39 protein-coding genes (1 of these 39 cut by a window edge) are annotated in these 48708 nt (G+C 30.4%); 8 read left to right on the top strand and 31 right to left on the bottom strand.

Annotation, left to right across the window (positions count from 1 at the left end; translation table 11 throughout):
- The first annotated feature begins 77 nt into the window (after positions 1 to 77).
- The 3 genes from CLCOS_RS16560 to CLCOS_RS16555 are packed head-to-tail and all read left to right on the top strand — an operon-like array spanning position 78 to position 2730.
- A complete protein-coding gene (locus CLCOS_RS16560; protein WP_063599887.1) occupies positions 78 to 1262 on the top strand; it encodes a PLP-dependent aminotransferase family protein in 1185 nt (394 codons plus the stop codon).
- 55 nt (positions 1263 to 1317) lie between these two features.
- A complete protein-coding gene (locus CLCOS_RS22530; protein ID WP_192847871.1) occupies positions 1318 to 1473 on the top strand; it encodes a hypothetical protein in 156 nt (51 codons plus the stop codon).
- Positions 1474 to 1533: 60 nt separating this feature from the next.
- Positions 1534 to 2730, top strand: coding sequence for a pyridoxal phosphate-dependent aminotransferase (locus CLCOS_RS16555; RefSeq protein ID WP_063599886.1), 1197 nt, complete (start codon positions 1534 to 1536; stop codon positions 2728 to 2730).
- A gap of 24 nt (positions 2731 to 2754) precedes the next feature.
- On the opposite strand, the gene CLCOS_RS16550 is transcribed toward CLCOS_RS16555, so the two are convergent.
- From CLCOS_RS16550 to CLCOS_RS16515, 8 genes are all read right to left on the bottom strand, one after another.
- Entirely contained in the window at positions 2755 to 3642 is an 888-nt protein-coding gene (locus tag CLCOS_RS16550) for a GNAT family N-acetyltransferase (protein ID WP_063599885.1), read from the bottom strand.
- A 98-nt stretch (positions 3643 to 3740) separates the two neighbouring features.
- The gene (speD, locus tag CLCOS_RS16545) at positions 3741 to 4121 is read right to left on the bottom strand and encodes an adenosylmethionine decarboxylase (protein ID WP_063599884.1); all 381 of its coding nucleotides are present in this window, start codon (positions 4119 to 4121) and stop codon (positions 3741 to 3743) included.
- Between the two features lie 220 nt (positions 4122 to 4341).
- A complete protein-coding gene (locus tag CLCOS_RS16540) occupies positions 4342 to 6255 on the bottom strand; it encodes a bifunctional 4-hydroxy-3-methylbut-2-enyl diphosphate reductase/30S ribosomal protein S1 (protein WP_013238782.1) in 1914 nt (637 codons plus the stop codon).
- A 19-nt stretch (positions 6256 to 6274) separates the two neighbouring features.
- Positions 6275 to 6940: a (d)CMP kinase gene (cmk, locus tag CLCOS_RS16535; protein WP_063599883.1), complete on the bottom strand. Its 666-nt coding sequence runs from the start codon at positions 6938 to 6940 to the stop codon at positions 6275 to 6277.
- Between the two features lie 129 nt (positions 6941 to 7069).
- Positions 7070 to 8296 carry an NAD(P)/FAD-dependent oxidoreductase gene (locus CLCOS_RS16530; RefSeq protein ID WP_063599882.1) on the bottom strand — a complete coding sequence of 409 codons (1227 nt, stop codon included), beginning with the start codon at positions 8294 to 8296 and terminating at the stop codon, positions 7070 to 7072.
- Positions 8297 to 8382: 86 nt separating this feature from the next.
- Entirely contained in the window at positions 8383 to 9258 is an 876-nt protein-coding gene (locus tag CLCOS_RS16525; RefSeq protein ID WP_013238785.1) for a MurR/RpiR family transcriptional regulator, read from the bottom strand.
- A 172-nt stretch (positions 9259 to 9430) separates the two neighbouring features.
- The gene (locus CLCOS_RS16520) at positions 9431 to 10144 is read right to left on the bottom strand and encodes a pseudouridine synthase (RefSeq protein ID WP_063599881.1); all 714 of its coding nucleotides are present in this window, start codon (positions 10142 to 10144) and stop codon (positions 9431 to 9433) included.
- A gap of 95 nt (positions 10145 to 10239) precedes the next feature.
- Positions 10240 to 11637: a glycosyltransferase family 2 protein gene (locus tag CLCOS_RS16515; RefSeq protein ID WP_063599880.1), complete on the bottom strand. Its 1398-nt coding sequence runs from the start codon at positions 11635 to 11637 to the stop codon at positions 10240 to 10242.
- 249 nt (positions 11638 to 11886) lie between these two features.
- Between CLCOS_RS16515 and yedF the strand changes: the two genes are divergently transcribed.
- The gene (gene yedF / locus CLCOS_RS16510; protein ID WP_063599879.1) at positions 11887 to 12468 is read left to right on the top strand and encodes a sulfurtransferase-like selenium metabolism protein YedF; all 582 of its coding nucleotides are present in this window, start codon (positions 11887 to 11889) and stop codon (positions 12466 to 12468) included.
- 115 nt (positions 12469 to 12583) lie between these two features.
- Here yedF and CLCOS_RS16505 read toward each other — a convergent pair whose 3' ends face one another.
- Positions 12584 to 13417, bottom strand: a complete 834-nt coding sequence (locus CLCOS_RS16505; RefSeq protein WP_082853464.1) for a carbon-nitrogen hydrolase family protein — start codon at positions 13415 to 13417, stop codon at positions 12584 to 12586.
- Between the two features lie 247 nt (positions 13418 to 13664).
- Between CLCOS_RS16505 and CLCOS_RS16500 the strand changes: the two genes are divergently transcribed.
- Positions 13665 to 14420: a tRNA threonylcarbamoyladenosine dehydratase gene (locus tag CLCOS_RS16500; protein ID WP_063599878.1), complete on the top strand. Its 756-nt coding sequence runs from the start codon at positions 13665 to 13667 to the stop codon at positions 14418 to 14420.
- Positions 14421 to 14494: 74 nt separating this feature from the next.
- Here CLCOS_RS16500 and mobA read toward each other — a convergent pair whose 3' ends face one another.
- Complete coding sequence (mobA, locus tag CLCOS_RS16495; RefSeq protein ID WP_063599877.1) at positions 14495 to 15097, bottom strand: molybdenum cofactor guanylyltransferase; 603 nt, start codon at positions 15095 to 15097, stop codon at positions 14495 to 14497.
- A 241-nt stretch (positions 15098 to 15338) separates the two neighbouring features.
- Here mobA and hutG point away from each other — a divergent pair, with 241 nt between their 5' ends.
- A complete protein-coding gene (gene hutG / locus CLCOS_RS16490; RefSeq protein WP_063599876.1) occupies positions 15339 to 16358 on the top strand; it encodes a formimidoylglutamase in 1020 nt (339 codons plus the stop codon).
- A gap of 34 nt (positions 16359 to 16392) precedes the next feature.
- Here the strand turns inward: hutG and CLCOS_RS16485 are convergent, their stop codons facing one another.
- The 6 genes from CLCOS_RS16485 to CLCOS_RS16460 all read right to left on the bottom strand — a co-directional run bounded on the left by CLCOS_RS16485 (position 16393) and on the right by CLCOS_RS16460 (position 25860).
- Positions 16393 to 18387: a methyl-accepting chemotaxis protein gene (locus CLCOS_RS16485; protein WP_063599875.1), complete on the bottom strand. Its 1995-nt coding sequence runs from the start codon at positions 18385 to 18387 to the stop codon at positions 16393 to 16395.
- Positions 18388 to 18545: 158 nt separating this feature from the next.
- Positions 18546 to 19184, bottom strand: coding sequence for a cyclodeaminase/cyclohydrolase family protein (locus tag CLCOS_RS16480; RefSeq protein ID WP_063599874.1), 639 nt, complete (start codon positions 19182 to 19184; stop codon positions 18546 to 18548).
- Positions 19185 to 19336: 152 nt separating this feature from the next.
- Positions 19337 to 20740 (bottom strand): APC family permease, encoded by a 1404-nt coding sequence (locus CLCOS_RS16475; protein WP_063599873.1) that lies wholly within the window; start codon positions 20738 to 20740, stop codon positions 19337 to 19339.
- Between the two features lie 211 nt (positions 20741 to 20951).
- A complete protein-coding gene (gene hutH / locus CLCOS_RS16470) occupies positions 20952 to 22475 on the bottom strand; it encodes a histidine ammonia-lyase (protein ID WP_063599872.1) in 1524 nt (507 codons plus the stop codon).
- Between the two features lie 65 nt (positions 22476 to 22540).
- Positions 22541 to 23794: an imidazolonepropionase gene (gene hutI / locus CLCOS_RS16465; protein WP_063599871.1), complete on the bottom strand. Its 1254-nt coding sequence runs from the start codon at positions 23792 to 23794 to the stop codon at positions 22541 to 22543.
- A 38-nt stretch (positions 23795 to 23832) separates the two neighbouring features.
- Positions 23833 to 25860, bottom strand: coding sequence for a urocanate hydratase (locus CLCOS_RS16460; protein ID WP_063599870.1), 2028 nt, complete (start codon positions 25858 to 25860; stop codon positions 23833 to 23835).
- 378 nt (positions 25861 to 26238) lie between these two features.
- Here CLCOS_RS16460 and CLCOS_RS16455 point away from each other — a divergent pair, with 378 nt between their 5' ends.
- Positions 26239 to 29271 (top strand): AAA family ATPase, encoded by a 3033-nt coding sequence (locus tag CLCOS_RS16455; RefSeq protein ID WP_063599869.1) that lies wholly within the window; start codon positions 26239 to 26241, stop codon positions 29269 to 29271.
- Between the two features lie 73 nt (positions 29272 to 29344).
- Here the strand turns inward: CLCOS_RS16455 and ftcD are convergent, their stop codons facing one another.
- From ftcD to CLCOS_RS16380, 15 genes are all read right to left on the bottom strand, one after another.
- Positions 29345 to 30241 carry a glutamate formimidoyltransferase gene (gene ftcD / locus CLCOS_RS16450; RefSeq protein ID WP_063599868.1) on the bottom strand — a complete coding sequence of 299 codons (897 nt, stop codon included), beginning with the start codon at positions 30239 to 30241 and terminating at the stop codon, positions 29345 to 29347.
- A gap of 186 nt (positions 30242 to 30427) precedes the next feature.
- Positions 30428 to 31600: an aspartate aminotransferase family protein gene (locus CLCOS_RS16445; protein ID WP_063599867.1), complete on the bottom strand. Its 1173-nt coding sequence runs from the start codon at positions 31598 to 31600 to the stop codon at positions 30428 to 30430.
- A gap of 12 nt (positions 31601 to 31612) precedes the next feature.
- Entirely contained in the window at positions 31613 to 32467 is an 855-nt protein-coding gene (gene argB / locus CLCOS_RS16440; RefSeq protein ID WP_063599866.1) for an acetylglutamate kinase, read from the bottom strand.
- Positions 32468 to 32504: 37 nt separating this feature from the next.
- A complete protein-coding gene (gene argJ, locus CLCOS_RS16435) occupies positions 32505 to 33725 on the bottom strand; it encodes a bifunctional glutamate N-acetyltransferase/amino-acid acetyltransferase ArgJ (protein WP_063599865.1) in 1221 nt (406 codons plus the stop codon).
- Between the two features lie 103 nt (positions 33726 to 33828).
- Positions 33829 to 34863: an N-acetyl-gamma-glutamyl-phosphate reductase gene (gene argC, locus CLCOS_RS16430; protein ID WP_063599864.1), complete on the bottom strand. Its 1035-nt coding sequence runs from the start codon at positions 34861 to 34863 to the stop codon at positions 33829 to 33831.
- A 245-nt stretch (positions 34864 to 35108) separates the two neighbouring features.
- The gene (locus tag CLCOS_RS16425; protein ID WP_063599863.1) at positions 35109 to 38351 is read right to left on the bottom strand and encodes a DEAD/DEAH box helicase; all 3243 of its coding nucleotides are present in this window, start codon (positions 38349 to 38351) and stop codon (positions 35109 to 35111) included.
- A 270-nt stretch (positions 38352 to 38621) separates the two neighbouring features.
- Complete coding sequence (locus CLCOS_RS16420; protein WP_063599862.1) at positions 38622 to 39176, bottom strand: hemerythrin domain-containing protein; 555 nt, start codon at positions 39174 to 39176, stop codon at positions 38622 to 38624.
- Between the two features lie 236 nt (positions 39177 to 39412).
- Positions 39413 to 40825 carry an FAD-binding oxidoreductase gene (locus CLCOS_RS16415; protein ID WP_063599861.1) on the bottom strand — a complete coding sequence of 471 codons (1413 nt, stop codon included), beginning with the start codon at positions 40823 to 40825 and terminating at the stop codon, positions 39413 to 39415.
- A gap of 27 nt (positions 40826 to 40852) precedes the next feature.
- A complete protein-coding gene (locus CLCOS_RS16410) occupies positions 40853 to 42061 on the bottom strand; it encodes an electron transfer flavoprotein subunit alpha/FixB family protein (RefSeq protein WP_063599860.1) in 1209 nt (402 codons plus the stop codon).
- A gap of 148 nt (positions 42062 to 42209) precedes the next feature.
- Positions 42210 to 42998: an electron transfer flavoprotein subunit beta/FixA family protein gene (locus tag CLCOS_RS16405; protein ID WP_063599859.1), complete on the bottom strand. Its 789-nt coding sequence runs from the start codon at positions 42996 to 42998 to the stop codon at positions 42210 to 42212.
- A gap of 37 nt (positions 42999 to 43035) precedes the next feature.
- Positions 43036 to 44310: a nickel-dependent lactate racemase gene (gene larA, locus CLCOS_RS16400; RefSeq protein WP_063599858.1), complete on the bottom strand. Its 1275-nt coding sequence runs from the start codon at positions 44308 to 44310 to the stop codon at positions 43036 to 43038.
- 29 nt (positions 44311 to 44339) lie between these two features.
- Positions 44340 to 45866 (bottom strand): L-lactate permease, encoded by a 1527-nt coding sequence (locus CLCOS_RS16395; protein WP_063599857.1) that lies wholly within the window; start codon positions 45864 to 45866, stop codon positions 44340 to 44342.
- Positions 45867 to 46160: 294 nt separating this feature from the next.
- On the bottom strand, positions 46161 to 46859 hold the full coding sequence (locus tag CLCOS_RS16390; protein WP_063599856.1) for a FadR/GntR family transcriptional regulator: 699 nt from the start codon (positions 46857 to 46859) through the stop codon (positions 46161 to 46163).
- A gap of 47 nt (positions 46860 to 46906) precedes the next feature.
- On the bottom strand, positions 46907 to 47536 hold the full coding sequence (locus CLCOS_RS16385; protein ID WP_029702392.1) for a ribonuclease H-like domain-containing protein: 630 nt from the start codon (positions 47534 to 47536) through the stop codon (positions 46907 to 46909).
- Between the two features lie 74 nt (positions 47537 to 47610).
- The gene (locus tag CLCOS_RS16380) at positions 47611 to 48336 is read right to left on the bottom strand and encodes an HAD-IB family hydrolase (protein ID WP_063599855.1); all 726 of its coding nucleotides are present in this window, start codon (positions 48334 to 48336) and stop codon (positions 47611 to 47613) included.
- A 183-nt stretch (positions 48337 to 48519) separates the two neighbouring features.
- On the opposite strand from CLCOS_RS16380, the gene CLCOS_RS16375 reads away from it, so the two are divergent.
- Positions 48520 to 48708, top strand: the 5' portion of a protein-coding gene (locus CLCOS_RS16375; protein ID WP_013238815.1) for a FeoA family protein. 39 nt of this gene lie beyond the right edge of the window; the window shows 189 of its 228 coding nt (coding positions 1-189); it begins with the start codon at positions 48520 to 48522; its stop codon lies beyond the right edge, outside the window.

Genomic DNA, 48708 nt, shown 5'->3' with positions numbered 1-48708 from the left:
ATTGTAATATATCTATTTATAAGGTGGCGATGAATAGATATTTATATGACAAAATATTTACTTAAGGGGGTTTTTTTATGAAAATAAATTTTTCAGAAAGGGCAAATGGTTTAAAAGCATCTGAAATAAGAGAGCTTTTAAAATTAACAGAGATGCCTGAAGTCATTTCTTTTGCCGGAGGATTACCAGCACCGGAATTATTCCCTGTAGACGGAATGAAGAAAGTTACTCAAGAGGTTTTGGAAAAGGATGGACAAGTTGCATTACAATATAGTACAACAGAAGGTTTTAAGCCTTTAAGAGATATAATAGCAAAGCAGAGGATGTCTCGTGAAGGTGTAGATGTAACTGGAGATGACATAATTGTAACATCTGGATCTCAAGAAGGAATTGAATTTTCAGCTAAGATATTTGTAAATGAGGGAGATACTATAATATGTGAAAGCCCAAGTTATTTAGGTGCTATTGGTGCATTTAAAGCTTATCGACCTAATTTTAGTGAAATAGAGATGGATGAACATGGTATCATAATAGAAAAATTAGAAGAAGAATTAAAGAAAAATAAAAAAGTTAAAATGATATATACAATTCCAGATTTTCAAAATCCAACAGGAATAACTATGTCAGATGATAGAAGAAAGCGTATTGCAGAACTTGCTAAAGAATATCAAGTTCCTGTAATTGAAGATAATCCATACGGAGAACTTATTTTTGAAGGCACTACACATCCATCTATAAAAAGTTTTGATAAAGATGGCTGGGTAATATACCTTGGAACATTTTCTAAAACTTTTTGCCCAGGTTTGAGACTTGGTTGGATATGTGCTGCACCTGAAATACTTGAAAAATATATTATTATAAAACAAGGTGTAGACTTGCAGTGTAGTACTTTAGATCAAAGAGCAGCTGCACTTTTTATGCAAAAGTACGATTTAAATGAACATGTGGAAGAAATTAAAAAAGTATATGGAAAACGCAGAAAGCTCATGCTGGAAAGTATGGACAAGTATTTTCCAAAAGAAGTTAAACACACAAATCCTTATGGAGGACTTTTCACTTGGGTTTATTTAAAAGAAGGTTTAGATTCTGCTGAAATATTAAAAGAAGCTCTAAAAGAAAATGTTGCTTATGTTCCCGGAGGTCCTTTCTTCCCAAATGGTGGGCATAAAAATCACTTTAGATTAAACTACTCATGTATGTCTGAAGACAAAATCGTTGAAGGAATCAAAAGATTGGGAAAAGTTCTTGCTAAATACTATTAATATATGAATAAAACCACTCCCTTTAGGTTAAACTTCTCTTAAGGGAGTGGATAATATGTATGATATAAAAGATTTTGAAAAACTACAAGAGAGAAAAAATAAGCTAAGGGCTGATTGCATTGGGGATAGAGGTTATTTTAAAAGTACTTATTATGAAAGTATGTTTCAATTTAAGTCAATGCACATTCCTACAGAAAGCTTAATTAAATAGAAATTTTTAACTTAAATTATCTTTAGCTCTGTTAAAATTAATAGTCGGAGGATAAATTATATGAAATTATCAAACAGAATTTTAAATATGCAATTTTCACCTATTCGTAAATTGGCACCTTATGCAGCTGAAGCTAAAAAGAGAGGGACAAAAGTTTATCACTTAAATATTGGACAACCCGATGTACTTACTCCTGACATATTTTTTAAGGCAATTTCAAATTTTAAGGAAAATGTACTTAAATACACTGAATCACAAGGAATGGATGCACTTCAAGAAAGTTTTATAGAATATTATAAAAAATGGGGTACAGAATTTACAAAAGATGAACTTTTGATAACTAATGGTGGAAGTGAAGCCATAATGCTTACTTTTATGACTTTATGCGATCCTGGTGATGAAATACTTTCACCTGAGCCTTTTTATACAAATTATAACGGATTTGCACAAGTTGCTTCAGCTAAAATGGTTCCTTATTTAACAAAAGCTGAAGACGGATTTCATTTACCACCTAAAGAAGTAATAGAAAGTAAAATAACTGATAAAACACGTGCTCTTATGATTTCAAATCCAGGAAATCCAACTGGAACAGTGTATACTGCAGAAGAACTCAGAATGCTTGGAGATATAGCTAAAGAACATGATTTATTCTTAATTGCAGATGAAGTCTATAGGGAATTTGTATATGATGGATTAAAATATACTTCAGCCCTTACTTTAAAGGACATTGAAGACAGAGTAATAATCGTAGACAGTATATCAAAGCGTTACAGTGCTTGTGGTGCAAGAATTGGTCTGGTAGCTTCAAAGAATAAGAACCTTATTCACAATATAATGAAATTATGTCAGTCTAGACTTTGTGTACCTACAGTAGAGCAGATAGGTGCTGCAGCTTTAAAGGATACCCCAGAAAGTTACTTCATTGAAACTAGAAAAGAGTACCAAAAAAGAAGAGACATACTTGTGGATGGTCTTAAAAAAATACCTGGAGTTGTATGTCAAAAGCCAACAGGTGCTTTCTACATAGTTGCTAAGTTACCTGTCCCAGATGCAGAAGACTTTGCTAAATACTTATTAACTGAGTTTAATAAAGACGGTAAAACTGTAATGGTAGCACCTGCAGGAGGGTTCTATGCTACTCCTGGTCTTGGAAAAGATGAAGTGAGAATATCTTATTGTTTAAATTGTGATGATTTAAAAGATGCTATGGATCTTCTCAAAGTAGCAATAGAAGAGTATCAAAAAGTTATAAAATAAACAATTATAAAAAAGTTTCCATAATTATTTATGGAAACTTTTTTTATCCAATGTCCAGTTGTACCTCTCACTTTCAATACGAAATCCCATGTTAGTATATAATTGTAAGGCTATATAATTAGAACTTTTTACTTTTATTATTACTCTATTAAATCCACTACAGTACATTATTTTTAAAAGATAGATTAACAGTGCCTTACCATATTTTTTTCCTCTAAATTCTTTTAATATGCCAAAATTTACTATAACAGGTATATCATTTTCCATTACAATTTGCCCATAACCTATATACTCATCATTTTGCTTTAAAAAAATTGCCCCTTTTTCAAAATAGTAATCTTGAGCTTCATCAAAATATATATCCTCTAAAGTCAAAGGAACTCTAGTATCAGTTTTAAATATTTCATTTTGTATTTCACATCTTTTTTGTTCATCTTTTCCCTTTTCAAATATTTTGAATTGAAGTTTTTCGTCAAAAATTAACGGTATATTTTCAAATAAATTTTTATAAAGGGTTAAAGTTCCTTCTCCTTTTTTAAATCCAATACTTTTTAATAAATTGAAATTATAATTATTGTTTTGACATATATATTTTATAGTGCAAGGCTCTTTTATAGTATTTATTAGATACTTATAAGGCGAATTATCTGGGGCAATGCAGTTACATAATACATTCATGGCGTTTATAGTGCACATCTTATTATGAGAAATATCAGACCAAATATAGCCTATATAGTGTAAATCCTTTTTAATAAGTTTTACCCTTCTTCTTAAAATTAGCTGTTTAGCAAAATTATACCTATCATAGGTTTTAAAAAAATCCTCATTTACAGGATTAAATAAATATCTTTTATTGTTTAACTCCCTAAAATACTTTAGATTCTTGTTTGTTAGTTTTACGCATTTATACATACTCTATTTTTCCCCATAGGATTGTTATTTAATATAAGTATAAATTTAAAATAAATCTTGGTCAAATATATAAAGAGACCATCTCAGGTGATGATCTCTTATATATTTGAAGCTTTTACTTCTACAACTTGCTCAAATATACCTCTCTTTATTTCAGTTGCTGTCATATTTCTTGCATGAAACTTTTCGGTCATATAATTACATGCATCCCAAGGATTTATTCTACTTCCACAAGTAAACACATCTACAGCGGCATAACCAAGTTCAGGCCATGTGTGAATAGTTAAGTGGGATTCAGATATTATTACTACTCCACTTATTCCTTGAGGTTTAAATTCATGAAAAGCAACTTCTCTAACTTCGGCACCTGCCTTTATTGCAGAATCAATCATAATTTTTTCTATAAAATCTTTATTATTTAATATTCTAGCATCACATCCATAAATTTCTGCTAAAATATGTCTTCCTAATTCATGCATGCTTCAACTTACCCCCTTAGAAAAAAATACAACAATTAAATTTTATCAAAAATGAGAGAAAAGTCAATATAAATATAGTTATAAAATATTAGTTTGCAATAGCTCTATTTAATTAGACATTGCTCCCATTTTCTATGTATATTGTATAAGAAATCAGAATTTACACAAAGTTTCTATTTTCTAATCCTTACTTCAGGGTAGTAAATTAAAAATATTTAATTTAGATTTCATCTACTTCTTTTATACTTAAAGCTATTTTTTCGCTATCTTTATTTACTTCAAGGATCTTAGCCTTTATTTCCTGACCTATTTTAAGTACATCTTCTGGTTTATCTATTCTCTTATGGCTTATTTGTGATATATGAACTAATGCATCTACACCTGGCTCTAATTCAACAAATGCACCAAAATTTGCAAACCTAACTACTTTACCAAGAACTACATTTCCAACAGGATATTTTATGTCTACATTGATCCATGGGTCTTCCATGAGCTTTTTTAAAGATAAGGATAATTTTTTCTTTTCTCTATCAATATCTAAGATGTAAACTTTAATCTTATCTCCGATTTTTAAAACATCACTTGGCTTTCCAACTCTTCCCCAGGAAAGTTCAGATACATGTAGAAGTCCGTCAACTCCTTGTACATCAACAAATGCGCCAAAATCAGTTAATCTTCTGACTTCGCCATCTACTACAGTATCTTTTTCAAGTACATTCCAAGTCTGTTCCTCCATCTTTTCTCTTTCCATCCTCAAAAGGTCTCTTCTTGAAGCTACTATTCTGGTACCTTTCTTTTCTTCTTTAAATTCAATTATAGTTACATCAAGCTCTTTATCTACATATTGTGAAAGGTCATCTACATGATATAATTCTACATGAGAAGCAGGTATAAATACTCTAGCACCTTTGTAATTGGCAACAAGACCTCCATTTACAGCTTCTTTTACAATAACCTTTAATACTTGACTATTTCCATTAGCTTCTTTTAATTCTTTATAAGCATTTTCTCTTTCTAATTCTATCTTAGATAATACAACATATCCATCTTCGTTTTGTCTTCTTATTACTTTAACATATAATTCATCTCCACAATGAATTAATTCTTCTAAGTTGTCACTTTCATTTTTGGTTATTTCACGTTTTGGAAGTACACCTTCTGATTTATATCCTATATTTAAAAAAACCTCTTTTTGATTTACAGATATTACTGTACCTTTAATTTTTTCACCCAATATTATTTGGGTATCATTTTTGTCCATATAAGATAGTTGCTCATTTAGTTCTAAATTTTTGTCATCACTCATTTTTAAAATTGCCTCCTTTATTATCCAATCTGGTGTTGAAGCTCCTGCTGTAACACCTATAGTTTTAATTTTATTACAATTACTTATATCATCAGGTATTTCTCCTGAATTTTCAACATAAATAGTATTATTGCAGTTATCTTTACATATTTCATAAAGTTTAGTAGTATTAGAGCTATTTTTACCACCTATTACTACCATCATATCTACTTCTTTAGAAATATCTGCTGCTGCCTTCTGACGAAATTCTGTGGCACTGCATATAGTATTAAAAGCAATAAATTCTTTGCAATTTTTAGTCACTATACTAAGCACTTTTTCCCAGTTAGATTGTTTTTCTGTAGTTTGAGAAACTATACATAATTTTGATGGTAACTTTTCTAAATTGGTACCATCTTTAGATATTAAAGCCTTATTTTCACACCATCCATTTATTCCAATTACTTCAGGATGATTTTTATCTCCTACTATTAATATAGAATACCCTAATTTATAATATTCTTGTACTTTTCTTTGTATATTTAAAACATATGGGCAAGTTGCATTTACTATGTTTATTTTTTTATTTTTTAAAGTAAAAAATATTTTTTCGGGAACACCATGAGAACGTATTATAACCACATCATCTTCCCTTAGATTATCTAGATTATCTATTTCTATAGGATATATACCTTTTTCCTTTAATTTATTTACTACATCACTATTATGAATCAAAGGACCTAAAGTATATATTTTTTTATTAAATTTTTTTTGAACCTTTAAAGATTCGTCTACAGCTCTTTTTACTCCAAAGCAAAATCCGGATTTGTCTGCTAAAATAATGTTCAATTTTATCACCTTAATTATTTTATCTATGTTCTTCAATATATTTTTTTATATAGGATGAAATTATTTGTACAACTTCAGAAAGAGAGAGAAAAGATGAATCTATCTCTACAGCATCTTCTGCCTTTACAAAAGGTGAAGAGGATCTATGTGAATCTATATGATCTCTTTTAATTATATCATTTAGTATTTCGTCATAGTTTACAGATATATTTTTCTCACTCAGTTCATTATATCTTCTTTTAGCTCTTTCCTCTGGACTGGCAGTTAAGAAAAATTTCAAAGGTGCATTTTTTAAAACAACACTACCAATATCTCTTCCATCCATAATTACATTATATTCTCCTGCCATCTGCTGTTGCAACTTTACAAGTAATTTTCGAACATCAGAAATTGCAGCGTAATTAGATACAGTATTGCTTATTGTAGGATGCTTTATACTTTCTGTTAAGTCTTCCCCATTTACAATTAACTTCTCTCCTTCAAAATACATTTTAAGAGATTTTGTGACTTCACATACTCTATTTACATCTGTGTAACTTATATTTTGTCTTATACACATAAGAGTAACTGCTCTATACATAGCTCCCGTGTTTATGTACATAAAATTAAATTTTTGGGCTACGATATTTGCTATGGTGCTTTTACCTGCAGCTGCAGGTCCATCTATTGCTACAGATATTTTCAAAATATTATTCCGCCTTTCTTAAAATAGTCAATATAAAGATAAAAATTTATATATCTACATTCTATTATAATTCTATATAAAACTATAAAATCCTTTATTTTATGATCTTATATAAAATTAGTTATTTTCTTAAATATTCCCAATGTCATTTCCTGCTAAAAAACCGGTAGATAAAGCAATTTGCATGTTAAATCCTCCAGTATAAGCATCTACATCTATTACTTCTCCACCAAAATATAAGTTTGGAACTATTTTAGACTTCATATTAGACGGATCTATTTCTTTAACAGTTATACCGCCAGAAGTTACTATAGCTTCAGCTATAGGGCGAAGTCCTTTTATATTCATTGATAAATTTTGAAGCAAATTTACTAATGTATGTCTTTCAAGTTTTGTTATAGAATTAACTTTTTTGTTTGGATCTATATTACTCAAATTTACAATTACATCTATTAATTTTTTAGGAAGCAGGTCATCTAGGGAATTTTTAAAACTTTTATTTGAATACTTAAAAAAATCCTTTTGTATTCTTTTATCTAATTCTTCAAAGTTAAGAGCAGGTTTTAGATTTATAACTGCCTTTAAATTATGTTTGTTCTCTACAACTCTACTTCCACTTAATACTATAGGCCCAGAGATGCCAAAATGGGTAAACAACATTTCTCCAAATTCCTCATATAATGTATTTTTTTTAGGATCTATTATACTTAACTCTACATTCTTTAAAGAAAGTCCCTGAAGAGATTTGATCCAATCATCACTTATTTCTATTGGTACTAAAGCGGGATTTATAGGTGTTATAGTATGACCTAAATCTTTTGCCATTTTGTAACCGTCCCCGGTAGAACCGGTTTGGGGATAAGACATTCCCCCTGTACACAATATAAAATAGTCGCCTTTTATTATGGAGTTATCTTGAAGCTGAACTGATTCTATACGATTTTTTCTACAGATAAATTTGATAACCTGGGAGTTTAATTTTATAACAACCTTTTTTCTAAGCAATTCTTTTTCCATAGCACCAATTAAGTCTGAAGATTTATCAGATTCAGGGAAAACTCTATCTCCTCTTTCAACTTTTAATTTAACTTTTAAGTTATTGAAAAAATTTATAGTATCATTGTTTGTAAACGAATAAAGAGAACTGTATAAGAAATTCGGATTTCGAGGAATGTAATCAAAAAATTCATTTATATCTTTTGAATTGGTTATATTACACCTTCCTTTTCCGGATATAAACATTTTCTTACCTAACTTGTTGTTTTTTTCAACTAAAACGACATCATTATTTTTTGCTGCATTTATGGCTGCCATCATACCAGATGGGCCACCACCAATTACTATTACTTTTGACATTAATCTACACACCTTATTTTCTTTCAAATGCCTAATCTAAAATGGACAAATTCAAAATAAATTCGTCCCTTGTAGAAAATTCATCTTTAATTTTGTTCTCTAAAAGAATATACTTGATACTCTTTCCAAATGTCTTCTAAATCTGAAAAAGTAGAAGATATTTTATCCTTTTCTTGCATACCTACAGCTACGATTAAAGCATTGATTACACTTAAAGGTGCAACTAGTGAATCCACAAAAGAAGCCATATTACTCTGGGCTATTAATGTGTAATCTGCTCTTGCTGCAAGTGGTGATAGAAGGCTATCTGTAATAGCAACTACTTTTGCATCTCTACTTTTAGCAAATGTTAAGGACTCAATAGTTCTTACTGCATATCTTGGGAATCCTATACCTATTACTAAATCATCTCCAGTTAAGTTTATCATCTGTTCAAAAATATCACTTATTCCATATCCAACAACTTTTACATTATCCAATATCAAATTTAAATAAAATCCTAAAAAATCTGCAATTGCAGTGGAACTTCTAAGACCTATTATATATATTTTTTTAGCCTTAAATATGTTTGCAATTACATCGTCAAAAGTTTTATGATTTATCTTTTCTAATGTAGCTCTTATGTTTTCCATATCTGATTTTAAAACACTTTTTAATGGACTTTCTTGGCTTACAAAATCATTTGACAATTCAATTCTCTGTACTGTAGTTAATTTATTCTTTATTAGTTCTTGAAGAGATTTCTGCAATTTAGGATATCCTGAAAATCCAAGTTCATTTGCAAATCTAACTACTGTTGATTCACTTACGCCTACACTCACACCTAATTTAGCAGCTGTCATAAAAGCAGCTTTATCATAATGTTTTAATATATATTCAGCTATTAATTTTTGGCCTTTACTCAATCTAGGAAATTTAACTTGAATTGTTCTTATCAGGTCCTGGTTGTCAACATTCTCCATTTGCTTCATTCCTTTCTTTCATTGCTATAATTCTTGCAATATTTACTTCAGTTTAACATCTATTGACTAAATTTTCAATAGATTATTCATTTGTTTATCTAATTTTTCCCTTAATTTTTTGCATAATCCATGATAATTGATACTTTTATTAAGAATAAAGCAATACACAAATTTAATTTTTTATATATTTTATCTCATCTTCATTCAAATATCTCCATTTTCCTTCTTCTAAATTTCCTACATTTATGTTACCTATAGAAATTCTAGTCAAAGATATTACAGGATGGCCAATGGCATCACACATCTTTCTTATTTGTCTATTTTTCCCTTCATGTATTTTTATCCTAACTTTGGAATTATTCTTGCTCTTATTTATGTTAAGTATATTAAAATCTGCTTTGGCTGTTATATAGCCATCTATATTTACTCCATTTTTAAATTTATCTATATCTTCCTTTGAAGGGATTCCCTTTATAACTGCAACATATACTTTATTTTTCTCCATTTTAGGATGAGCTACTTTATTGTACACTTCTCCATCGTTAGTAAGTATAATGATACCAGAAGTGTTATAATCAAGCCTACCTATTGGATATATTCTTTCTTTTACTTTGACAATATCTAAAATAGTATTTCTTCCGCGATCATCCTTAACTGTAGAAACATATCCTGTAGGTTTATTCAATAGTATATATACTTTTTTATTTTCTTTTTCAATTTTTGCATCATCTACAGTAATTTTGTCTACCTTGTCATCAATTTTTGTTCCTAAGCTTTTAATAGTTTCTCCATTTACTTTAACTCTTCCCTGTAATATTATGCTTTCACATTTTCTTCTTGAAGCTATACCACAGCAAGCCATATATTTTTGTAATCTTTCTACCATAATTAACACCTACCTATAAACTCTTTAATTCATAGCTCATAATTATATACAATATAAATAATCCTCAATGACATTGCCATTAAGGATTATTTATATTATTCCATTTCTTGTATACTTATTTGTCTTATATGTTTCGTGTGATTCCATTCTTTATTATTCTTGTCCAATATACCCTGTATTGTTATAGGTATCCAAGTTAAGGTATATATACCATATAAGAGATACCATATAAATACTTTAAAACAATTTTTACCACATAATAAAGATACACCTATTAAAAATACTAAGAGATATAATACATTTCCAATCAACATTTCATAGAAAGTTGGAGATGTAAATACATGTGAAAGCACAATTATATTTAAAGAATACAGTGCAAATACAGAAAACATTTTTTTAGAAAGTTTACTCTCTAAAAGCATTATTAAAGGAGTAAATAAAAACTGAAATATACTGAAAATTTTCCATTCAATAGATGAAAACATCGAATTTATAACAAATATATTTAAGCCATGTGGATTGTTGTTTTGCAGTACAGTTAACAGTGCTGAAACTCCTAGTAATAAAGTTACAAAAGGTTGTATTGTATATATTGCACAATCAAATGCTGTAAAGCTTCTGTTTACAATAGATTTTTTTATAAGCTTAAAGAAAAATCTAGAAGCAACATCAGTAAATCCCTGCATCCATCTTTTCCTTTGTGTCCAAGATTGTTTTAAGGTCAAAGGTTTTTCATCATAAACTATTGCATTGTGAGCCCAACCAACTTTTTCACCATTTAATACTAGTTTACATGTAAACTCCAAATCCTCAGTCAAGCAAGTAGCACCCCAGCCTAGCTTCTTCAATATATCTGTTTTCATACAAAATCCAGTTCCACCTATTTGAGTTGACAATCCAAGATTTGATCTAGAAAGTTGAAAAAGCCTGTTTGTAGACCAGAAAGAAATTGAATAAGAACCTGTTATCCATGAATCATTTGGATTTTTACTATCTATGTAACCTTGAACAACTTTATATCCTTTGCACAATTTATAATTCATTTCAGTTAAAAAATTTTTTGAAACTAAATTATCTGCATCAAAGATAGCTATAGCATCGTATTTACGATCCATTTTAAATATTTTGTTAAACATCCACTCAAGAGCATAACCTTTTCCTTTTTTATCAGGAACTTTTCTTTCGTATACATTAACGCCATACTTTTTTGATATAGATGCAGTATTGTCATCACAATTATCTGCAATAACAAAAATATCATACATATTTTCAGGATAATCAATATCTTTTAAGCTTTCTATTATTTGTGCAATTACCATTTCTTCATTATGAGCTGCCACTAAAAGTGCAAAAGTATTTTTAGGTGTGCATTTTTCAGCGCCATTATCCTTTTTTTTGTATAATCCAAATAGAGAAAGTATTAGGTAGTAAGATGCAAGTATACAAACTAGTATTTGGAAAATAAATGTAGAATTAAAAATAAACCCTTTCATCATAAAATCCTTCCTTAATATATTTACTCTATTATTTATATAACGAATAAACATAATTATCGTATATCATAATACCACAAATTTTTAGTCATACTGTATTTGTTGTAATATTCTGATTAATATATATATCCATACTATAAGTTTTTTTGATAGTCAAGTGACTTTATATTACTAAAAAATATAATTTGCATATTTTCAACTATGTTATAATTATCGTGAAACATAGATATTTTAAGGGGTGATAAAATAATGGAACATATAATAAATTGTAAAGGTCTAAAATGTCCTCAACCAGTAATAAATACTAAAAAATACTTTGATTCCATAGAAGAAGGAATTGCTACTGTTGTTGTAGACAATGAAGTCTCAAAAAATAATGTATGCAAGTTTGCTAAGAACAATAGTTTTACTGCTAAAGTAGAACAAAAGGAAGATCTATTCTATATAACTATTAAAAAAGATGCTAGTAATTGTGAGCTATGTGAGTCTAATCAACAAAAACTGACTATAGTTATATCAAATAATAAACTTGGACTTGGCGATGATGAACTTGGAACCACTTTAATGAAAAGTTATCTATATGCGCTGAGTGAAAGTGAATATCTTCCAACTAACTTAATATTTTTAAATGGTGGTGTAAAACTAACAGTAGAAGGTTCCGATTGCATTGACAATTTAAAAGTGCTCGATAAAAAAGGAGTAAATATATACAGCTGCGGAACTTGCCTTGATTTTTATGGCTTAAAAGAAAAATTATCTGTAGGTGAAATAACTAATATGTATGATATAGTTGAAAAAATGAATTCTTCAGACAAAACCATAAAGCTATAATTTAAGATTTTACATTCACCTATTCATCAGATATAACGAAAAGTTACTTATTTCTTTTCATTATATCTGATTGAATTACAACACACAGCTTAAAAATTAATCAACTCATTAACTTTTAGCGCAAAAGAGTTAGGTCATATATATCTTTTCTTCTGTTTTTAATAATGGGTAAAGACTCCCTAACATCATTTATATAGTCTAAGTCTAATTCAGATATTAGTATTCCCTCTTTTTCATCTAATATATCTGTTATTGTTCCACAAGGATTTACTACAATGGAATGTCCATAAGCTACATAGGAATAATTTATATCTCTAGCAGGTGATATTCCTGCTATGTAAATTTGATTATCCACTGCCCTGCTTCTAAACAAAAGTTCCCAATGAGCTGGACCAGTAGTCATATTAAAGGCTGCTGGAATAAATACTATTTTAGCACCATTAAGAGCCATTAATCGTATGAGTTCAGGAAATCTTATGTCATAACAAATCGCTATACCTATCTTTCCCCATTTCGTATCTATTATTGTAATTTTATTACCCGGAGTTAAAACTTTAGATTCTTTAAAAGTTATCTTATTTTTTATATCTATATCGAATAAATGCATTTTCCTATGTTTGCCGATTAAATTTCCGTCCTTATTGAATACAAAAGAAGTATTATAGACATTCCCCTTCTGGTCAAGTTCTGGTATAGAACCCCCTATTAAAAGTATCTTTTTTTCTCTTGATACAGAGGAAAGCATTTTTAAGGTATCTCCATAACAATATTCTGCTTCTGCATATTTTTTAAAATTTTTGATGTCATAAGGACAGTTAAACATCTCAGGTAGAACTACTATATCTGCTCCTTTATCTGTAGCTTGTACTATCATGTTTTTTGCCTTTTCTATATTGCTTTTTTTGGAACAACTTAAAACTTTCATTTGGCATAAACCTATCTTTACCACAAAAACACCTCTTAAAACTAAATCATTTTATTTAATCGTTAAAATATATTATAGCCATAAGTTGTATACTTTATATTATAACATTAACTATAATTTATTACTCCAAACTATTTAAGTTTTCGTAAAAACTTCATAAATTAATAGTATTTATTGCTTTTTGGAATTACTCTAAAAAATCTATTGCTTAATAATAGGTAAAATTATATAATTTTTATGATATTACTATAGATAAGAGGGAGATTATTTAATGAAACAACATTCACTTTCAAGGACTGAATTATTAATTGGTAAAGAAGCTTTGGAAAAATTGAAGGATAGTACGGTGGTTATATTTGGATTAGGAGGCGTAGGTAGTTTTAGCCTTGAGGCTATAGCGAGAGCAGGTATAGGCCACATTGTAATTGTAGATGATGATACTGTTTGTTTAACAAATATAAATAGACAAATACAAGCTAATTTTCATACAATAGGTAAATATAAAGTAGATGTCTTAAAAGACAGGGTTTTAGATATAAACCCTAATTGTAAAATAGAAGCTTATAAAACCTTTGTAAAGGAAGAAAATATAGATGAAATCATACCGGATAAAACAGATTATGTAATAGATGCAGTGGATACCGTATCTTCAAAAATATCCTTAATAATGTGGTGTAAAAAACACAATGTTGATATAATAAGCTGCATGGGTACTGGAAATAAATTAGACCCTACTAAATTTAAGATAGCTGATATATATGATACAAAAATATGCCCTTTAGCTAAAGTTATGAGACATGAACTTAGGAAAAGAGGTGTAGATAAGGTAAAAGTACTTTACTCAGAAGAAATCCCTAAAAAACCTAAGATAGATGAGGTTGTAACTTGCAAAGAAGGATGTGTATGTGCAGGAGGATCTAGAAAATGTCTTGCCAAACGTCAGATACCAGCTAGCAATTCTTTTGTACCTCCTGTAGCAGGAATGATAATAGGCGGAGAGGTTATAAAAGATATAATAGATATCTAAACTCATATAAAGATACAGGCTTTAATTACTTATATTTTAGTCTGTGTCTTTTTAATTTGTAAAGAAATATTGCATTAATCTTGTTTATATTTACCATATATGTTGTCTAGATCGCTTTTGTAATTCAAATTTGTAAACATGCCTAGCGAATTATCATATTTTTCTTTTATAGTTTCTGGTATATATTTTATATTAGTACCTTCTATTATTTTTCTAATAGATAATCTTCCAGCATCTATACCCCGTTTAAAATAAGGTACAAGATCTTTAGAATAAAAAGAATACAAGGGCTCTATATCTTTTCCATTGTGAGCCATTATAACATGAAAATTTTTTTCTTTTGTAAAATTCATCATATATTTTATATATTCTAAATTTACAAAAGGCATATCACAGGCTATAAAAAATGTATATGGAGATGAAGAATAATTAAGTCCTGTAAATATTCCACCTGCAGGTCCATATTCTTTTTTTAAGTCTTCTAGTACAGTGTATTTTATATTTCCAAATTTATATTTGTTTTCAGCTACAAAAACTACTTCATCAAATATATTCTCTAGCTTTTCGGCTGTTATTTCTACTAGAAATTTTTCTCCTATTTTTATTTTACTTTTGTCAAATCCCATCCTGCTACTTTTTCCACCACACAAAATTACTGCTGTATATTTTTCTTTCAAGTTTTTCCCTCCTAAGTGCGTTTTCTTTTATATTTTATCATTTATTTTTTGTGATATCTAGTTTGGTTTACATTTTTTTAATTTACATAATATTTATACTGTTAACTAATTGTATTTATAAGAGAAATATAAGATTTTACTAAAAAAATTTACTCATTTTTATCAAAAAAATATATACTATAAATATATATATGCTACTATATATTTAAACTACAAATTAGCTAGAAGGAGACTTTTTAAAATGTTTGATTCTAAATACAAACCTATGGACAAAATACTATGGGAAGGCAGAGTTGATAGTGAAACTAATTTTGATGCTTTCAGATGGCATCAATGGATTAAGTGCATTGATTTAAGAAAAGATGACCTTTCTCCTTATACTGGTAAGCTGGGATTTGGTTTTATTGGATTTTGCTGCGATGAAGGTGTAAGACGCAATAATGGAAGGACAGGTGCTTCAAAAGGTCCAGAAAGTATCAGAAAAGAAATGGCAAACCTTCCTTGTTTTTTTACAAAAGACGTTAATTTATTTGACTTTGGCAATATTATTTGCGATGATAATTCTCTAGAAGAAAGTCAGGAGCTACTTTCAAAAGCAGTATCTAAAATATTAAGTTTAAATCTTTTCCCCATAATTCTAGGTGGAGGCCATGAAACCACTTTTGGACATTACAAAGGAGTTTTAAATCACTTAAGTAAACATACTAAAACTCCTGACATTGGTATTGTAAACTTTGATGCTCATTTTGACCTTAGGCCTTATGAAAATGGTGCTAGTTCAGGAACAATGTTCAGGCAGATTCATGATCTTAATATAGATAAGGGAATTGACTATTCATATTTTTGCATGGGAATACAAAATCACAGTAACACTGTAGATCTTTTTAAAACAGCACATAAATTTGGAGTAAAATATGTACTAGCCAAAGACGTAACTAACGATACTGAGTGGAATACCTTAGACAAGTTGAATGATTTTATTAAAAAGCATGATGATATTTACATAACAATATGCTCTGACGTATTTACTTCATCTTACGCACCTGGAGTAAGTGCTACCCAATCCTTGGGACTTGACCCAGAAAAAGTTCTAAAATTCTTAAAATACATATTAAAATCCAACAAAGTAGTAAGTTTTGACATATGTGAAGTTTCTCCTAGGTTTGACCAGGATAAAACTACAGCAAATTTAGCTGCTGTCATAATATTTTCAGTAGTAAATACATTATGTACAATAAATAATTTATTTGTCGGTTATTAAAAAATAAGTTTCGCTTTAAAGCGGAACTTATTTTTTAAATCTTAAATTTTTTAACTATATTATTTAGATTTTCTGCTAATTGCTCTTCTTTTTCAGCTGTTAATACTATTTTATTTACAGCTGCAGAAGTCTCATCAATGTTCCCCTTTATCGTCTCTGCATTTTCAGAAGACTTAAACGCATTTTGTGCCATATTTTGTACTACGTCATTCATCTGACTTACAGTAGCATTGAGCTCCTCTGACATAGATGCTACATCATAAGACATTTTATTTAAAAATTCCGCATCCTTATAATATTTATCTCCCGTATTTCTGAAAGCTTCTAATTGAGGATCCACATTTTCATGTATAAAATCAAGTATATCGTTTCCGTTATCCGAACAGGACTTAAAAGCTTCATATACTTTTGATATAGTGCCCTGAATAGCTACAACAGCCTTTGAGGACTCCTCTGCAAGTCTTCTTACCTCTCCTGCTACTACTTCAAATCCTTTACCTTTTTCCCCTGCTCTAGCTGCTTCTATAGCTGCATTTAATGCCAAAAGCTCCGTATTTTCTGCTATACTTGCAATAGTATCTGCCATTACCTTTATGTTTTCTACTACTTTAATGTCTTCAATTACTTTTAACATTTTTTCCTTTTTTTCTTCATACATTTTTTTCGTATTTTCTATGGATTCTTCGGTTTTATTTCGTATGTCCACTGCTGCACTTTGAATTTTGTCTGCACTAGAATTTCCCTCTACAGCCCTTTCAGATAGCTGATTTACGTTTCCACCTATTTCTTCTATAGATGCACTGATTTCTTCTGATACTGCGCTTGTTTCCTGTATGCTGTCTACTATATTTTTCACTGCGCTATTCATAATTTCAGACTTTAAAGATAACTGTTCTGCAAGCTTAGTTAATTCCGTGCTGGATTTATTTATATCATTCGAATCGCCTAGTATTTCTTTTACAAGTTGAGTTAGTTCCTTATGCATTATATTAAAGGAATTTGATAATTTACCTATTTCATCTTTATAATTTAATAAGTAATTGTATTTGTCATCATAGGTTAAATCAAAATTAGATATTTTATCTGCCATTTTAGATAGAGACAATATAGGATCTCCTATTTTTTTACCAAAATATATGGAAACTAAAAAAGCTGCAATTATACATAAGGCAATAATTATTATAAAAGATCTAACTAAACTTTGAAGTGGTTTTGTAATTTCAGATACAGGTACTGAAAATCCAACTATCCAGCTGCTGGATGGTATTTTGGAAGTAACAAAATACTTTTCATTACCATCATAGTCTTTTAGTTTTATAAAATTGCTGCTTAAGATATTTCTAAATTGTCCATTCATAACATCATTTACATTTTGAAGTTTTTTGTCTCTAGGCTGAAAGTCTTTATTTGGATGAATTATAAAATTACTGTCACTATCTATTAAAAATCCATAGCTATTATTTATTACCTTTGCTCTTTGAATGATATTGGTAATTGTTTCTAAGCTAATATCACAGGCTAAAACACCAACTATACTTCCATTTTGAAATATAGGTCTAGCTATAGTTATAACCATTTTTTTTATATCCATATCTAAATAAGGTGAAGAATAGATTATTCCTTTTTTCCCTACAGCTTTCTTGTACCAATCTCTCTGTGTACAATCGTATCCAGCTGGAGGTACCCATCCACCGGCATCAATATTGCTTTTATCTGCGGCTCCTATATATATATCTGTGACAGATTTATTATCTTTTAATTTTTCCTGAAGATAACTAAGTACGTTATCTTTTTGGGCAATACCTATGTTTTCCACAGAATCTCCAATTTCATTTACTATTTTTCCCTCGCCATCAAACCATTTATCAGTTGCTTCTGCATATTTGTCTGATGAAACTAAAATTCTATCTTTTAATTGACTTGTAACAACTTCATAAGATATGTAATATGTAACCGCAGATGATACCAATAAACTGAAAATGCATATTAACGAAGCAAGTAATACTATTTTTGATTTAATACTTTTCATAAATATTCTCCTATTTTGTCATATTTTTCTTAAATTATTATGGATATCACAATAAAATGTACTAATTTTTTAAAATATATGAAAAGACATATGTTAAAAATGTCTTTTCATATACCAAATACTACTACATTATACTACCAGTGATTTTTAAACAATTTCTATTTTAACTTTTCCTCTATAATTTTCATAATCTTTTTCTTTTTATCAGTACTTTTTTTCAAAAGGTTACTGCATTCATCTGCTATTTTCTTTTTATAAGCTTCATCTTTAATGCTTCTAATATTTATTTTTACATTGAGTAAAGCTCCTTCTATTGCTGTTTCTGTAAGAGAAGCTGCCACTCCAGCATCAGAAATTGCATTTTTATTTCCATAATTTACTGCTGTTTCTATGTAACAATACAACTTATATGCTTTCTTAGCTACTTCAAAAGGTATATTTTGTGAATTCTCATTACCTTTCTTTATAGCTTCTTTTCTAGCTTTTATTTCTTTATCTGTTACTTTTGGCATCCTATATGCCTTCATCAAAGATAAAAAAGCTTCTGTATCTTTTTCCATAAAATTCAAAAATTCTTTTTTGCACAAGCTAACTTCCTTTGAAGAAGTGTCAATATCTTCTTTTATAGCATCATTGTATTCCAAATACTCCTTTTTACCTATGGTTAAATTAAACACCATGCTTGAAAGAGCACTAGCTAAACTTGCTGAAAGAGCAGCAATACTTCCACCCCCAGGTGCTGGTGAACTAGAACCCAGCTCTTCTATAAAATCTCTTAATTTTAAATCCTGCAGCATATTTTTCCCCCCTAAAATAAATATTTTATTTTTTAATATACTAATTATTTATAAAGAGACACATCTTCATTATTTATAAAATGTGTCTCTTTATGTGTTACTTTAAGCTTATATTACAAGGCTTTGCTTATACACTAGAAATCTTTGTTCTACTAATTTTTATCTCCAACACAATTATGTTTTTCATCATTTAATATACTGTGTTTCATTCCATAAGCAAAGTATAATAACAAACCTACTCCAGTCCATATAGCAAATCTAATCCACGTAACACCGGGCAAACTTATCATAAGATATAGACAACATAGCACTGTTAATATTGGTACAAACGGAACTCCCGGACACTTAAATTTTCTTTCAATATTAGGCAAAGTTTTTCTGAGAACAATTACTCCTATAGATACAAACAAGAAAGCCGATAATGTACCAATATTACATAAATCAATAATCACGTCAAGTGGGAAAAGTCCGCATATAACAGCTGTTATAATTCCTGTTATTATAGTACATATACCTGGGGTACTATGTTTCTTGTTTACACTAGAAAATGCTTTAGGCAGTAATCCATCTCTTGCCATAACCATAAATATTCTAACCTGTCCATACAATATTACAAGAATTGTAGAAATCATTCCAACAACTGCACCTACACCAACTAATGCAGAACCCCAATTGATTCCCACTCTAGCTAAAGCAGCTGGAAGTGCATTAGTTATATCAATAGCTTTAAATGGCACCATTCCTGTAAGTACACATGCAACAGCTACATATAATACAATAGTTACACCTAAACAAATAGCAAGTCCAATAGGAACATCTCTCTTAGGATTTGCTGTTTCTTCTGCAGCAGTAGATACTGAATCAAAACCTATAAAGGCAAAGAATATAATTGCAGCACCGGACATTACACCTTTCATTCCGTATGGTGCAAAAGGATGATAATTTGCAGGATTTATATGAGTTACACCAATAAATATGAATATAAGTATTACAGCTACTTTTATAGCAACTATAATATTGTTTACTTTAGTACTTTGAGTTACACCAATATACAATAGCCATGTTATAGCAGCAACAACTAAAACAGAAGGTAAGTCAACAATTCCGCCTTTAAGTGGAGAAGCGGTAAGTGCTGCAGGTATATTGATACCACAGGATTTTAAAACCCCAACAAAAGTACCAGACCATCCTGAAGCAACTGCTGCTCCAGAAACAAGATATTCAAGCATTAAATTCCATCCAATAATCCAAGCTATAATTTCACCAAAAGCAACATAGCAATAGGAATAAGTACTGCCAGCAACAGGAAACATAGTAGCAAGTTCTGAATAAGTAAGTCCACAGAATCCACTTGTAATAGCAGCTATTATAAATGACATTATAACCGCAGGTCCTGCTATTTGAGCCCCTTGTCCTGCAGAAACAAAGACGCCACTGCCTACTACAGATCCTATGCCAAGGCATGCCAAATCAAAATAATTTAGTTCTTTTTTAAGTCCACTTTTTTTTACGGAAACACTAAAATCTTCCACGGTCTTTTTCCTAAATAAATTCAAATCTAATCCCCCCCATATAATTAGTTTAGTAGTATTAAAAAGCCGCAATCAATCAAACGTTTACAATATTGAAAATTTTATCCTTTTAAATTATAATATATTACCCCATGATTTGTGCAAAGCATCTTATTTATAGCTGGACATAAAGTGAGTTAATATTCTCTTTAGTACCAGCTATAAATTATGCTTTTGAAAAATTATTAGACTTACGTTATATTTCTAAATTTACTTTTTCTTCAACTGCTTTTAGAAGTTCTCCACTTGTTATAAGTTCATCACATTTTTCTAGTTCTTTATACATAATCTTATCTTTCTCTATGAAGCTTACTTTATTTCTTACTACATTGTACGCTTCTTGAGTACCTTTACCCAGCTTAAGTCCATCTCTAAAATCTATAGCCTGACAAGCAGCCATTAATTCCGTTGCAACTACTCGTGTTGCATTGTTTACAATTTCTAAGCTCTTTCTTGCTGCAATAGTACCCATACTTACATGATCTTCTTGGTTAGCTGATGAAGAAATAGAATCTACACTTGCTGGATGTGCAAGGACTTTGTTTTCTGATACTAAAGCTGCTGCTGCATACTGTGTAATCATAAATCCTGAGTTAAGTCCGCCGTTCTTTGCTAAGAAAGGAGGCAGATCATTTAATTGGTAATTTACCAATCTTTCTAGTCTTCTTTCTGATATATTAGCAACTTCCGACATTGCAATTCCAAGGAAGTCAAAGCTCAAAGCCATAGGCTGTCCATGAAAGTTTCCGCCTGATATTACATCTGCATTGTCAAATATAATAGGATTATCTGTAACGGAATTTATCTCTATTTCTACTTTATCTTTAACATAATTTACAGCATCTTTGCTAGCACCATGAACTTGTGGTACACACCTTAAAGTATAGGCATCTTGTACCCTCAAATCACCTTGATTAGTCATAAAAGAACTGCCTTCTGTTAGCGCATTTATATTTTTAGCCGTTTGGATTTGACCTGCATGAGGTCTTAACATATGTGTCCTTAAATCAAAGGCATCTCTTATTCCTCTTAAAGCTTCTATAGTAAGTGCTGCTGTAATATCACTAACCTTTAAAAGATTTATAGCTTTGTACAAAGCTAATGAACCCACTGCAGTCATTACCTGAGTTCCATTTATAAGAGCTAGGCCCTCTTTAGCTACAAGTTCTACTATATCTATACCTGCCTTTTCCATGGCTTCTTTTCCAGGTAAAATTTCACCTTGGAACTCAGCTTCTCCTTCGCCAAGCATAGGTAATACCATATGTGCTAAAGGTGCTAAATCACCAGAGGCGCCTAAAGAACCTTTTTCTGGTATACATGGGTGTACACCTTTATTTAACATATCTAAGAGAGTTTCAAAAACACTAAGCCTTATTCCTGAATATCCTTTAGCTAAATTGTTTGCCCTTAATAACATTATTATTCTTACTACTTCTTTTGGAAACTTTCGTCCAGCACCACATGAATGAGACATTATTAAATTTTTTTGAAGTGTCTTGCATTCTTCTCCTGATATAGTTACATCAGAAAACTTTCCAAATCCAGTAGTAATTCCATACTTTGTATCATTTCTCTCAACTATTCCATCTACTACAGCTCTTGACTTCTTAATCTTTTCCTTAGCTTCCTCCGTAGCAGAAACCTTATAATTGTTATATGCAACATTTATAACATCCTCTAAAGTAAGATTTTCTCCACTTAAATTAACAGTTTTCATATCTTATACTACCTCCTAATGTCATTATTCTACTTTGTCTTCTATAACTTTCATAATTTTATTTTCTAATATACTAATTGTCCATTTTTTACTACAACTTCACCAGCTTTAATTACAGCATCTACTGCATTTACACCAAAGTGATAGATTAAATAATCCAAGTTTTTAGCATTAAATACCGTTATGTCGGCTTTTTTACCTTTTTCTATACTTCCTATTTCCTTTTCTCTTGAAATTGCAGCTGCCGCATTTATTGTCATTGCATTTATTATTTCTTCTGGCAGCATCTTAAGTCCAAAACATGCAAAAGTCATTGTACTTTGAAGCGACTCTGTAGGAGAAGTACCTGGATTGCAGTCTGTAGCCAGTGCAACTATTACTCCCTCTTCTATCATTCTTCTTGCTCTTGCAAATTTGTTCAGCATCAAGTAAAAAGAAGTTGTAGGCAGAAGTACTGCAGTTACTTTGTTCTCTGCCAGTGATTTTATACCCTCATCTGAGGCGGATACTAAATGTTCTGCAGATACTGCTTTAATTTCACCTGCAAGTTCTGCTGCTGATATAGATTCCACTTCGTCCGCATGAATTTTAGCCTTCAAGCCAGCTTTCTTTCCTGCCTCTAAAATCTTTCTTGCCTCTTCTACGGAAAATACACCTTTTTCACAAAAACAATCAATAAATTCCGCTAAGTTATGTTCTTTAACATAAGGAATTACTGAATTTATTATAAGGTCTATATACCCATTCCTATTATATTTAAATTCTTCTGGAACTGCATGAGCTCCTAAATAAGTAGAAACTATACTAATTGGATGCTTTTCATTTAAGTTTTTATTTACCGATAGCATTTTTATTTCATTTTCAAAATCAAGCCCATAGCCTGATTTACTCTCAACAGTAGTAGTTCCATGTAAAAGCATTAGATCCAATCTTTTTTTAGTTTCACTTTCAATATCCTCACGGGAAGTATTTCTCACACTGTTTACTGTACTTAATATTCCTCCCCCTGCTTTCAGTATATCTATATATTTTACATTTTTGAGTTTCAAAGATAGTTCAAATTCTCTTGAGCCTGCATATACTACATGTGTATGGCTGTCTACAAGCCCTGGAGTTACAGTTTTACCCCTACCATCTATCACAACGTCACAATTATTTAAATACTTTTTGTATCCATTGCCACTGCCAACGTCTACTATTGTATCATTATCTGCAACTATATATCCATTTTTAATTATTTGTGCATCTTTTAATTTTTCCCTTGTCTTTGGATAACTTCCCCCACAGGTTACAAGGCAGTCTATATTTTTAATTATCATTCTAATTCCCTCCCTTCCAAAATTTTATAAAAATATATTTATTTCTGGAAATACTTACTTACTGCTTCCTTTACAGTTTCTTCATCAGCCAAGTATGGAATAGTTACATGGTCTGTTCCCCTATTATTTTTATTGAATTCTACCACTGTTTCAATAGCATGTTCATTTCTTGCCCAAGAACGTCTTGAAACACCACTCATAACATCCCAGCTCAGTGCTGATTTAATTATTTCATCAGCTTTATAGCTTCCATCAAGTATAAGTCCAAATCCTCCATTTATGGATTTACCTATACCAACACCACCTCCATTATGCAGTGCAACTAAACTCATACCTCTTGCTGCATTTCCTGCATAACACTGGACAGCCATATCTGCCATTACATTGCTTCCATCCTTAATATTTGAAGTCTCTCTAAATGGAGAATCCGTTCCACTTACATCGTGGTGGTCTCTTCCCATCATTACAGGTCCAATTTCACCTTTTCTAACCATTTCATTGAACTTGAGTGCTATCTTTATTCTGCCAGAAGCATCTTGGTATAATATTCTTGCCTGAGTTCCAACTACCAGTTTATTTTTTTCTGCATCCTTTATCCAGTTATAGTTATCTCTATCCTGATATCTTCTGTTTGGATCTATGCATTCCATAGCAGCATTATCTGTTTTAATTAAATCTTCACTCTTTCCACTTAAGCATACCCATCTAAATGGTCCATATCCATAGTCAAACAGCTGAGGTCCCATTATGTCCTCTACATAGGAAGGGAATATGAATCCATCTTTTTCATCTATTCCATTTTTGGATATTTCCTTAACTCCTGCATCATATACTGCTTTCATAAAGGAATTGCCATAGTCAAAGAAATATGTTCCTCTACCTACTAAAATCTTTATCAATTCAAAATGTCTTCTCAAACTCTTGTCTACTAACTCATGGAATTTTTTCCTATCTTCTGCAAGAAGTCTTGTTCTTTCTTCAAAGCTAATTCCTTGAGGACAGTAACCACCTTCATAAGCAGCATGACAAGAAGTCTGGTCTGTCAGCAATTCTACTTTTATATTGTTTTTAACTACATACTCCAGTAAATCTACTATATTTCCATGGTAAGCAATGGAAATAGCTTTCTTTTTCTCTAAATGTTCTTTTGCAACTTTAAATATTCTATCAAGGTCAGAAGAACTTTCTTTAACCCATCCCTGGTTAAGTCTTGTATCTATTCTAGACTGATCTACTTCTGCTATTATGCCTACTCCATTTGCTATTTCTATAGCTTTTGGCTGAGCACCACTCATTCCTCCAAGACCTGAAGATATAAATAAATGTCCTCTCAAATCTCCATCATTTGGAATACCAAGTTTCATTCTTCCTGCATTTAAAAGTGTGTTAAATGTTCCATGAACTATTCCCTGAGGGCCTATATACATCCATCCGCCTGCAGTCATCTGTCCATAATTTGCCACTCCCATTTCCTCGGCTATTTCCCAATCCTTTGGATTGTCAAACATTCCAACCATCATAGCATTTGTTATTATTACCCTAGGTGCTTCAGGTTTTGATTTAAACAGTCCAAGAGGATGTCCTGATTCAACTACCAATGTTTGATCTTGAGTCATAACCTGTAGATATTTTTTTATAAGTCTGTACTGCATCCAGTTTTGGCATACGCTTCCTGTCTCTCCATAAGTAACCAACTCATAAGGATACAGTGCCACTTCAAAATCTAAATTGTTATCTATCATTACTTGAAAAGCTTTACCTTCTATACATTTTCCCTTATATTGGTCTATAGGCTTTCCATAAATTCTCCCTTCAGGTCTGAACCTATATCCATAAATTCTTCCCCTTGTAGTAAGCTCCTCTAAAAATTCTGGTATTAATTGTTTATGGTATTTTGGCGGGATATACCTTAGTGCATTTTTTAGTGCGATTTCCGTCTGGGATTGTGTCAAATTGAATCCCCTATCCGGTGCTCTTCTTATACCTTCCACGAATTTTGGCATTTCAGGTAATTCATCATCTAATTTTACAGTCATAGCTTCACTTACATCAACATTCTTAATCATAATATGCCCTCCTATGTTATCTATAATAATTTCATTATATTTAAACTATTTGCAACATAAAAAATATAATGAAATTTATCTTTATTTATATAATAAAACGTTTACGTCTCTAAAAAGTCAAATTTGTCTATAATTTATCTATAATACAAAAAAAATATTTCTAAATGTTTTTATATTGTAGACGTTAGATTCATTTTTAAGTTGGTATCTAATCAGCTCTTCCTAATCCTTATGAACAAAAATTTGATTTATAAATGGAAATTTACGCTGATATTGTATTATAATATAATACATATACTAAATGATCTTATATTAAATATTACATTAATAGAATGTATACGTATTTAATAAAATATATGTTACGAAAGAAGGGATATATTGAACATTATATACGTAAAAATGTTGGGAAATTTTAATGTAACTATGGGCAATGAAAAAGTTTTGTTTCCATACAATAAAGTACAAGCTCTTTTTTGTTATTTAATTATTAATAAAGAATGTACAAGAGAAAAGTTAGCTGGTCTTTTATGGCCAGAAGAAGAAGAAAACATAGCAAAAAAGAATTTAAGAAATGCTATTTATAAAATAAAAAAAGCCTTTAACTTAGAAATATTAATATCCCCAAGGAAATCAACAGTTATGATAAATCCTGATATACAAATAAAAACAGATGTGGATGATTTCTTGAATAATAAAGATGAGTTAAATCCATATAAGGGTCACTTTTTAACTGGATTTTATGTAAAAAATGCAGAAAACTTTCAAACTTGGATGCTAGAAACAAGAGAGCATTTCCAACAAATATACATAAATAGATTAAGGGAAAGTATATCTATTGAAAAGGAAAACAAAAACTATAGTAAAGTAGAAACTTATTGTAAAGCATTGATTAAAATGGATGAATTTGATGAAGAACCCTACATAGAATTGATGAAAAGTTTAAAAAGCAGTCACAAATATAATAAAGCCGTTGAGGTATACCATAAACTTTCAGAAATTTTAAATAGAGAATTAAATGTAGAACCTCAGGCAACTACAAAAAAATTATTTAATGAAATACTAAATGAAATGAGTCTTACTAATTGCAATTTAAAATCAAAGGAATTCTTTTTTGGTAGATATGAACAGTTAAAATATTTAGAAGATGTCTACTTAAAATTTAAAGATGACATAAGCGGAAAATCTATTCTAATACTAGGTGAAGCTGGTATCGGCAAAACAAAACTTAAAGAAAAATTCTTAGAAAGTATTTCTAAAGACAATATATTCATTTTAGAAACATCTTGTTATCAGTTTGAAAAGGAATATATTTTAAAACCATGGAATAATATCATACTAAAATTATCAAAAATAATAAAAATGAATAATATAAGTATACCTCTATCTTGTGAAAATATAATAGCTAGTTTTTTCCCTGAGTTTAGCAAAAACTATTCGGGTAATTTAAAACTTATTGAAAGCAATAATTTAAAGTATGAAATAATAGGAAATGCCTTAGGAGATATTCTAAAGATAATTAGTTCTCATAAAAAAATACTATTAGTATTTGAAGATATTCAATGGTTGGATTCAATGAGCTTATCTCTTTTAAATAGTGTACTCTTAAGTGAATCTAAAAATATAATCTTAATTTCTACTTGTAGAAATGAATATAACGAAGAACTGGATAAATTCATAACTTCTATGAACAGGTATAATAAATTAAACACAATTAAATTAGAGAGACTCAATCATACAGAAACAGAAGATTTTATAAAAAAAGCACTACCTAACTATAATTTATCTAAAAAAATGGCAAATAAAATATATAGCGAAACAGAAGGAAATCTATTCTTTTTAACTGAATACATGAATATAATAAAATCCAATGGAAATATAAACTTAATGTCTTCTAAAATGCAGGATATATTGAGGAGCAGATATTTAGACGTTTCTGAGGAAGGTAGAAAGATCTTAAATATATGTTCAATGTTTTTTGATGAAGTACCCCTTGACATATTAGCTAGCATTATTGGCAAAGATGAACTTGAAATAATTGATGTTGTTGAAGAACTAGAAAACAAATTTATACTTAAAGAAATACTAAATGACAATAATATAAGCTTAAAATTCACCCACCAAAAGTTTAGAGAGTTCATATACTCAAACCAATCCATGGCCAGGAAAAAAATCTTACATAATAAAATAGGTGAACTTTTGGAGAAAAACATTGTTAATGATAAAAATGATTTAAATACTTATTATAAATTAATATATCATTTTTCAAATTCCAATAATCATGTTAAAGAACTTAAATACAGTATGAAAAATTTGAACATATATCTTAGTTTCAGCCATGAACTCTTTCCTGTACTTCATTATGGTGAAAATAAGTACAGCAATTTATACTTTAATGATGAAAAAACTTTGAAAAGTTTAGAGAAAGTGGAAAAACTCTTAGCTAAAGTTGAAAATCAAAGTAGATCCAAGGAAACTGTAGATTTAGAAATAACATTCTTACTTATGAAAGGCAGATACTTAATTAAAATAGGAGAATATGAAAATGGGACTTCCATAATAAAAAATATGATAGATAAAGCTCTTAACATAGACGCTCTTAGTTACGCTATTGAAGGTTACAAACAAATGATTTATTATTGTATTCAAACTTATAACGTAGAAAACATGATCATGTACATAAACCTGGCACTTGCCATTGCCAAAGAACAAAACTATGAAGATGAAAAGGCCATAATATTAAAATTAAAGGCTCTTTATAATAATATGTGCGGAAATTATAAGGAAGCAGAGAAACTGTTAAACGAGTCAATAAATATATTTACTAGAAACACAATAACATCAGATAAATATGTGCTTAACATAGCAGCTTGTTACAATTATATAGGTGAAATTAGAAGACACTCCTTAGAGTTTTCTAAAGCTATTTGCTACTATGATAAAGCCATTAAAATATGTGAAGGTAAAGGTGTTATGTCCAGTACTGCTATATTTAGTATAAATGCAGGTGAAACAGCCTTTGACATGGGAAATTATGCTGCTGCAAATGATTATTTTAAGAGATCTCTTAATATATACAATCATTTCGATTTAGTTTGGGGACGTTCTGTAGCAGAAGCTTTTATGGCTTTATTAAAAATAAATGAAAAAAACTACACTAAAGCTTTAAGCTATTTAAAAGATGCCCATACTCATTCTGAAATGTTAAAGAGCCCTCATGAAATAGGTTTAGTTTATAGGGTAAAGGCTGAAATAAGTACACAACTTAAGGAAAATGAGAAATTAAATAGTATATTCAAAGAATATCTTCCTAAAGATGCAAAAAACTATTGTGATATGGGTATTGCCTATTTAAAAAAATCTTTAGATAACTATGAAATTGATGTACTTATGAAATTAAAGGATAAAATTTAATTTGCATTATATAAATATAACTGCAGTTGGTTGTTTTCAAGTAAAACTCAACTGCAGTCTTTTAAGTTAAAGATTATTCACTTAGTCTGGATTCAAGTACTTGATCTACACTAAAGTTTTCTATTTGAAGATAATACTCTGCACAATCTAACAAAGCTTTCATAGGAACTAAGCCTATAACTTCGCTTCCTACAATAGGTACTCCATATCTTTTAGCTTCCATTCTAACCATTTCCTGTGCAGTATATATAGGAGTCTTTTCATAATTTACTAGGTTCATAGATACCTGAACTATATTTCTTTCAGTTACCTTTACTCCTACAGCTTTAACATATCGTAATCCTCCACCTATGTATCTTATTTTTCTAGCAATAGCATTGGCTATTTCTATATTATCTGTACCTAAGTTTACATTATATGCTATAAGTGGGAACCTAGCTCCTATAACTGTAGCTCCGCTTTTTACATTCATCTCACAAGGTCCAAAATCTGGTTTCCATTCAGGCTGTTTTATTTTTTCAAAAAATCCCTCATATTGTCCTTTTCTAATAGCAGCTAAATTTCTTCTTTCTTCAGATGTAGCTGCATCTTCGTATAAGTAAACTGGGATTTTCAATTCTTCTCCTACTCTTTTTCCAAGCTTTTTAGAAATTTCAACACATTCTTCTGTAGTGACATCTTTAATAGGTATAAATGGAACTACATCAGTAGCTCCCATTCTAGGATGGGCACCTTGATGATTTCTCATATCAATAAGCTCAGCAGCTTTTTTTATAAGCTTAAATGCAGCTTCCTCTACTTCTTCTGGTCCGCCCAAGAAAGTTACTACAGATCTGTTATGGTCTTTATCTGATGAATAATCTAAAAGTTTAACACCTTCAGTTTTTCTAACTTCATCTACAATGCTTTCTATTATTTCTTTATTTCTTCCTTCACTAAAGTTTGGGACACACTCTACCAATTTTGACATATCAATTGCCTCCTTAAATTTACTGTGGCTTATTTTCTTAGTTTTCATTTAGTATAAATTAAGTACATCTTTAAAACGTCTATAAGTACTTAAACATGAAAGATTTATATATGATATTTTAGACGCAATTACTGCATAAAAAATATGCTGCTATAAAATAATTTTACAACAGCATAAAAATATCAATTACATACTTTCTATAACTTCATAAAGTATATTAAGTCCTTTTTCCAATTCTTCTTCTGAGATCACAAGTGGAGGAAGAAGCCTTATTACATTTGGTCCTGCAGTTAAAACAAGAAGTCCTTTTTCTAGTACCTTTTTCTGTACATTTGAAGATTCTCCTTTAATTTCTACTCCAATCATTAGCCCCATTCCTCGTACTTCTACTACATTTTTACAAGGTTTATTTTTAAAGTATTCCTTAATAAATTGTCCCTTCTCACTTACTTTATCTAAGAAACCTTCTTTACTAATTGTATTTAAAACTTGTATAGCCCCTGCTGTACAAACTGGGTTTCCTCCAAATGTAGATCCATGATCTCCATATTTAAAGGTATCTTTTAGTTTTTCATTGCAGAGTACAGCACCCATAGGAAGACCTCCTCCAAGAGCCTTTGCTGTGGATATAATATCAGGATGTACATCATAATTATTAAAGCCATACATCTTTCCCGTTCTGCCTATACCACACTGTACTTCATCACATATAACTAAAATGTCATTCTTTTCAGCTATTTCAAATACTTTGCTTACAAATTCCTTACTTAAAGGATTTACTCCACCTTCACCTTGAACAGCTTCTATCATAATAGCACAGCAAGTAGAATCAATAGTATCTTCTAATGATTTAACATCAACATCAGTATACTTAAATCCTTCTGTAAAAGGATAAAAATAGTTATGAAATTTTTCTTGTCCAGTTGCTTCTAGTGTAGTTATAGTTCTACCATGGAAACTCTTATTTAATGTAATTATAGTAGATCTACCTTTTCCATATTTATCAAAACTATATTTTCTCGCAAGTTTTATAGCTCCTTCATTAGCTTCTGCTCCTGAATTACAGAAAAATACCTTGCTCATTTTTGAAAGCTCTGTAAATTTCTTGGCAAGTTCAAGTACTGGAATATTTAAAAATATATTAGAAGTATGTGGTATTTTCTCAAGCTGGTTCTCTACAGCCTTTATCCAATTTTCATTTCCATAACCTAGTGACATTACTCCAATACCTGATGTAAAATCCAAGTATTCCTTATCTGAAGTATCATATACCTTACATCCTTTTCCATGAGTAAATACTACAGGAAGATGATTATAGGTATTCATAAGATATTCCTTTGCACAATCTAAATAATTCATATTTTTTCCTCCTTAATAAATCATAGTTCCTATACCTTGCTTAGAGAATAATTCTACTAAAAGACAGTGAGGTACTCTACCATCAATAATATGTGCACTTTTAACCCCTGATTTTATAGCTTCAACACAGCAGTTTATTTTAGGAAGCATTCCACCTTTTATAATATTATTATCATATAGTTTTGAAATATCTTTTAACTTAAGTTCTGAAATAAGTGTAGAAGGATCCTTTATATCTGTCATAACTCCTGGTACATCCGTAAGCAATATTAAATTTTGTGCTTTTAGTGCAGAAGCTATTTTATAGCTGCAGGTGTCTGCATTTATGTTATAGACACCCTCATTATCATTTGCAAGTGCCACACTGCTTATTACAGGAATATAGCCGCTGTCTATAGAGTTTTTAATTACTTCAGTATTTATTTCAGTTACTTCTCCAACTCTTCCTAAATCCACTTTTTCGCAAAGTTTTTTAGCTTTTATCATAGCCCCATCTAGTCCACAAAGACCTATAGCTTTTCCACCATAGCTTTGAATTAATTTAACAAGGTCTTTATTTATTTTTCCGCTTAAAACCATCTGTACTATATCCATAGTTTCATCATCTGTATATCTAAGTCCGTCTATAAATACACTTTCCTTATTTAATTTCTTTAAATAAGATGAAATAAAAGGACCTCCTCCGTGGACAACTACTAAATTTATTCCAACACATTTCATAAGTACTAAGTCATTTATAACATATTTTTTGAGTTCCTCATCTATCATTGCATTACCGCCATATTTGACAACTATTGTTTTTCCTCTATATTTCTGAATATATGGCAGTGATTCTGCTAAAATTTTAGCCACTTCATTATAATTCAACTCCCGTGCCCCCTATGCATTATAATAATTCAACTATTTAAGACATATACTCTCCATTAATTTTTACATAATCATAGGTTAGATCGCATCCCCAACAGCATACATTATAATTACCTGAATTAAAGTTTATAATTATATCTATTACATCTTCTGATAATATATCAGTTGCCTCTTTCACTGAAAATGGAACAGGTTCTCCTTTTTCAAATACTAAGACACTTCCTTTTTTACTTTCCATTGTTACCTGGATCTTGTTTATATCAAATTCAACTCCTGAATATCCTATAGCATCAAGTATTCTGCCCCAATTTGCATTGCATCCAAATAAAGCTGTTTTTACTAAATTAGAGCAAATTACAGATTTGCCAAGTATCTCACCTTTTTCTTCACTAGAAACATTTAGTGCTTTACATTCTATTAATTTAGTAGCACCTTCTCCATCTTTTGCAATCATTTTGGCTACTTCAATATTTAATTTTTTAAGTGCCTGTAAAAATAATTTGTAATCCTCATTTTCTTCATTTATAAGTGGATTTTCAGCCAATCCATTTGCAAGTATAACAACCATATCGTTGGTTGAAGTATCTCCATCTACTGAAACCCTGTTATAACTTATTCGTACACTCTCTTTCAAAGCTTTGTCTAAAAGATCTGGATCTATATTTACATCTGTAGTTATAAAAGAAAGCATAGTTCCCATATTAGGATGTATCATTCCCGATCCTTTGGCCATAACACCAATAGTTACTGTCTTTCCTCCAAGTTTTAATTTTATGGCTATAGTTTTTTGAAAAGTATCTGTAGTCATTATAGCTTTGGATGCATCTTTATATCCATCCTTATCTAATTTTTTAACCAAATCCGGTACTGCATTCTTTATAGCTTCAATATTTAATTTAACTCCTATAATGCCAGTAGATGCTACAAGTACATCTTCTTTTTCAATCTTAAGTTCTCTTGCTACATATTCACACATCTCTTCTGCATTTTTTAATCCTTCTTCACCAGTACAAGTATTGGCATTTCCACTATTTGCAATCACAGCTTGAGCTTTTTTGTTTTCCAGATGCTTTTTAGTAACTATGAGTGGAGCTCCTTTAACTATATTCTTTGTATAAACTCCTGCTGAATTACAAGGGCTAATTGATTTTATAAGAGCCAAGTCCTTTGAATTTCTTTTTTTAATACCACAGCTAATCCCTGCAGATACAAATCCTTTTGGAGAAGTAACCCCTCCTTCTATAATTTCAAAATTCATTCTAATGTCCTCCTTAAAATTTAAATATATAAAAGAAAATAACAATTCAAAGATTCAAAATAGGCTAGCATTGTGGCTAGTTATTTTTTAAATGTGCCTTTGATTAAAAAATAGCTGGAACAGCATTAAGTCCTTCCTTTTCATCAAACCCCAGTACAATATTCATATTTTGAATTCCTTGACCTGCAGAACCCTTTACCATATTGTCCAAACATGATATTATTACAAGTTTATTGTTTTCTTCATCATAGTGAAGAGAAATGTGACAATAATTTGAAAGTCTAACATTATTTATTTTTGCTACTTCTCCTAGTGGAAGTACTTTTACAAAAGGCTCTGCCTTATAAAATTTACAATAATCTTCATGTAATTTTTCCATATCTATTTTATCCTTAGGAGTTGTATATACTGTAGATAATATTCCCCTATTTATAGGAATTAAATGAGGAATAAAAGTTAATTTAACATCTTTTTTTGATACGCTGCTTAAATTTTCTTCTATTTCAGGAGTATGCCTGTGATTTGCTACTTTATAAGCACTAAAACTTTCATTGCAATTTACAAAATGGCTTCCTTCCTTTAATGATCTTCCTGAACCTGTTACCCCTGATTTACAATCTGCAATTATTCCTTTTTCCTCTATAAAGCCACCTGAAATAAGTGGAAGGAGAGCAAGTTCAACAGATGTAGCATAGCACCCTGGGTTACCTATAATTTTTGCTTCTTTTATATATTTTCTATTTAACTCAGGAAGCCCATATACGGACTTCTTGTGTAAATCCATTATTTCAAAATCTTTTTTATACCATTTTTTATATGCAGTTTCACTTTTAAATCTAAAATCCGCTCCCATATCTATACATATTTTATTTTTTTTCACTGCCTTTTCCACAATGCTTTCACTTAATCCACTTGGAAGGCCTAAAAAAATAAGGTCACTTTTTTCTATAACTTCATCTTCATTTTCATATACAATTTCATTTATTCCATAAAAATTTGGATATATACTAGAAATAGTTTTTCCACTATAACTGGTAGAAGATACAGCTGATATTTTCACTTTATTATGATTTGATAAAAGTCTTAATAGCTCTGCACCTACATAGCCAGTTCCTCCAATAATTCCTACTTGTACCAATATAATTTGCCCCCTTCTAATTCCATATGAAAAGTAATAAAACTTTATAAATATGTAGTTATTATATGACTTTATAAATAAATATGCAATATTTTTTATAAAAATAAATATATTTTTTTTAGTTAACTTCATGTAAACTAAACACTGTCAATGTGTAAAGCACTTTATTTCAAATTTAATTTAATTATAAATATGCAATTTTTAAGATTACTATGCAAAAATTTATCTGATGCCAAGAACTCTGTTTATCTATTTTGAAATAATCCAAGTATATCCTCTTCAGTAAAACTCTTTAAATTTTCACCTGACACCAATTTATTTTCCATTAATTTTTCTATAAGCTTTTTCTTCTCATTTTGAAGAAGTACTATCTTCTCTTCAATTGTACCTTTAGCTATAATTTTTATAACTTCCACTACATTTTTTTGCCCTATTCTATGAGTCCTGTCTGCAGCCTGTTCTTCTACCGCTGTATTCCACCAGGGATCAAAATGAATTACCACATCTGCTGAAGTTAAATTTAATCCTGTTCCTCCAGCTTTTAAGCTTATTAAAAACACTGAATTTTTACCTTTGTTAAATTTTTTTACTATGTTTATTCTTTCTTCTAATTTTATAGTACCGTCTAAATAACTAAATGGGATTTTCTCTCCAGAAATTTTTTCCCCTATATTTTTAAGCACAGATGTAAATTGAGAAAAAACAAGTATTCTATGTCCTTGTGCTATGCTTTTATGAAGAAGTTCTACTAGCGCATCCATTTTTCCATTGCCGCCGCTGTAATTATTTATTAATATACTAGGATCTAAACATAATTGCCTAAGTTTCGTTATATAAGAAAGTATCTCTATTTTACTATTCTTAAATTCATCTTCTTTTACTTTTTTTTCAATGAGGTCAACTGCATGATCTGCGTAAGTTTTATAAACCTTTTTCTGCTTATCATCTAAAGTAACCATAAGTGTCTTTTCTATTTTATCAGGTAATTCCACTATAACATCCTTTTTCTTACGTCTAAGTATAAAAGGAGCTATTAGTCTATTTAACTCTTCAATTACCTCAGGACTTTCTTTAAGCTTTTTATAGTATCTTACGCTAAATCTATTTTTATCATATAGATAACCTGGCATTATAAAATCAAATATAGACCAAAGTTCCATAAGAGAGTTTTCCATAGGGGTTCCAGATAAAGCAAACCGTGTCTTTGCTTTTATTTGTTTTGCTGCCTTTGTATTTTGAGCATTTGGATTTTTTATATATTGTGCTTCATCTAATATACAGTAATCAAATTCTCTTTCAGAGTACATTTTCAAATCCCTTTTTAAAAGGTTATATGTAGTTATAATAACATCGTAGTTTTCCATATGAAAAGCATCTGTTTCTCTTTCTTCTTTTGTCCCCACAACAGGTAATACCTTTAAAGTAGGCGCAAACTTTTCAAATTCATCTATCCAATTGTAAACCAAGGATGTGGGAACTATAATTAAAGATTTGCTTCCTTGGGTGGAAAGTATAAAAGTAATAGTTTGCAGTGTTTTTCCAAGTCCCATTTCATCTCCTAGAATTCCACCAAATCCAAAGTAATCTAAATTTTTTAACCACTTATACCCTACTTTTTGATATTCCCTCAAGGAAGCATTTAATTCTTTTGGAACTTCAAATTCCAATTTGTCTACATTTTTAAATTTATTTCTTATTCTATTTAGCTCTTTTTTTCCCTTTATATATGTAATATTGTTATCTTCCAAATATCCATCAATGAAGATAGCTTTATTCGTATCTATCATTATATTATTATCCTCTATATTATTATAGGAAACTGCATCTAAAAGTTTTAAAAACTTTTTGAGTTCTAATTCTTCAAGGTCAAGATATTCTCCGCTTTTCAGCTTGTAATATTTCAAGTTATCTCTAAAGGCTTTTAATATACCTGTAGTTTCCCTTGGATCTATATCCCCTATTTTAAAACCCATTTCAAAATAATTATATTTACCTGTTTTGATATCTCCATTTATGCCTTTACTACCTATGGATTTTATGCCTTTAAAATTTTCTGAATAGTAAACTTCTCCTATTTCTTGAAGTTTAAATACTTCATTTTTAAAGAAATTGAAAATATAATCATCCCCCATAAGAAAGTAAAACTTTCCATTTACCTCTTCAAATCCTAGTGACGTGAGAATTCCAATAACTTGAGATTCCCTTTTAGATTCCCTATATATAATCTTTTCATCACAATCTTCAAAAATATTAAATTCAAATTGTTCATATTTAACTTTTAAAACAAGTGTGATATCCTTACTTTCCTTGTTAAAATAAAAGTTAAACTTACACTTATCAATTACTACCTTATTTCTTATAGTCTTTGACAAAGTAACTCTATCTGATAAAAAATTAAGATTGGGAATGAGCTTTTTTAATACAGTATCTTCCTGAGCTTTATCTATAGTTACTACTCTAGCTTCGTTAAATACCTTCAAATAAGGACTTATTTTATAGCAGAATTCATAATCTGGCAGATATATAGTAGAACCATATAAGAAGACATCATTTTTAGAACTAAGGGACTCTGGCATACCCGATAAAGATTTTAGAACATAATTGTCTTTTATAGTTTTCAAGTCAAACTCCACAGCTGGATTTTCAAATAGGATTTCTGTTTCTATAGGTCTAGAAAAAAATCCTTCATTTAGATATATTCTATGTTTTTTTATAACTTCAAAAAATTCTCTAACTAAATACTTAGGAATGATAATGTACTTTCCACTTACACATTCCTCACCTTTTTTACGAAAATATTTATAATCTTTTTCCATTTCCTTCAAAGTTTCTATAAAGGAAATGAGTCTCTTATCCTTAGTTGATAACTTTTGCTTTTTTATATCGAAAGTAAAATTTTTACTATATTTTATAGGAACATTATTATAATAACATGTAAAAAAATGATTTATATCCTTTAAAACATAGAGGTTACTTGAACTTGTGGACTTCACTCCTATTTTAAATTCAGCTGTTATATTACCATTCCATTGGTTTTTATTTATATAAACCTCTATTTTTAATTCTTCCTTATCTTTTTCATCTCCTAAAAGTAAGGATAAAACATTACTTTTATTTTTAAATATACTATTTATATCATCATCTTTTAAAGTTTCATGCTGAACTAAATCCCCTAGAGCCTTATAAAAAGTAGCTGTGAGATGTTTACAGCAGTAGTTTGTTTTTTTAAATTCATTTTTTTCATAATCCTGGCAACTGCAATATGTAGAAAAAATGCTTTTGTTATCCGTATCCATTTCAATCTTAGTATTGTATTCGTTAAAAAGATTTTCTGAAATCACATTTCCTTCTATACAAATTAATTTGTCTTCATCTATTATATCTATGGAGGACACTAGATCATTGTCTAGAACTCTGTGGCCTTTTAAATAATTTTCACCTGTAGTTTGTTCATTAAATATTTGTAACAGTGCATCTTCAGTTAACATAACTTCTCCCTATAAATTTAAATTTTTCAATCCTTTTATTATATCATAAATAAGCTATGACTGATTGAAAGTAAAAAAAAGCATGCTAATTAGGCAATTTTAGCATACTCTTTCATACATATTTTAATTCTTATGACAGACTTTTCTCAGCATCGTAAACAAAGGCGAGATGTATTATATACTTCAACATAAAACTCCTAAATGACCATTTTCTTGCCTTTTTAGACATGGTTAATAAAACTACAGTTAATTTTTATAAGTAATTAAATCTTATTTGTACTTTTGTTCAAGCAATTCTAATATCTGAATATACTTAGTCTGAACATCATCTCTATACATTTTTTCTTCGAATTTATCGCATTCTATATTGACTTTATTTAATGTTTCTTCACAAAGTTCTCTCTTGGCAAAAGAATAAACAACATTGTCTTCCCTATCTATATGCCTATTCAATAAATGTGTATAAGATATAGCATTAGCAATCACATCAAGTTTGGCCTCATTGTCACCGGCCTTAACCCTAGCAATTCCTTCCTCAAGCTCCTTAATATATAGTCTTCCAAAGTCATGTTCAACAAGCATTCCAAACTTAACTAATTTCTCTGCTGCTCCTCCAATCTCATCTATCATTCTATTAAATAAGATTTTTTCTTCCTTCTCATGATGATTTTTATCTGCATAATTTCTTACAAAGTCAATTATCTTTTCAAAATCTCCGTAATCAATTCCTTTTCCATTCATAATACCTAAACATGCTTTTCTAATAACAACTAACATCCTTTTTATGTTTTTATGTTCCTCAATCATTAAATCAATTCCATCCATAAACTCATACCTTTCTTGTTATACTTATACTATTATAGGATTAGCCTTTTTTATATTAAGTATCCTTAGATATAAAAACAAAAAAGGTGTAAGAAATGCAATTTAAACTTATACAAAAATATACTGCCAAAATTGAAAACACATTTAAAAAACTTTTTCATAAGTTTTAACGGTGTTAAAATTGGCAGCATATATCCCACTGCATATGTCAAATTCTCTTTAGAGATTCCCTCTAACTATTCACATACTTTATCTGGATTTAGTATATTTTTAGGATCAAATGCAAGTTTTATATTTCTCATAAGTTCAATATAATCTTCTCCATATTGTCTTTTTATATATTTCTTTTTAGCATATCCTATTCCATGTTCTCCTGAAACTGCACCTTCCAGTTCTTCAGATTTTTTGTACAGGCAGTCAAATACACCGCTTAATCTTTTTTGCCACTCATCCTCTGACAAGTCATCTTTTAAAATATAAACGTGTAAATTCCCATCACCTGCGTGTCCAAAACTTCTTATTCTAATATTAAATTTGTCTTGAACGTCATTTGTATACTTAACAAATTCCGCTACTCTATTTCTAGGTACTACAACGTCACATTCATCCATCTCCGTAGTAGTCGCCTTAACAGCTTCAAGGAAAGCACCTCTTGCAGACCAAACGGATTCCTTTCTTTCATCAGTATCTGTAATATATACGTCCAGCGCACCTTCTTTTAAGCATATATCTGCTACCTTTTCATAATCTCCTTCTATTTGCTCTCTGCTATTTCCATCAAATGTAAGGAGTAAATAGGCATCCGAAGAGTTATCCGGGAATTTCTTGCCTAAAAATTCTTCTGCTGCAAGTATTACTTCTCTTTGCATAAATTCTATAGCAGTAGGTACAGCTTTTGACTTTATTATTTTAGGTACCGTGCTTATAGCCCTATTTAAGTCAGGGAATGGTATAAGAAGGCTTATTGATTTTTTAGGAAGTGGCACTAGTTTTAGTATTATCTTTGTAATTATTCCAAGAGTACCTTCTGAACCGCATATCAAATCCTTTATGCTATAACCGGAGCTATTTTTTACAATTTTCCCACCAAACTCTAATATTTTACCATTAGGAAGAACTACTTCAAGTCCTCTTACATAATCCCTTGTAACTCCATACTTAACAGCTCTCATTCCTCCTGCATTAGTACTTACATTTCCACCGATTGTTGCAGATTTTTCACCAGGATCTGGTGGGTAAAATAAATCATGGCTTTCTACAAATTTGCCTATATCCATTAGAAGTACTCCAGGTTCTAGTGTCAATGTAAGATTATCTTCATCCAATTCAAGTATATTGTTCATCTTTGTTAAATTTATCATTATTCCACCTTCTATTGGAACAGATGAACCAACAAGACCGGTGCCTGACCCCCTTGCCACTACTGGAATGTTGTTTTTATATGCATAGGTCATTATCTTTGATACTTCTTGTGCACTCAATACTTCTACCATTGCATCAGGATATTTACTTACACCTCCTAATTCATCATGGCTGTAATCTGCGTTTATATCTTCTCCCACAAAAACTCTATCTTTTCCAAGTAAATCTATTAAAAAATCTACATCAGTATTGTCCAATTTTTTATACTTTTCAATACATTTTTCCATATCATTTCCTCCAAACTAAAATATGCCTTAAATTGCTTCACACAAATTTTTACCAGACTTTATATTTTCTATAAGTTTAGGTATAATTTCATATATATCTCCTACAATGCCTATGTTTGCTACATTAAATATAGGAGCTTTTGGATCTTTGTTTATTGCAACAATCAAATCTGAATTGTTCATTCCTGCTACAAACTGTATAGCACCAGATATACCACAAGTTATTATAAGTTTTGGTTTAACTGTTCTTCCACTAAGACCAATCTGTCTCTTTGCATCTAACCATCCTGCTTCTATAAGAGGTCTTGTGCAAGCAACTTGTCCTCCAACTAAATTAGCAAGTTTTTTTATAAGTTCCATATCCTTCTCGGATTTAACTCCTCTTCCTGCTGCAACTATTACATCAGCTTCAGATATTTCCTCTTCAATTTTCTTCTTGATTATTTTTAATACTTCTATATCTGATTTAAGCTTATTTTTATCCATAGATTCTACAGTTATTTTACCTGATATTTTTTCTGATCTATCAGGTGCATTCATAACCTTGTATCTAACAGTGGCAAGTTGTGGTCTGTTATTTGGATTCAATATTTGAGCCATTATATTTCCTCCAAATGCAGGTCTTATTTGGACAAGATCTGTATTTTCCTTCATGTCAAGTACAGTACAGTCAGCTGTAAGCCCAGTCCTAAATCTAGCTGCTATTCTAGGTGCCAGTGACCTTCCAACTGTAGTTGCACCAACTAAAAATGTCGAAGGTTTTACTTTGTTTATAAAATCTTCAAGAGCTGCAGTATAAGGCTCTATTCTAAAATCTTTAAGCTCATTATAATCATATACAAATACTTCATCTACACCATAATGCAGCAATTCTTCCGCTTTGTCTTTTATATTGCATCCAACAAAAACTGCATAAACAGGATGTTTTATTTTAGCCGCAAGTTCTCTTGCTTTTCCAATAAGTTCATAGGTTACAGGATGTATATTTCCTTCTACATGGTCTACATATACAGCTATTCCCTTCCACAAACTTTTATCTATTTGCTTAATTTCATCTTCTATAAATTCAACTACCCCACAAGGTCCTTTTTTCACACACATCTTGCACATTTTACAAGCAGCACTTATTTCTAATTTTCCATCTTTATTTTCCATTGCTCCAAATGGACATATTCCAATCAATTCTTCTATAATTGAAGGAGTAAGTTTATTTTCATTTATTACTAATTTACCCATATCAATTCCTCCTTGAAACTTTAATCTATCAATGAATCTTACTTAGTGGGAGCTTGTTTCTCCCACTAAGTTTAGCTGAATTATCTAGGGGCGTAGATACTGTTAGCTCCCTCTTTGATAAAAGTGGGAGTGTTACAGTAGGTAGCCATCAGATAAATTTAAGTTCTTTAAGCTTTTTTGAAAGTCTATCTGCAAGTTCAATTCCATTTCCCTTCCACATTTCTTTATCATTATTCACTTCTGGTGGGAATATTCTTTCTACCTGGGTTGCAGATCCATTTAATCCATATTTATTTTCATCCTTATCTTCAAAATCCTTGTACCCAAATACTTTTACTTCTCTATCTTTGGTTTCAAGTTTCTTTTTATAAGATGGAAGTCTAGGCTGAAATATATCTTTTTCTACTGTTAAAAGACAAGGATATTTTATTTCAGCTACTTCAACTGTATTTGGCATATCCATTTTCACTACCATGGATTTTTCTTCAACCTTTTCTATACTAAGTGCATTAGCTATATGTGGTATTTGCAAGTATTCAGCCATTTCAGGCCCAACTTGTGCAGTATCTCCATCTGTAGTCTGCTTTCCACACAATATTAAATCTATATGTCCCATTTTCTTTATTCCTTGAGCAATAGTATAGGATGTTGCAAGTACATCCGCTCCTGCAAATTTTCTATCTGAAAGAAGCACACCTTCATCTGCACCCATCATATAAGCTTCTTTTATAACTTCAGCAGCTTGGGGAGGTCCCATACTTATAACTTTTACTGTTCCTCCTTTTTCTTCTTTGATCCTAAGTGCAGTTTCAAGTGCATACAGATCATAAGGATTCATTTTGGAATCTATTCCTTCTCTTTTTAAAACACCAGTTACAGGATCAACTTCAACTTTAGAAGTTCCTGGTACCTGTTTTATACATACTAATATATCCATTTAAGTTACCTCCAAAATTTTTATATGAATTTATAAATTAACTTACGATAACTGAAACTCCATCAGGAATAACTGCTACCTTAGCATCTTTTCCCATAATGCCATATGCTCTAGTTAAAGCTTCAGAAATAGTTGAAGCATGCTGCATATGAATATTTTTTATAATCTCAGGATCACACATATCTGTTACCATTATTACAGTATGTGTACTTAGTATTCTAGCAAGTATTTGAGATTCCCACTGATCTGGTATTGTTTCTCCTCTAGGCACTTTAGAAACTTTCTCTAAAAACTCCTTTGGAGAATTTGCATTTGCCAAATTATTATAGAATCCTTCACCGCCATGGCCATCATCACAGGCAGCTACCATTATTATTACACCGCCTTCTCTGCAAGTAGCTTCAGCTGCAGTCATACCTTTAACTGACTGATATATATTTTGATCCAGTGGATATCCTCCATTTGTCGAAATGGCAATATCAGCCTGAACCTTATCTACTTTAGATAAATCCTCCACAAATTTACATCCCTCTTCATGGGCAATCCTACTGTCTCCTGCAAAAGCATTTATTATCTTCTTATCTTCATCTATAACTACATTTACTATAAATGCAAGCTTTGCTTTTTTTGCAGCATATAACATGTCCCTGTGTATAGGATTATTGTTAAGCTTACCTGTCCTTGCATAAGGGCTTGCTATGAATTCAGAACAATGGTTTGCCATTATGGTCTTTGCAGAAGCTATTCCAGGTAAAATACTCTTCCTTCCTCCTGAAAATCCTGCAAAGAAGTGAGATTCTATAAAACCTTCTGCCATTAAAAGTTCAGTTTCAGCAGCAATTTTGTTTATTATGAGATCTCCACCAGAAGGAAGTGTTCCAATTTTAACAAGGCTCTCTTCGTCTCTAGAATCATGTATTATTATATTTTCATTTTCAACTATATCTTTTCCAAATTTAGCTATAAGTTCTTCTTTAGTAGTAGCCCTGTGAAATCCTGTTGCTATTAAAATTTTTATATCAATATCTGGATTTACCTTTCTTATTCTTTTTAAAAGTATTGGTGTTATTATTTTACTTGGTACAGGTCTTGTATGGTCACTCGTTATTATAACCATATCCTTTTTACCCTTTACTAAATCCTCTAATTTAGATGAAGCAATTGGATTATCAAGTGCCCTTTCAACTATTTCAGCTTCCCCAAATTGAGGTTTGTAATCTTCTGCCCTTGACCTTAAAACTCCAACTAAATTTTTATCATCAATTTGAATTTCAATTGTCTTTTTACTATAAGGTAAACATACTTCAGCCATAATCAAATTCTCCTTTCGTAAGTATTGATCTAATTAAATCCAAATATAGGTCCTGCAAAGTAAGCAATAATTCCTAAAACAATTACATAAACTATGCAAAACTTTAAGGTTGAATTTAGTATCTTTCCTTCTTGCCCTACAAGTCCAGTAGCCGCTGTTGCAACTGCTATACTTTGAGGTGAAATCATCTTTCCTGCTGTTGCTCCACCAGTATTAGCTGCTGCAAGCCAGTATGGATTTAATCCAAGTGATTTAGCAACTTCAACCTGAAGTCCTCCAAAGAGTACATTAGCTGAAGTATCACTTCCAGTTACAAAAGTTCCAAGCGCACCAATTATAGGAGCAATAAGTGGATAAAATCTCCCAGTTGCAGCTACTAAAACAACCGATATAGACTTTATCATCCCGCTGTAGCCCATTATTTTTGCAAGAGCTACTATGGCAATTATAGTAATAGCTGACTTGTACATCTGTTTAAAGGTACTTCCCAGAACTCCAACTATTTCTGTAATTTTAGCACCCTGGATAAGTCCACCGATAAATGTAGCTATTATAATTAAGGTTCCTGGATTTGACAGCCAGTTAAATATATAAGGTGATCCTCCTTTTCCCGAATAAATGAGTACTGAAGTTTTTACAGAAGACAACGCCCTATTTATTGGTGGGAACAGTGCACTGCTCAATATTACAAATAGAAATACCAGTATAAAAGGCATCCATGCAAGTACTCCTTCTTTTGTGGAAACCTTTTCTGCTTGCTTATCAGCAGTATCTTTATAAAATATTTTAGCTACAGCAATTGTAACTATCATACAACAAACAGATCCAAGTATAGCTGGAAGCTCAGCTCCAAGATATTTTGCAGCTAGAAGCTGCGGAACTGCGAAAGAAATTCCTGATGCAAGGGAAATTCCCCAAAATCCCTTTATGGCTCTCACACTTTTTCCTGTAAGCATTACTAGCACAACTGGAACAACCACAATTAAAATTACAAGCTGTAGTCCTACTGCATAACTTAGCTGAGTTACATTAATATTTGCAACCTTTGCAAGAGTTGTTACAGGGATTCCTATTGCTCCAAAGGCAGTAGGTGTTGTATTTGCAATAAGACATATTATAGCTGCAAATACAGGATCAAATCCAAGTCCTGCCAGTATACTTGCAGGTATAGCAACTGCAGTTCCAAACCCTGCTATGGCCTCCATAAATCCTCCAAAGGCCCAGGCCAATATAAGAACTAATATTCTTTTATCTGTAGTAATACCTGTCATCATCTTTTTTATTACATCCATGCTTTTAGTGTAAACTGTAATATTATAGGTGAAAACAGCAGCTATAATGACAATCATAATAGGCCATATTGCAAGAGCTATACCTTCAAGTGCCGCTGTAATAGCATTAAAAATTGGCATTTTCCATACAATTATAGCTAAAATCATAGTAACAACTAATGTGAAAGGGCATGTCTTTTGTCCCGGTATTTTTAGAGCCCCAAGCGATACCATTAGCCAAACAATTGGTATGAGTGCAATAAGAAAAAGTAAATAATTGTTCATTTTAATCCCCCTTGAAAAACCTTATTGGTATTATGGTAATACCACTTTTGACATTATATTAGCATAATCATTTCAATTTTTCTACAATTGTTATATTGTTAACATTACTTATAATAAATTGAATTAATTAAATTATGTTGTAGTCGTAACGTTTTCATAAAAATTAGGGTACAGATAAAAATTTTTATCTGTACCCTAATTTTCATATTATAGTGTATTAGCCGTTAACTTATTAACGTTAATAAGTTAACTATTTTATTTAAGCAAAAGGCTTTTTTTACATTCATCAGATCATTACATATTATTTCTAATATACTTATCTGTAAAATCTAAATGTTTTTTCATTTCTTCTGAAGCCATTGCAGCATCATGATTTTTAATAGCTTCACATATTTTAATATGCTGTGCTGCAAGTACTGATAGATTTCCTTTATCTACCAATATCTTACTTCTAGCTTCTTTTAAAAAGGAATCCATTAAAAAAGACATTGAATTTAAAATATTTTTTATCAAAAAATTTTCAGTAACTTGGGCAATTTGATAGTGAAACTGTTTATCAAGTTCTACATTATCTTTCTCATCTTTAGAGGTCTTGAAAGCATTTGCTAATTTCTCCAGATTACTTAGCTGCTCGTCATTTATTTTTTCTGCAGCTATAGCTGCTGTCTTCACTTCTATAATCTTTCTAACTTCCATTATTTCTTCAGGTTTCCCACCTTGGAGCATAAATATTATGGACAATGGTTCAAACAAACTATCCTCAAAGCTTTGCTTTATAAAATTTCCTTCTCCCTGCCTGCTGTCTATGAGTCCTATAACTTGAAGTGCCCTTAAAGCCTCCCTTATAGAAGTCCTACTAACTTTAAAGTTATCAACTAACTCTCTTTCAGAAGGAAGTTTGTCTCCCCTTTTTAAAGTACCATCCATAATCATATTTTCAATTTGCACTATTACATGTTCATATACCTTTGTACTCTTTATAGGTGTAAACATCAAATGAGCCACCTCAATTCATTTTATCTTATATTTGCATAAGTCTTCTATATATTTTGAGCAGAGCCTACAAAAACATCATTCCACTTTGTATATATATCAAATAAGCTTACCACATCCTGCTCATTATACAATAATATTTTTTGTTTTTTCATTTCAGGCATTCTCTTTATATATTCATCATCTTTTGCTATTTTACTAAAGGTTTTAGCCAAATTTGAACCACTTATTACTTCGTTTTCCCTATTTATTCCAAATTCTTTTTCCAGTGCTTTTAGTCCTATGGATTTATGCATTTCTTTTTCATATTCTTTTTGCAAATCTATACTTATAAAATAATCTTTTATATTAAATTCTATACCATATTTCTCAAAAAGATAGTTTATTACTGTAAAATCATTGTTGCCCGAAAAAGTCACTATATATTTTTTTCCCATTTCAATCATAGTTTCAAAGTAACTTCTTGCTAAATCAAGTATATCTCTTACATCTTTGCTGTTTTCTATCATATACTGAGTTACTTTTAGAATTTGATTTTTGTAATCATAAAAGCAGCATCCAAATACTCCTATACATATTGGTTTCTTATATATATAATGTTCTAGATCAAAAAATACAGAATCTTTAAAAACACAGTTATTGTTTTCTACTTTTAGTGAGCTTTCTGTCATAGGCATTTCAACACCAACATCATTAAGTCTTTCTATCACTTTATCACTCTTCTCCAATTCATTTTAAAAACATAAACAATTTATATATCATTTATGCACTTTGTTTCTAGTTTGTATATCATATCTTTTCTTTCTACTATTACTTTTGCCTTTTCGCTTAAAACACTATTATCTTTTATTTTTTTCAAAAGTTCCCGGGTTGGATTTACACAGACAGGATTTCCAACCATATTGAGCATTGCAAAATCTCCTGAAGTATCCCCATATGCATAACTTTTTGCTAAATCTATACCATATTTTTCAACTAATAATTCTATGGCTTTTTTCTTGCTAGCACTATCCCACATAGGAACAACTTCTCCCGTATAAATATCCCTACTATCTATAATATACACAGCTCCTACATAATCGTCAAATCCATATCTAACAGCCATTTCCCTTACAAGCTCCACTGGACTTCCAGATACAGTTATAACCTTGTGTCCCTGCTCCTTATGCCATTTTATCATATTCCTAGTATAAGAATACACCCTATGGCCCTTTTGTGAAACTACATTTTTGGCTATAAATTCTATTTGCGATCTGTGAAGACCTTTTATAGCTTCAATATATATACCAGCAATCTTTAAAAGATAATTATCATAATTTCCTTCTCTTTTATCCCACTTTTCATATTCTGGTTTAACTTCCTTATACCATCTTTCTCCAGGTATTACTTCATATTTTACCAATTTTTTAAATACCTCTGTTATAAGACCCTCTCTATATAAAGTACCATCAATATCAAAAAAAGCTGCTATACTCATACTCCTTATTCTCCTTAACTATTATTTTAAAAAATAAATATATCTTATTATTTTAACATACATACTTATAATATCAATATTCGAAAAAAATAATCGGTTGACAGTATATTTCTAATATGATATTATAATATTAGAAATGATAATGATTTTCATTATATTTAACAAATTGGGAGGTGGCTTTATATGAGTATTTGTGATTTAAAATTAGGTGAAATTGGAATGATAAAAAGTATAAGTGGTAATGAAAAATTAGTTAAAAGACTTCTTGCTCTTGGATGCATAGAAGGGACTGAAGTATTATTAAAAAATTGTGCTCCTTTAGGGGATCCTATAGTTATAAACTTAAGGGGCTTCAATTTAGCTATACGTAAG

The sequence above is a fragment of the Clostridium coskatii genome, from assembly GCF_001675205.1.
Classification (GTDB): Bacteria; Bacillota; Clostridia; order Clostridiales; family Clostridiaceae; genus Clostridium_B; species Clostridium_B ljungdahlii.
This window is presented reverse-complemented; position numbering and strand designations above follow the sequence as displayed.

Bases quoted from the DNA above. Each gene is read 5' to 3' on its own strand.
- hutH (WP_063599872.1), bottom strand. From the start codon at position 22,475: ATGAAAACTGTTAATTTAAGTGGAGAAAATCTTACTTTAGAGGATGTT.
- CLCOS_RS16515 (WP_063599880.1), bottom strand. From the start codon at position 11,637: ATGAAAGGGTTTATTTTTAATTCTACATTTATTTTCCAAATACTAGTT.
- argJ (WP_063599865.1), bottom strand. From the start codon at position 33,725: ATGAATTTTGAAATTATAGAAGGAGGGGTTACTTCTCCAAAAGGATTT.
- CLCOS_RS16425 (WP_063599863.1), bottom strand. From the start codon at position 38,351: ATGTTAACTGAAGATGCACTGTTACAAATATTTAATGAACAAACTACA.
- larA (WP_063599858.1), bottom strand. From the start codon at position 44,310: ATGGCTGAAGTATGTTTACCTTATAGTAAAAAGACAATTGAAATTCAA.
- CLCOS_RS16385 (WP_029702392.1), bottom strand. From the start codon at position 47,536: ATGCCTATGACAGAAAGCTCACTAAAAGTAGAAAACAATAACTGTGTT.
- CLCOS_RS16445 (WP_063599867.1), bottom strand. From the start codon at position 31,600: ATGAATTATTTAGATTGTGCAAAGGAATATCTTATGAATACCTATAAT.
- speD (WP_063599884.1), bottom strand. From the start codon at position 4,121: ATGCATGAATTAGGAAGACATATTTTAGCAGAAATTTATGGATGTGAT.
- CLCOS_RS16525 (WP_013238785.1), bottom strand. From the start codon at position 9,258: ATGGAGAATGTTGACAACCAGGACCTGATAAGAACAATTCAAGTTAAA.
- hutI (WP_063599871.1), bottom strand. From the start codon at position 23,794: ATGATAATTAAAAATATAGACTGCCTTGTAACCTGTGGGGGAAGTTAT.
- yedF (WP_063599879.1), top strand. From the start codon at position 11,887: ATGGAACATATAATAAATTGTAAAGGTCTAAAATGTCCTCAACCAGTA.
- CLCOS_RS16420 (WP_063599862.1), bottom strand. From the start codon at position 39,176: ATGGATGGAATTGATTTAATGATTGAGGAACATAAAAACATAAAAAGG.
- CLCOS_RS16390 (WP_063599856.1), bottom strand. From the start codon at position 46,859: ATGTTTACACCTATAAAGAGTACAAAGGTATATGAACATGTAATAGTG.
- CLCOS_RS16530 (WP_063599882.1), bottom strand. From the start codon at position 8,296: ATGTCAAAAGTAATAGTAATTGGTGGTGGCCCATCTGGTATGATGGCA.
- CLCOS_RS16415 (WP_063599861.1), bottom strand. From the start codon at position 40,825: ATGGAAAAATGTATTGAAAAGTATAAAAAATTGGACAATACTGATGTA.
- CLCOS_RS16395 (WP_063599857.1), bottom strand. From the start codon at position 45,866: ATGAACAATTATTTACTTTTTCTTATTGCACTCATACCAATTGTTTGG.
- hutG (WP_063599876.1), top strand. From the start codon at position 15,339: ATGTTTGATTCTAAATACAAACCTATGGACAAAATACTATGGGAAGGC.
- ftcD (WP_063599868.1), bottom strand. From the start codon at position 30,241: ATGTCAAAATTGGTAGAGTGTGTCCCAAACTTTAGTGAAGGAAGAAAT.
- CLCOS_RS16480 (WP_063599874.1), bottom strand. From the start codon at position 19,184: ATGCTGCAGGATTTAAAATTAAGAGATTTTATAGAAGAGCTGGGTTCT.
- CLCOS_RS16555 (WP_063599886.1), top strand. From the start codon at position 1,534: ATGAAATTATCAAACAGAATTTTAAATATGCAATTTTCACCTATTCGT.
- CLCOS_RS16520 (WP_063599881.1), bottom strand. From the start codon at position 10,144: ATGGTAGAAAGATTACAAAAATATATGGCTTGCTGTGGTATAGCTTCA.
- CLCOS_RS16485 (WP_063599875.1), bottom strand. From the start codon at position 18,387: ATGAAAAGTATTAAATCAAAAATAGTATTACTTGCTTCGTTAATATGC.
- CLCOS_RS16405 (WP_063599859.1), bottom strand. From the start codon at position 42,998: ATGGATATATTAGTATGTATAAAACAGGTACCAGGAACTTCTAAAGTT.
- CLCOS_RS16380 (WP_063599855.1), bottom strand. From the start codon at position 48,336: ATGAGTATAGCAGCTTTTTTTGATATTGATGGTACTTTATATAGAGAG.
- CLCOS_RS16560 (WP_063599887.1), top strand. From the start codon at position 78: ATGAAAATAAATTTTTCAGAAAGGGCAAATGGTTTAAAAGCATCTGAA.
- CLCOS_RS16460 (WP_063599870.1), bottom strand. From the start codon at position 25,860: ATGATTAAGAATGTTGATGTAAGTGAAGCTATGACTGTAAAATTAGAT.
- CLCOS_RS16550 (WP_063599885.1), bottom strand. From the start codon at position 3,642: ATGTATAAATGCGTAAAACTAACAAACAAGAATCTAAAGTATTTTAGG.
- CLCOS_RS16500 (WP_063599878.1), top strand. From the start codon at position 13,665: ATGAAACAACATTCACTTTCAAGGACTGAATTATTAATTGGTAAAGAA.
- CLCOS_RS16410 (WP_063599860.1), bottom strand. From the start codon at position 42,061: ATGGGTAAATTAGTAATAAATGAAAATAAACTTACTCCTTCAATTATA.
- CLCOS_RS22530 (WP_192847871.1), top strand. From the start codon at position 1,318: ATGTATGATATAAAAGATTTTGAAAAACTACAAGAGAGAAAAAATAAG.